We start from the raw sequence: 57,074 nt of genomic DNA, 5'->3' as shown, positions 1-57,074 counted from the left end.
CCATCGTGGAGGGCATCGCACTGCTGGTGCTGGTCGCGATCATGGTGATGCGGTACGGGGTGTACGGCGGCGAGGGTCTGTTCACCTCCACCTCCGCCACCTGGGACCAGATCTCCTCGGTGTGGTCCCCGATCCACGGCCTGATCTACATGGTCTACGTGATCCTCGCCTTCGACCTGTGGATGCGGATGCGCTGGGGGCTGCCGCGGATGCTGCTGCTGATGTTCTTCGGTGTGGTCCCGGTGCTGTCCTTCTTCGGGGAGCGCTGGACCCACCAGCAGGTGGAGTCCGATCTCTCCCGCCGCCCCACGCTGCAGGACCAGGAACGCCCTGCCTGACGCCGTAGACTTCTGGGCGTGAGCACAGCTGAGAACACCGATGCCGATCCGGTCCTCGTCGTCGACTTCGGGGCCCAGTACGCGCAGCTGATCGCGCGCCGGGTCCGTGAGGCCGACGTCTACTCCGAGGTCGTCCCGCACACCATGCCGGTGGCGGAGATCCTGGCCCGCAGACCGCTGGCGATCATCCTCTCCGGAGGCCCCAGCTCGGTGTACGAACCCGGAGCCCCGCGCCTGGACCCGGCCCTGTTGGAGGCCGGGGTTCCTGTGCTGGGCCTGTGCTACGGGTTCCAGTCGATGGCCGCCGCACTCGACGGCACCGTCGCCCCCACCGGTGTGCGCGAGTACGGAGCGACGCGCCTGGAGGCCGTCGACGCCGCGTCCCAGCTGCTGGCCGATCAGGACGTCGAGCAGAACGGGTGGAGGAGCCACGGCGACTCCGTCACCGCCGCGCCGGAGGGATTCCAGGTGGTGGCCACCTCCGCCGGCAGTCCCGTGGCAGCCTTCGAGCACCCCGAGAAGCGGCTGTACGGCGTGCAGTGGCACCCCGAGGTGGGTCACTCCGACCGCGGCCAGGAAGTGCTGGAGAACTTCCTGTACCGGGGCGCCGGCATCGACCCCACCTGGACCACCGGCAACGTGATCGAGGAGCAGGTCGAGAGGATCCGCGAGCAGGTGGGCGAGGGCACCGCCATCTGTGCGCTCTCCGGCGGCGTGGACTCCGCCGTGGCCGCGGCCCTCGTGCAGCGTGCCATAGGGGACCGCCTCACCTGCGTGTACGTCAACCATGGACTCATGCGGCAGGACGAGTCCGCGCAGATCGAGAAGGCCTTCGGCGAGTCCACCGGTGGGGCGAAGCTCGTGGTGGTCGATGCCGAGGACCAGTTCCTGCAGGCACTGGCCGGGGTCACCGACCCCGAGCAGAAGCGCAAGATCATCGGCCGCGAGTTCATCCGCACCTTCGAGCGCGCCCAGGCCGAGATCCTCCGTGAGCGCGGCCTGGTGGAGGACGAGGCCGGCGGCGGCACCCACACCACCAGCGAGGACGCCACCGCGTTCCTGGTCCAGGGCACCCTGTACCCCGACGTCGTCGAGTCCGGCGGGGGAGAGGGCGCTGCCAACATCAAGAGCCACCACAACGTGGGCGGCCTGCCGGAGGATCTCTCCTTCGAACTCGTCGAGCCGCTGCGCACCCTGTTCAAGGACGAGGTGCGCGCCGTCGGCTCCGAGCTGGGCCTGCCCGACGAGATCGTCTGGCGCCAGCCGTTCCCCGGGCCGGGCCTGGGCATCCGCATCATCGGCGAGGTCACCCGTGAGCGCCTGGACGTCCTGCGGCGAGCCGACGCGATCGCCCGTGCGGAGCTCACCGCTGCCGGTCTGGACCGCGAGATCTGGCAGTGCCCGGTGGTGCTGCTGGCCGATGTGCGCTCCGTGGGCGTGCAGGGCGATGGCCGCACCTACGGCCACCCCATCGTGCTGCGCCCCGTCACCAGCGACGACGCCATGACCGCCGACTGGGCCAAGGTGCCGTACGAGGTGCTGGGCCGCATATCCACCCGCATCACCAATGAGGTGCCCGAGATCAACCGCGTGGTCCTGGACGTGACCAGCAAGCCACCGGGCACCATCGAATGGGAGTGAGCCCCTGCTGAGCCGTCCCGCGGTCGGGATCCGCGGGGGTCGTCGTCGCGCCGTCGGGGCCCTGGCAGCAGGCTCCCGACCGATCGGCGGGGAGGCGCCTTGCCGCGCCGGGTGGCGAAGGGCTACGTTCTGCGGACGTCAGTGAGCGTTCGTCCTCCGTCGACTGCCGCGACGTCGTCGAGTGAGAAGGGCGGACCGATGGCCGAGGCCGAGAGCGACACGATCACGACGCAGGTGCCCTCGAGGCTGGACCGCCTGCCTTGGTCCCGCTTCCACTGGCGCGTGGTGATCGGGCTGGGCAGCGTATGGATCCTCGACGGCCTTGAGGTGACGATGGTCGGCAACGTGGCCGCCCGGCTCACCGAGGACGGCAGCGGTCTGGACATCTCCGCCGGCCAGATCGGCGTGGCCGGTGCCATCTACATCGTCGGCGCCTGCCTCGGTGCGCTCGTCTTCGGCCAGCTCACCGACCGGCTGGGCCGCAAGAAGCTCTTCCTGTGGACGCTCGTGCTCTACCTCGTGGCCACCGTGGCGACGGCCTTCTCCTTCTCCCCTTGGTATTTCTTCCTCTGCCGCTTCCTGACCGGCGCCGGGATCGGCGGCGAGTACGCGGCCGTCAACTCCGCGATCGACGAGTTGATACCCGCGAGGGCGCGGGGGCGGGTGGACCTGATCATCAACGGCTCCTACTGGCTGGGCTCGGCCGCGGGCTCCGCGCTGTCGCTGGTGCTGCTCAGCACGGCGCTGCTGCCCATCGACCTGGGATGGCGACTCGCCTTCGGCTTCGGCGCGGTCCTCGGCATCTGCGTGCTGTTCGTGCGGCGCCACGTGCCGGAGAGCCCTCGCTGGCTGTTCATCCACGGCCGCGAGGAGGAGGCCGAACGGATCGTGCGCGGGATCGAGGAGGGCATCGAGGAGGAACGGGGCGAGGAGCTGCCCCCGGCGGAGGGTTCGCTCACGATCCGTCAGCGCAAGGCGATCCCGTTCCGCGAGATCGCCTCGGTCGCATTCCGCAAGTACCCGCGGCGCTCGATCCTGTGCCTGGCGCTGTTCCTCGGACAGGCGTTCCTCTACAACGGCATCACCTTCAACCTCGGCGTTCTGCTGTCGTCCTTCTACGACGTCGGTGCGTCGCTCACTCCGCTGTTCATCATCTTCTGGGCGCTGTCGAACTTCGCCGGCCCGGTGCTGCTGGGACACTTCTTCGACAGCGTCGGTCGCAAACCGATGATCGCCCTCGCCTACTTCGGCAGCGCCGCGGTGACCCTGCCCCTGGCGTGGGTGTTCCTCAGCCAGACCGGCGGGCTCACCGCCTTCATGATCCTGTTGGTGATCACGTTCTTCCTGGCCTCCTCCGGCGCCAGCGCCGCCTATCTGACGGTGAGCGAGATCTTCCCGATGGAGACGCGGGCGCTCGCGATCGCCTTCTTCTATGCACTCGGGACCGCGGCGGGCGGCATCGCCGGCCCGTTGCTGTTCGGAAGCCTCATCGACACCGGGGAGCGGATGCCGGTGGCCATCGGCTTCCTGATCGCCGCGGCGGTGATGTCCCTCGGCGGCGTCGCCGAGCTGGTGTTCGGCGTCCGCGCGGAGGGGCGGGAGCTCGAGGACCTCGCCGCCCCGCTCACCGCGCAGGAGGATGACGGCCCCGGCGACGGCGAGACCGAGAGGGGCGCAGGAGAGACGGGTGAGCGGGCATGACGCCCCTGGGTTGCCTGGTGTTCGGCCACCGACCGGCCTTCCGCGCCGATGGACGCACGATGCGCTGGGAGTGCGAGCGGGGCTGCGGAGAAGGCGGAGGCACGAAGGACTACGACACCGCAGCCGAGGCCGAGCGCTTCGCTGCGGCCTTCGACCGGCGCGGTGACGCCCGCCTCGGTGAGCACGCCCCGCTGCTGGGCATGTTCCCGTTGCGGCTCTGGCGATGGATGCGCGGGCGCCGCGGGCCCACCGCCTGACCGGCGCCGTGCTGCCCTGTGCGCCGGCGGTCACGCCGAGGGCGGCGGCTCCAGCAGACGCGAGGGGTGCGAGGGCGCGGTCGCATGCCAGGAGTGGGTGCGCTCATAGGTCTCCCATCCCATCGAGGCATAGATCCGGTCGGCGCCGGTGGGGGAGTCCTCGTCCACTTCGAGGTCGACGAACGTCCGCCCGCGCTCGGCGGCGTCGCGCAGCGCGGCCCGCAGCAGGGACTTCGCGATCCCGCGCCCGCGGGCGCTGCGGTGCACTCCGAGGTACTCCAGATACGTGCCCTCGCCGCGGGTCGTGGTGGCCTTGATCGGGGCGGCGACGAGGCCACCCGCCGGCAGCCATCGGCCCTCGCGCTCGATCTCCGCGATCCACCAGTGGTCCCAGTCGGCCTCGTCCGGCGCTTCGATCAGGCGCTGGACGAACTCGGCGAAGGACTCGCGGTAGGAGCCCCAGTGGTCGGCGAACGACTCCTCGAGCATCCGGTGAACGGTGCGGACGTCCTGGGCGACCGGCAGGCCGGACTCGTGACGGTGCGCGCGCCGGACCCGGGTGCCCTCCCGCGGGGCGGGCAGCGAGGTCGTCTCCTCGGGGGAGACGGGGCGGCGCATGTGCAGCCAGGAGCGGACCATCTCGTAGCCTGACGCCTCGAGCAGGTGGGCGCGGTCGGTGTCCAGCGCGTTCGCGTCCGTGGTGAGCTTGGTGGCCTCCACGCCGCGGGCGCGGGCGAAGGAGCCGCCCACCTCGACCGCCCAGTCCAGCAGCGAGGCGGCGAGCTCTTCCCGCTCGGGGGCGTCGGCGGCGATGACGAACTGGACGTTCGTGCGCCCGCTCGCGCGGTCCTCGAGAGCGATCCACGCCAGCGGCGGCAGCTCGAGGGTGGGGGAGCCGTCGGCGCCGGCGGGCACGACGACGACCTGGCGTCGTGACCACGACTTCAGCCCCACCATCCGCGAGCGCAGTCCTGCTTCGTCGGCCGCGGCCTCGGGGTCGTAGCGGCGCATCGCGGCCGTGAGCAGCGCGGTCACGGGGGCCACGTCCGAGGCGAGCGGCAGGCGCGTGGCGAGTCGGCCCTCGAGGACGGCGGGCAGCGTGGGTGCGAAGTGGTCGACGAGCAGCATCCGCCCATCTTTTCACGCGGGGACGGGAGGACTTCGGGCATCGGGGACCTGGCGCGGGAGGGGACGGTGCTGCGGGGTGTCGCGATGTGTCGTCGCGCGGGGTGGCGACGGCGCGGGTCAGCGGGCGGGCTCCGCGCCGTCCTGCCCGTCGGCGTGGGGATGGATCGTGCGGATCTCGCCGGTGACGGGCACGGACCCGGCCGCACGCTCGCCGGCGAGCGCCCCGTCGGCGGCGGGGCCGAGCTGCTTGTCGGAGTCCGCGGCCATGTCCTCGGCGCTCTCGACGGTCTCGCGCAGAGGGACCTGCTTCACGAACAGCGAGAGCACGAAGGCGAGCACCACGAAGGGCACAGCGGTGAGGAACACGACGTGCATCGCCTCGCTCATGCCCATGCGGATCGGGTCCACGAGGAAGGCGGGCAGCTGCTCGAGCGCCGCCGGGTCGAGCACCGCGGCCTCGAGGCCGGTGGCGTCGAGATCACCGCCGCCCTGCTGGAGCGCGGCGAGCTGCTCGGCTGGCAGGGCCGAGATCTGGTTCTGGATGGCGGTGCCCATCTGGGACGTCATCACCGTGCCGAGCACGGCGGTGCCGATGGTCGAGCCGAGGTTGCGGAAGAACTGGATCGCGGCCGTGGCGATCCCGAGCTCGCGCCGGGGGACGACGTTCTGGACCACGAGCGTGAACACCTGCATGCACAGGCCCAGGCCCAGGCCGATCACGATCATGGCCAGGGTGAGGTGCCACTGCGAGTCGCCGTACTGCAGGTTCGCCAGCAGCAGGTACCCGCCCACGAGCACGGCGCCGCCGAGCACGAGGAAGATCTTGTAGGTGCCGAGGCGCGTGATCAGCAGACCCACCACGATCGAGGTGAGGATCATCGCGACCGACAGCGGGATCAGGATCGCGCCGGAGTTGGTGGCGGAGACGCCCATGACGCCCTGCGCGTAGACCGGGATGTAGATGATCGCGCCGAACATCGCCACCGCGATCGCGAAGGAGGCCGCGACGGAGAGCGCGACGATCGGACGCAGCAGCAGGTGCATGGGCAGCAGCGGCTCGGGCACCTTGGTCTCGATGACGACGAAGGCGATCAGGAACGCGGCCGCCACCGCGTACATCCCGATGATCACGGGGGAGCCCCAGGCGTAGTCGTTGCCGCCCCAGGTGGTCGCGAGCAGGCCGACGACGAGTCCGGGGGTCAGCGTGATCATGCCGAGCAGGTCGACCTTGCCGTGCTGGCCGGCGGCCGGCAGGGGCAGGAAGCGCAGGATGAAGCCGAAGGCGACCACGCCGAGAGGGAGGGGGAGGTAGAACAGCCAGCGCCAGCCGAAGTTGTCGGTGATGGTACCACCGAGGAGCGGGCCCACCACGGAGGTCACGCCGAAGACGGCGCCCATGATGCCCTGGTACTTGCCGCGCTGACGGGGCGGGATGATGTCGCCGATGATGGTCTGGCTCAGCGGCATCAGGGTGCCCATGCCCAGGCCCTGCACGGCGCGGGCGAAGACCAGGAACCAGAAGCCCTGGGCGAGGCCGGCGAGCACGGAGCCGATCATGAACACGGCGAGGCCGCCGAGGTAGAACCAGCGGCGCCCGTAGAGGTCGGAGAGCTTGCCGACGATCGGGACCGCGACGGCGGAGACCAGCATCGCGGCGGTCGCGATCCAGCTGTAGTGCTCGACGCCGCCGAGCTCGGCGACGATGCGCGGCATCGCCGGACCGACGATGGTCTGGGAGAGGGAGGCGACGAACATGCCGAGCATGAGCCCGACGAAGACGAGCGTGCCCTGGCGGTCGAGGCCGGTGAAGGCGGCGGGTTCTGCGGCTTCCGCCTGCGGTGCCCGGGTGATGGATGCAGTCATGAGGTCCTCGGGGGTGAGCGGTGGGGGACGGCCGCAGCACCCCGTCGGGCTGTGACTCGGCAACAATACAGAACTGTTGCATTGACTGCACTATTGCATCGAGTGCAGATTGTGTGATGTGTCGGACCTAGGATGGGAACGTGACTTCCGCGCAGACGACCGATGACCATGATTCTGCGGGCTCGGAGGAGCTCGGCCTGCGGGAGCAGAAGAAGCGCCAGACCCGCATGGCGATGCATCGCGCCGCCCTCGAGCTGGTGGTCGAGCACGGGCTCTCGGCGGTCACAGCGCAGATGATCGCCGAGCGCGCCGGGGTCTCCACCCGCACCTTCTTCAACCACTGGGCGACCAAGGAGTCCGCGATCCTCGGGATCAACGGCGGGGAGGGCGCGCAGGCGATCGCCTCGTTGCGGGAGAAGCTCGCGGTCATGCCGGCGCGCGAGGCGATGCGCTCGATCATGCGTGAGGCGATCGCGAACGTCCCCGTCGACCGCGGTCTGCGCGAGCTGAAGAAGCAGGTCATGGAGCAGGAGCCGAGCCTGCACCTGGTCTCCAGCGGAAACCTCCAGGCGATGCAGACCGAGCTGGTCGAGGAGCTCGCGGAGGCGCTCGAGGGCGAGTTCGCCCGCGATCATGCGGTGATCCTGGTGCAGGTCAGCTTCGCCCTGACCCGCAGCGCGTTCGCGATCTCCATGCGGCGCGGCATCGACCCGGTCCGCGCCTTCGACCAGGTGCTCACCCTCTACGACGGGTCGGGCACCGAGATCTGAGCCGGAGGCCGAGTGAGCCCGGGCCGAGGTGGGCAGGGTTCAGCGCAGCAGGCGCCCGAGGCCGCCGATCCAGCCGCGCCCGTCCTCGAGGCGCTCGGCGACCCCGCGCTCGAGGCGCGAGGAGCGGGGGAGCGAGGCGACGTCGACCGGCGGCCGGCGGCCGAACACGAAGAAGAGCGCCCCGTCGTCCATCCGGGAGCGCTCGAGCATCTCCCAGCGCGCGGCGAAGCGGGCGAGGTTCGAGCCCTCTCCCGTGATCTCGGCGAGCTGGTCGCTCAGCAGCCACGAGTCGCAGACGAACTCATGGCCGAACGCGGGCTCCTCCGGGCCGCGCCCCGCGCCGAGCTCGGGGTAGTGCTCCGTGAAGTAGGCGGTCGCGGCGTCGAAGGAGGCGTCGACCTCCGAGGGATCCAGCGGGCCCCGCGCCGGGATGTGGGTGCCGAGCACCCAGCGGCGGGAGCTATCGGCCGACGGCGTCGAACCGGCGCCTGCGAGCAGGGCGGCCCTTCGACGGTGCAGGTCGAACTGGAGGCGCCCGAGGTGCACGAGCCGTCCCGCCCAGTTCATGCTCACCCAGTTCAGCTGGTGGAGGCCCAGGCGCCCCGTGCCGGCGCGATGGACCCGCATCTGCTGGCCGAGATCGGCGAGCACCTCCCAGGACTGCTCGGGAGTGAGCCCGCGGACGGCGTGCCAGGCGCGCACCGTCGAGGTCGAGACAAGCAGCGCGAGGATCGCCACCAGACCCTCCCCGGGGGCAAGACGCCGCTGGAGGGCGTCGTGGCGCTCCTTCTCGGCGGCGAGGTCGACCTCGGGCACCTCGAGTCCGGCGGCGGCGCGCAGACGGTTCGCGGTCTCGGCCACCTCGGCCAGCACCTCCGCATCGGCCGCGGCGGCGTCGAGCAAGGGGAGCAGGTCCGAGGCGTCCTGGTCGGTGATCCCGAGGTTCTCGAGCAGGGCGGCGCGGGAGGGGGCGGTGAGCATGACGCGTACGTCCGCGGCGGCGAGCTCGTCCTCGGCACGGATCTCGGCCGGCGGGGGTGGCTTCATGTGATCACGGTAGCGGGTCAGCCGCGTTCTCCCGCTACGATCGGTGCGTCCCGACCGCGAGCGCGCCGGTGCGCCGGCGAGGAGGCCATGATGACCAGTGCGCAGCAGGATCCCGCCACGCCCGGGACGCAGGACGCCCCGGCTTCCCGGGCACAGGACGCCCCGGCCGCGCCGCCCGCGAGTTCGAAGGAGGCCGAGGCGATCCGCACCGCCTACGGCTTCGAGGGTGCGCGCATCCACCTCGGCGCGATGCTCGACGGGGACGAGCCGGACCCGAGCGTGCCGGTGAACCTCGCCGTCTCGATGCTGAACCGCCACGGCCTGATCGCCGGCGCCACCGGCACCGGCAAGACCCGCACCCTGCAGGTGATCGCCGAGCAGGCCGCCCACGCCGGCGCCGCCGTGTTCGTGGCGGACATGAAGGGTGACCTCTCCGGCATCGCCGTGCCCGGGCCCGCCTCCGAGAAGCTCACCGCGCGCGCTGCCGCGCGAGGCCAGGAGTGGATCTCCCGCGCGGCTCCCGTGGAGTTCTACAGCCTGGGCGGTCAGGGCCAGGGGGTGCCGATCCGCACCACCGTGAGCGACTTCGGGCCGGTGCTGCTGAGCAAGGTGCTGGATCTCAACGAGACCCAGGAGAGCTCGCTGGGCCTGATCTTCCACTACGCGGACCAGGGCGGTCTGGCTCTGCTGGACCTGAAGGACCTGCGTGCCCTGATCCAGTTCCTCACCTCCGAGGAGGGCAAGCTCGAGCTGAAGGGCATCGGCGGCATTTCGACCGCCACCGCCGGGGTGATCCTGCGCAAGCTCACCGCCTTCGAAGCGTCCGGGGCCGATGTGTTCTTCGGCGAACCGGCCTTCGACGTGCAGGAGCTGCTGCGCTCCACGCCCGAGGGCACCGGGATCATCTCCTGCCTGGAACTGCCCGGGGTGGCCACCCGCCCGGAGCTGTTCAGCACCTTCATGATGTGGATGCTCGCGGAGCTGTACCAGGAGCTGCCCGAGGTGAGCGACGCCGAGGTGCCGAAGCTGGTGTTCTTCTTCGACGAGGCGCACCTGCTGTTCAAGAACGCCTCCGCGTCCTTCCTGGACCAGGTGGTGCAGACGGTCCGGCTCATCCGCTCCAAGGGGGTTGGGGTCTTCTTCATCACCCAGACCCCGAAGGACATCCCCGGCGACGTGCTCGCCCAGCTGGGCAACCGGGTCCAGCACGCTCTGCGGGCCTTCACCCCGGACGACGCGAAGGCGCTCAAGGCCACCGCCTCCACCTTCCCCACCTCGGAGCACGACCTCGAGAAGGTCATCCCCGGGCTCGGCACCGGCGAGGCCATCGTCACCGTGATGAGCGAGGACGGCGCCCCGACGCCGGTCGCGATCACAGCGGTGCGCGCCCCCGAATCCGCGATGGTGCCCGCCGGGGAGCAGGTCATCGAGCAGGCCGTCGCCGCTTCCCCTCTCCAGCAGAAGTACGGCACCCCCGTGGACCGCGAGAGCGCCTTCGAGATCCTCGCCGAGCGAGCCGAGGCGGAGGCCGAGGCCGCCGCAGAGGAGGGCGCAGAGCCGGCGCCGACGTCGACGCGGACAAAGGGCGCCGCGGCCCCTGCCCGGAAGCGTTCCTCCGGTGCGAAGGACGAGGGTGTGCTCGCCAACCCGGCGGTGAAGTCGTTCCTGCGCTCGGCCGGGACGGTGCTGGGCCGGGAGATCACGCGCAGCCTCTTCGGGACCCGGCGCCGACGGCGCTGAGCGTGGGGAGGGTAAGCATCTGAGGTCAGATGTCAAGGGGTAGAGCTACCCATCGACATCCGGCGGCGTGGACCCTAGCCTGATCGGGCCCGGGGCGTTCGGCCCGCTGGGACGGCCCCGAGCTCGTCGAGGCGGTCAGCGGCGCGCCTGCGGCCCCGGGTGGCCTCCATCCCCCCGCATCGAAGGGACCGACATGCCCGATCTCACGACGACCGCTCCCCGGCTGACCCGCCGCGGAGCCCTGCGCACGCTCGGCACCGCCGCGCTCCTCGGGACCGGCCTGGCGGCCGGCAGCGCCGCGCTGTCGGCGCCGGCTTCCGCCTCCGGCCGCGTCGAGACCGCCTCGAAGCACCTCTACCAGCCGAACTCTTACTACTGCGGCCCGACGTCGGTGTGGATGGTACTGAGCGCGAAGATGGCGACGCCGCCGTCGCTCGCGACGATCGCCGCGCACCTGGAGACGGAGGAGTACGGCGCCACCCCGTTCTGGACCATCGACGACTACCTCAGCGCGACGATGCCCGGAGCCACCTACAGCTTCCAGAAGGTCCCCACCAAGCCGGCGACCTCCTACTCCGCGAACCTGCTGTGGGAGCGCGTCACTGAGAACGTCCGCAACGGGTACCCCTCGATCGCGTACTGGCAGGCCCCGGCGGGCTCCTACCCGCTGTGGCACGGGAACACCAGCCGCATCGGGCACTACGTGGTGATCGACGGCTACGACCCGGACACCCGCGAGCTGCTCATCGCGGACCCCGCGGGCAGCGCCCTGGGCGGGTTCACCGCCCCGGCCTACTACTGGCTGCCCCTGTGGCAGGTCGCGAACCTGTGCGGCGTTTACGACGGCTGGGACGCGGGCTATTTCTGGTGACAGCTGGCTGATCCCGTCGTGAGACGAGGGCGCCCCCGGACGATGGTCCGGGGGCGCCCTGCGTTCGGAGCCGATGCGGCATCAGGCACGCACGGCGGTCACTTCTTGCCCTGGTTCGCGACGGCCTCGGCTGCGGCCTTGGCGGCCACGGGGTCGAGGTAGCGGCCGCCCTTCTCCACCACGTCGAAGTTCTCGTCGAGCTCGTACACCAGCGGCTGGCCCGTGGGGATGTTCAACCCGGAGATCTCCTCGTCGGAGATGCCGTCGAGGTACTTCACCAGTGCTCGCAGCGAGTTGCCGTGGGCGGCGATCAGGACCGTCTTGCCGGCCTTCAGATCCGGCTTGATGCCCTCCTCCCAGTAGGGGAGGAAGCGGGCCACGACGTCCTTGAGGCACTCGGACTTCGGCATTTGGTCGCCGAGATCAGCGTACTGGGGGTCCTGGTCCTGGCTGAACTCGGAGCCGAACTCGATCTCCGGCGGCGGGGTGTCGTAGGAGCGGCGCCACGCCATGAACTGCTCCTCACCGTACTTCTCGCGGATCTCGGACTTGTTCATGCCCTGCAGCGCGCCGTAGTGGCGCTCGTTCAGGCGCCAGTCGCGCTTGACGGGGATCCAGTGGCGATCCGCGGCGTCCAGCGCCAGGTTCGCGGTCATGATCGCGCGGCGCTGCAGGGAGGTGTGCACGACATCGGGGTGGATGCCGGCCTCCTTCATCAGCACGCCGCCGGCGACAGCCTCCTCGCGGCCCTTCTCGGTCAGCGGCACATCGACCCAGCCGGTGAACAGGTTCTTGGCGTTCCAGTCGCTCTCGCCGTGGCGGAGCAGTACGAGTGTGTAGGTCATGGGTACAGCGTACGTGCGCCGCGCAGGAGACGCACAGGACCGCAGGCAGGGCTCTCGTGCCCCGTGCCCTCAGGCCTCCAGCAGGATCGTCACGGGGCCGTCGTTGACCAGGCCGACCCGCATGTGCGCCCCGAAGCGCCCCTCCTGGGCGTCCACGCCGCGCTCCCGGATCGCCTCGACCACCTGCTGCACGAGCGGTTCGGCCACCGGCCCAGGCGCGGCGCCGTTCCATGAGGGGCGGCGTCCCTTGCGCACGTCGGCGTAGAGGGTGAACTGGGAGACCACCAGCACGGAGGCCCCCGCATCGAGGACGGAGCGCTCGCCATCGAGGATCCGTAGCTCGCAGATCTTCCGGGCGATCATGGCCACCTGCTCGGGGCCGTCGTCATGGGTGACGCCGATCAGCGCCAGCAGTCCCTCGCCCTCGACAGCGCCGACGACCTCGCCGTCGACCTTTACCCGGGCGCCATCCACTCGTTGCAGCACAGCTCGCATGCATCGAGCCTAGCCACCCCGGCGGCGGGGCGTGGAGGTCAACAGCGGGGCGTGGAGGCCAGCGGCGCGCAGGGGCCTCAGCCGCGCACGATGGAGTCGATCGAGCGCTCCTGGGTGGGGGAGTCGTCGCCGAGCGCGTCGTGGGTAGCGGAGGGCGGACCCGGCGCCGGGATCGCGTCAGGTCCCTGCGCGGGAGGCATGGAACGTGCACGGATGGGTTCCGGCCGCTGACCCGTGGCCGCCGACGGGGGAGCAATCCCCCCGGGAGCACGGACCCCGGTCGCGGGCCCCCGATGTGCGGGGGCCTGCTGATCGATGCGTGCCCGCTCGGCGGCGCGTGCGCGCTCCACCCACTGCTCGGCCACCCGGACGATGGCCTCGGTGGCGGCCTCCCAGGCGTTCTCCTGCTGGCGGTGCGGGCCGGTGGCGAGAGAGAGCACCACCCCGGCCGATCGCAGGGCGAGCTCGGTGGGATCGACCCTGCCCTCGAACACTCGATGCCAGTCGGTGATGGCGCCCTCCACGCGGGCTTGCATGTCCCGGTCGATGCGGCCCGTGTTGCCGTAGTCGGCCAGCACGCTCAGGTGTGCCAGCAGGCACGCCAGATCATCCGCGCGTCGGCCCGGACCCACGGTGTCGATATCGAGCAGGCCCACCACGCGCCCGTCCTCGACGAACACCTGGGCCTCGTAGAAGTCCCCGTGGACGATGTCGTGCGGGCGCATGTCCAGACGCTGCTCGAGGGCGGCCAGCCCTTCCCGGATGGAGCGGACCAGCGCGTCCAGCCGGGGTCCGAGCGCCGGCATCGAGGCGGCGACGATCCCGGCATAGAAGTCCACCGAATCGGTCCACGGGGGGCGCAGGGGCAGGGGGTACATCGAGGCGGGCAACCGGTCCACCAGCGCCACCAGGTCCTCGCCCCGGCAGGCGTCGGCGCCCTCGTCCACGACGGCGCGGGACAGTGGACGGCCTGGGAGCTCCCTCAGCACCACCAGCCCGTTGTGGTGCGCGATCACCTCCGGCACCGGGACGCCTGCGGCCAGCAGGCGCTGATGGCGATCCACGATCTCATCGCTGCGGTGCGGCTGCATCACCTTGAGGAACACCGCGTGGCCACCCTGGGAGACGCGCAGCACGGCCCGGCGCCCGGGACGGTAGGAGACGACATCGATGACCACGGGCGTGCCCGGATCGCCGAGCGACACGCCGAGGTCGCGCAGAGTGCGCACCACCACATCCGGGTAGCAGACCGACGGCAGCATGGGCAGCCACGGGTCGTGCGGGTAGCGCCAGACCCGCACGTTGATGTCCCCGTCGGTCATCACCAGGGTCTGCTCGGCTACGTAGAGGTTCTTCTCCTTCTCGCCGATGTGGGTGCTGGCGCCGAACAGCTCCTCGCGTGCGGGAGCGCCGGGACCGTCCAGCTCAGGCCACGACACCATGGTGCGGAACAGTGCTTTGGTGCTGCGACCGGGGCGGTGATCCACGTGGTCGAGCTGCCAGCCGTGCAGCACGCCACCGGAGTTGCCGACGGCCGAGCGGAGCAGGCCGCCCGCTCCGGGGCCGGTGAGCAGCTCCGCGCCGTCCTGCGTACGTGTCATGGGTTGTTTCTACCAGGTTGGGCCCCTGCCGGTGACAGCGCCTACCATGTTCGTCATGTCCGACGCTGCCGATCCGTACCGCTCCCGGAACCTGCTGGGTATCCCGGAGACCCGTTTGCCGGGTGACTTCGTCGACGTCGAGGTGGCCGCGGCGCTCGCCGATCACCAGGAGCCGCGCGACATCGCGCGCGAGCACCCTGAGTCACCGCTGGTGTGGGCCGAACTCGCCCAGGACGCGCTGAGCGACGGCGACGACATCGCCGCCTACGCCTACGCCCGCACCGGCTACCACCGCGGGCTCGATGCACTGCGTCGCGCCGGATGGCGCGGCCAGGGATCCATCCCCGCCTCGCACGCCCCCAACCGCGGCTTCCTCAAGGCGCTCGCCCTGCTCGGCGAGACCTCCCGCCGCATCGGGGACGACGCCGAGGCAGTCCGCGTCCACGAGTTCCTGCAGGACGCGGATCCGTCCCTGCTCGCCTGACCTGCCGGTCAGCCCCGGCACTGCGGTCCCGAGCCGAGAGCACCACTGCCCCGTCCCGGACCCGATTGGTAGGATCCTCGCGTTCCTCCCGACCACACCAGGAGTCGCCATGCCCGCCGTCGTGATCGTCGGAGCCCAATGGGGTGATGAGGGCAAGGGCAAGGCCACGGACCTGCTCGGTGAGAGCGTGGACTACGTGGTCAAGCCCAACGGCGGCAACAACGCCGGCCACACCGTCGTCATCCAGGGCGAGAAGTTCGAGCTGAAGCTCCTTCCCGCCGGCATCCTCACCCCGGGCGTCACCCCGGTGATCGGCAACGGCGTGGTGGTCGACCTCGAGGCGCTCACCGAGGAGATCGAGATGCTGACCGCGCGCGGGGTGGACACCTCCTCCCTGCGGATCAGCGCCAACGCGCACGTGGTGGCCCCGTACCACCGCACGCTCGACAAGGTTACCGAGCGCTTCCTGGGCAAGCGCGCCATCGGCACCACCGGGCGCGGCATCGGCCCGGCGTACATGGACAAGGTGGGCCGCCTCGGCATCCGCATCCAGGACCTGTTCGACGCCTCCATCCTGCGGCAGAAGGTCGAGGGCGCCCTGCGCCAGAAGAACGCGCTGCTGGTCAAGCTGTACAACCGGCGTGAGGTGGACATCGACGAGACCACCGAGCAGCTGCTCTCCTACGCCGACATGCTGCGCCCCATGGTGGTGGACACCACCGCCCTGCTCAACGACGCCCTGGACCGCGGAGAGGTGGTGCTGATGGAGGGCGGCCAGGCCACCTTCCTGGACGTGGACCACGGCACCTACCCCTTCGTCACCAGCTCGAACCCCACCGCCGGCGGCTCATGCACCGGCTCCGGCATCGGCCCCACCCGGGTCGACGGCGTGATCGGCATCGTCAAGGCGTACACCACGCGGGTGGGCGCCGGCCCGTTCCCCACCGAGCTCGAGGACGAGTGGGGCGAGTTCCTGCAACGGGTCGGCGGCGAGGTGGGCGTCAACACCGGTCGTCCCCGCCGCTGCGGCTGGTACGACGCGCTGATGATCCGCTACGCCGTCCGTGTCAACGGCTTCACCGATCTGGTGCTTACGAAGCTCGACGTGCTCACGGGCATCGAGGAGGTGCCGATCTGCGTGGCCTACGACGTCGACGGCACCCTCCACCACGAGATGCCGATGACGCAGACCGAGTTCCACCACGCCGAGCCGGTCTACGAGACCATGCCCGGCTGGACCGAGGACATCTCCGGATGCCGCACCGTGGAGGAGCTGCCCGAGGCCGCACGCAACTACGTGAAGCGCCTCGAGGAGCTGGCCGGCTGCCGGATCAGCGCCATCGGCGTGGGCCCGGACCGCGAGGCCACCATCGCCGTGCACGACCTGCTCCCCGGCCCCCAGCACTCCACGAGCGCCTGAGATGGCCACCCGCCGCACCGACCCCGAGGCCGGGGGACGAGCCCTCGCGCAGTGGGCCACCCGTCCCGAGACCGACGGGCCCGCCCCGCGGTCCGTCCGGGCCACCGCCGTGCGACATACGCTCGCCCTGTTCGCCGAGGAGTTCCCCGGCGGTGCCGTCGAACTGCGAGTCCCGCCGTTCGCCGCCGTGCAGGCCCTCCCCGGTGCGCGCCATACCCGCGGCACCCCACCGGCCGTGGTGGAGACCGACGACGCCACCTGGCTCGCCCTGGTGGCCGGGGACCTCACATGGGCCGAGGCGACTGGGACCGGCCGCGTGCGGGCCAGCGGTGAGCGCAGCGACCTCAGCGATCATCTGCCGCTGCCGGGGGCCCGCCGCGCCGTCCGTGAGGCCCGGAGGCTCCACCAGACGGAGAGCACATGACCGTGCGCGTCGAGATCGCCGTCCAGGACGAGGCCGGTCTCGAGGTCGCAGCCCGCGCCGGGGCCCACCGCATCGAGCTGTGCGTCGACCTCGACCGCGGCGGCCTCACGCCGCCCGTCGATCTGGTGGAGCGGTGCGCGCGCCGCGCATCAGCCCTGGTCGCTGCGCAGGAGGCCCGTCCCCATTTCGACGTGCACGTGCTGATCCGCTCCCGTGCAGGCCAGGACGACTTCCTGGGCAGGCCCGAGGAGTTCGTCTACAGCGACGAGGAGATCGCGCTGATGGCACGGCAGGCGAGCGAGGTCGTCGCCGCCGGAGCTGCCGGGGTGGTGTTCGCCGCGCTCACACCCGAGGGGCGTCTCGACCTGCCCGCCATCGAGCAGGTGCGCGATGCGGCCCTCGAGGCGGCCCAGTCGGCCATGCGATCGGTCACCCTGACCGCTCACCGCGCACTGGACGCCATTCCGAGCGTCGAGCATCGCACCGAGGCCGTGACCACACTGCTGGGAGCCGGATTCCACCGGGTGCTCAGCTCCGGCGGTGCCGCCCGCGCCCTGGACGGCGCCGCGGACCTGGCCCGGATGGTCGAGGCATCCGAGGCGCTGCTGGACGTGTGCGCCGGTGGCGGGGTCCGCCCCGCCGACATCGAGGACCTGGTGCGTCGCAGCGCCGTCACCGACGTGCACCTCTCCGCCCGGCGCCGACCCGGCAGTCTCGTCGAGCCCGACGCCCCCGACACCACCACCGACCCCGCGATCGCCGCAGCAGCGGTGGACGCCGCAGGAGCACTGTGACCCAGCACGACCCCGCCCCGCACGACGCCACCGAGCAGGACCCCGCCCCGCACGACGCCACCGAGCAGGGCCCCGCTCGGACGACGGTGTACGTGCGAGGACGCCGAACGCCCACCCTCGCCTTCTGGGTGGTGCTCGCCCTGGTGGTGCCCGCCGTGGTGGCCCTGATCGCGGCCCCCCTGCTGGGGGTGGGCGGCGCCGGTGGGATCCTCGCCTTCACCTTCATCGCGGTGCTCAGCATCGGCGTGCCGCTGGCGGCCCTGGCCGCGCTGGTGGACCTGATCCTGGAGCGCCGTCGCAGGCGCTGATCGCCCTGGTACCGGCACCACCCCGCTGTGGCATCATGATGCGGTGGCACCACGCGGCGACGGAACCCTCTCCCACGACCTGCTCCCCGGGGAGAAGGGCCCTCAGGACGCATGCGGCGTCTTCGGGGTCTTCGCCCCCGGTGAAGAGGTCGCCAAGCTGACCTACTTCGGGCTGTACGCACTGCAGCACCGCGGGCAGGAGTCCGCCGGGATCGCCGCCAGCGACGGCTCCCAGATCATGGTGTTCAAGGACATGGGCCTGGTCTCGCAGGTGTTCGACGAGGCGTCCCTGGAGACCCTGCAGGGGCACATCGCGATCGGCCACACCCGCTACTCGACCACCGGCGGCTCGGTGTGGTCCAACGCCCAGCCCACCCTGGGGCCACGCCCGGAGGGCACCGTGGCGCTCGCGCACAACGGAAACCTGGTCAACACCGGTGAGCTGCTGCGCCTGCTCGAGGAGCGCGAGCACGCGCGCTCCGGAGAGATCGCGCGCGGGAACACCACCGACACCGCCCTGGTCACCGCGCTGCTGAACACCGAGGGCAGCCTGGAGAGCGCCCTGCGGGATCTGCTGCCGCTGCTGCGCGGCGCCTACTGCTTCACCCTGATGAGCGAGGACACCCTGTACGCGGCGCGGGACCCGCAGGGCATCCGCCCGCTCGTGCTGGGAAGGCTCGAACGGGGCTGGGTGGTGGCCTCCGAGACGGCCGCCCTGGACATCTGCGGCGCCAGCTTCGTGCGCGAGGTGGCGCCCGGCGAGATGATCGTCATCGACGAGCAGGGGCTGCGCAGCGAGCAGGTGCTCGAGCCGCGCCCCAAGGGCTGCGTGTTCGAGTACGTGTACCTGGCGCGCCCCGACACCAGGATCGCCGGCCGCAGCGTCAACGAGTCCCGCATCGAGATGGGGCGCCGCCTCGCCCAGGAGCACCCCGTCGAGGCGGACCTGGTGATCCCCACCCCCGAATCCGGCACGCCCGCTGCGATCGGCTACGCCCAGGAGTCCGGCATCCCCTACGGCCAGGGGATGGTGAAGAACGCCTACGTGGGCCGCACCTTCATCCAGCCCAGCCAGACCATCCGCCAGCTCGGCATCCGCCTCAAGCTCAACCCCCTGCGCGAGGCCATCCAGGACAAGCGCCTGGTGGTCGTGGACGACTCGATCGTGCGCGGCAACACCCAGCGCGCCGTCGTGCGCATGCTGCGCGAGGCCGGAGCGGCCGAGGTGCACGTGAGGATCTCCTCCCCACCGGTGCGGTGGCCCTGCTTCTACGGCATCGACTTCGCCACCCGTGCGGAGCTGATCGCCAACGGCCTGGGGGTGGGGGACATCGCCCGCTCCATCGGGGCCGATTCCCTCGGCTACATCTCGCAGGAAGCGATGATCGAGGCCACCGACCAGGACAGCTCCACCCTGTGCAGCGCCTGCTTCACCGGGCAGTACCCGGTGAGGGTCACCGACGTCGAGGAGCTCGGCCAGGGAACCCTGGACCTGCACACCCAGCAGACCGTCGCAGCACGGGAGGACGCATGAACGACCAGCCGATCACCTACGCCTCCGCCGGCGTGGACACCGCTGCGGGCGACCGCGCCGTCGCCCTGATGAAGGAGGCGGTGGCCGCCACGCACGGCCCCGAGGTGCTGGGCGGGATCGGCGCCTTCGCCGGTCTGCTGGACATCAGTGCCGTCAAGGACTACGAGCGCCCGCTGCTGGCCTCCTCCACCGACGGTGTGGGCACCAAGATCGCGATCGCCCGTCAGATGGACGTGCACGACACCATCGGACGGGACCTGGTGGGCATGGTCGTGGACGACATCGTCGTGGTCGGGGCCACGCCGCTGGCGATGACCGACTACATCGCGTGCGGCAAAGTGGTGCCCGAGCGGATCGCCGACATCGTCCGCGGCATCGCGGAGGGCTGCCGCCAGGCCGAGTGCGCCCTGGTGGGCGGGGAGACCGCCGAGCACCCGGGCCTGATGGCCCCCGAGGACTACGACGTCGCCGGAGCGGCGGTCGGCGTCGTCGAGGCGGAGGACATGCTCGGTCCGGAGCGGGTGCGCGCCGGCGACGTGCTGATCGGCATGGAGTCCTCCGGTCTGCACTCCAACGGCTACTCCCTGGTGCGGGCCGTCCTGGCGGCGCAGGATCTGGACCTGGGGCAGGACGTCGACGACTTCGGTCGCACCCTGGGGGAGGAGCTGCTGGAGCCCACCCGGATCTACGCCGCCGACGTGCTGGCGATGGTCCATGACCCGCGCACCAGCTCCGGTGTGCACGCCCTCAGCCACATCACCGGCGGGGGACTGGCGGCGAACCTGGCGCGCGTGCTCCCCGCGGGCACGGCTGCCCATGTGGATCGCTCCGCCTGGGAGCCTGCGCCCGTGTTCGGGCGCATCACCGCCTGGGGCGGGGTGCCCCAGCTCGACCTCGAGGGCACGCTCAACATGGGCATCGGGATGATCGCGGTGGTGGCCCAGGAGAGCGCGCATGCCGCCATCGACGTGCTGGTCGAGCGAGGCCTGCCCGCCCAGGTGATCGGCGAGGTCATGGACGAAGGATCACTGCCGGAGCCGACGGGACCGCTGGAGCGGCTGGTCTCCGGCGCCAAGGGCGTGGAGGGCGGCGGCGTGCTGCTGACCGGTCAGCACCCCGGGTGGGGGACCGGCACGAAGGCGTGAGCCGGGCTATGCCGTTCCCGCAGGCAACGGCCGGAGCCCGCGGGCGGCACCCGGAACCGCAGGCGCCCCTGCCGGGACATGCGACGAGGGATGACCGGGCTGGTCATCCCTCGTGCGTGGTCACGGTGCCGGCGAGTGCCGCAGCGGTGCGTCAGCGGCGGCGCGCCGACGGAGCATCCTCGTTGGCCCAGTCGTCGCTCTCGTCCGACCACGGATCGCGTGCGGAGCCGGAGTCCTCGGACGAAGCGTTCCTCTGTGCCTGCAGCTCCCGCTGAAGCGCCGAGAGGTCCGTGGGCGGACTGTAGTACTTGAGGTCCCGTGCCACCTTGGTCTGCTTGGCTTTCTGTCGGCCACGACCCATGGATCTGACCCCCTGTGCGTCGGAGCGGGCATGTCGGCCCGGAAGATGGCATTGATTCGGAACCCAAGCGTACATGCAACGCTCCGCCTCCGGCCAACGCGGTATAGGAGACGTTGCTGACGTTCTGGCGCGACAGGGTCGCGACAGGCCGGGCGGGGATGGCGACGCGAAGTTCGGTCCAACCGGTAAGAGCCTAGGAGTTCACCGACACCCGTCCCTCATGCGTCTGTGTTCGCGCTGGTCAGGGCGCCGGGTTATCTCACTACGGACAAGAACGCCGGTCGGCGGGCGGTGCGGGGGTCGCAATGTGCGCTCAAGCGTAAACTTATGCGCGGTAGGCTCTCCCCCTGTGGAACGGCCCGTGGGCCGGCCAGCCTTCCCCCGGATACAAGCGAAAGGTCGCAAGCTCGATGTTCAGCACCGAGGAGCCTCAGACACCCGGACACGGAGGCACGGAGCTCCTGACTCCCGCCGAGGTGGCCAAGCTCTTCCACGTCGACCCCAAGACGGTAACGCGGTGGGCCCAGGCAGGGAAGCTCACCTACCGGCGCACCCTCGGCGGGCATCGCCGCTACCCCCGGGACGAGGTCATGCGGCTGCTGCAGGAGAGCGCCGACACCGAATGACCATTGATCCGGTCTTCGGGGACGGGTACGCGATGCAGCGGATCGACCTCGGTGCCGACGCCGAGGGGCCCCTCGTCGCCACCCTGGTGCATCGTCTTCCCGAACGACCGGACTCCGTCCCGATCCTGGTAGGGCACGGCTGGTCCGACTACGTGCTGGACCGTGAGCTGCTGGAGCACCTGGCAGCCCGTGGTCTGGACGTGTGGGCGCTGGATCTGCGCAAGCACGGCCGCAGCCTCCTGCCGGGGCAGACCCCGACCGAGATCGACCACCTCAACCGGTACGACGAGGAGATAGACGCGGCGCTGCGCATCATCGGCAGGGACCGCCCCCCGATCATGCTCGCCCACTCCACCGGCGGGCTCACCGCAGCGCTGTGGGCGGTGCGGCACCCCGGCACGATCCGCGCCCTCGCGCTGAACTCCCCGTGGCTGGAGATGCACCTGGGGGCGGCCGTGCGGCGTCTGCTGAGCAGGCCGGTGAGCCGCCTGGCCGGCCGCCTCAACCCCCGCCCCCTGCTGCCCCAGGGGGTCGAGCACTATGCGCGGTCGGTGCCCCGCGACTACGGCGGTCTGTACGCCTACGCCCTCGCCCTGAAGCCCCCGGGCGGGCATCCCTTCCCCGCCGACACCTTCGCGGCCGTGATCGACGGACAGAGCCGGCTCGAATCGGCGGGCCCTCTCGCCATCCCCGTGCTCGTGATGCACTCGGCGCGGTCCGTCTTCGGCATGGAGTTCACCGAGGCCATGCGTCGGGCCGATTCGGTGCTCGATGTGAAGGTGATGGCGGAGGCCGCTGCGCAGCTGGGGCCCGACGTGCGGATCGAGGCCATCGAGGGTGCGCGTCACGACGTGTTCCTCTCCGACGCCGACGCCCGCCACCGCGCCATCGAGGTGCTCGACGACTGGTTGGACGTGGTCCTGACCGGTCGGCATACCATGAGCGGGCGCGGGTCCAAGACCGAGCGCATCCCTCCCGTCAGCAGCTCTTCGGAAGGAGCAGGATGACCTCGGGCCCCCGTGCGCTGCGCGACCATGCGGACGCCCTGCGGCGGGCAGCTGACCGCTTCACTCTGCTGCGCTTGCGCGTCTCCAACGCGGTCCTCGAGGTCACACGCTCATCGGACCCCCGCATCCGACGTATCGGCGAGGACCTCCGCGAGCGGTGGAGCAGCGAGCAGTACGCGGAGCTGGGACGGATCGCCACCGGGCTGCGGGCCAGCGCACGTCGGCTCGACGAGCAGGCCACGGTCCTGGAGCGCTCCAGCGGGCGTCGTATGGGCGGGTACGCGGGAGCCGGGTTCCTGGGCCGGGGGGACGATGCCCGCCATCACGTGGACGAGGTGGCGCGCTTCGTGGGAGCCCAGCACTTCGCGGGCACCCAGCATGGCGCGAGCATCGGCGGCTTCCCACTGTCCCCGCAGGCCGAGGAGGGGTTCCTTCCCCATCCCTCGCACGCGGTCGGGGCGGTCACGCCGGACTACGAGGACCAGTCCGACTGACCGCCGTCGCCGCGGCGATCCCGCCGGCGACCAGTGGCACCACCAGCGTGGTGATGGCCAGCAGCAGCATCGCCGAGGCCGACGCCGCCGCTCCCAGTCCCAGGCCCACCAGGGCTGCGGCCCCCACGGTCTCGGTGATCCCTGCGCCACCGGGGGTGAGGGGCACCAGGGACAGCACCCGGCCGAGCGCGAAGATCGCGACCGTCAGCAGCAGGTGCACGGATCCGCCCACCGCCTCGATCGCCAGTACCAGGGCGAGCCACTGCAGCACGCGCGCCAGGGCCGTCGGCCCCACCAGCGCGACCGGCCGCTCCCGCAGCAGCGCGGCGGCGAGGACCAGGGCGACCACGGCACCGACCACCGCGGCCAGCGCCGCCCACAGCGCGGCACCGGGCAGATCGATCCGAGCATCGGTGACCATGCCTGCTGCGACGTAGGCGATCCCGCCCAGCAGTGGTACCAGCACCGTGGTCACCAGCATCTCCACCAGGGATGCGGCGACGATCCCGGTGATCACCACCGACAGTGCCAGCCCCGTGCGGCGCAGGATCCAGCCCAGCAGCCCCATGCCGAGCATTCCTCCGCCTGGAATGGCCAGGGCCATCGCGCTGGCGGCGGCGTGCCCCTGCAGGACGGTCCGGTACGAGGAGCCGGGCACGGCGGTGCGCACCGTCCATGCTTCGAGCGCGAGAGCACCGAGGCCAAGCAGCAGCATCGTCGGGACGGCCCATGCCGGCAGGCCCGCCAGGGAGTCGAGGATCTGGGGCCAGGAGGCGCCGGCCGCCCACGGCAGGCCCCACCACAGCAGGGCGGCGACCAGCAGCAGGGACAGCACTGCCAGCGTGATCCGCTTCCCGCTGAGCTCCGGGGGACGGTCCACGGTGAGGCCCGGGGCGATGGCCTGCCACGGCGGTGCAGATGACGGCTCGACGACGGGATGCACCGAGGAAGCCGGCGCCGGGGACGGGCGGTGGTCGGCGTCGCGATCGCCAGGGTCGGGCATGCGGCGATTCTCGCACGCGGGAAGGAGACTGTTCCCAGGGGGCGGAACGTAGGATGCCGACATGTCGTTCGTATATTCGCTCCTCGTCATCGCGCACCTGCTCTGCTGGGCTGTGGCCCTGGGCACTTGGGTGGCTGCTGCCCGTACCCGTCAGCCCAGCCCCGGCATGGCCCACTCCGCTGCCGGTGCCCTCGTGTTCGGTCTGATCATCGCTGTGATCGCCTCGGTCACCGGTGATCCGAACCATATGAAGCTCGGCATCAAAGCACTGATGGCGATCATCGTCACCGTGCTGGCCTACATCGCGCACAAGAAGGGCCCGCAGACCCCGTCGGCCGTGTGGTTCGGCATCCCGGTGGCGATCATCATCAACGTCTTCGTGGCCGTCCTGATCTGACAGAGCTCGCAGGCGGCCGGCCCAGCAGGGCCGGGTCCCTCCTTCCGGTCGTCCGTTCGTCCACATCGGGCCCGGCAGCGTCTGCGCTGTCGGGCCCGACACCTATCCTGGAACCCTCATGAGCTCACTCTTCGACGATCTCTCCCTGCCCGATTCCTTCCGCCGCCTGGAGGGCGTGCGGGTCGACGCCGACCCTTCACGGCGGCTGCAGGAGCCCCCTGAGGGTGCGCCGGCTCCCGAGGAGCCGCCGTTCGACCAGGAGCCGCCGTTCGATGAGGCACCCCCGTTCGATGAGGCACCCCCGTTTGATGAGGAGCCGCCGTTCGATGAGGACACCGCTCCACCCGAGGGGGAGAGCGAGCCGCCGGCGGGGATCAGGGACCACGCTCGTACCTACTCCGCTGCGCCGCCGGCGCGGTCGTGGGCGGCTGATCCGTCGGCTCTGGCGGCTCTGGTCGAGGGGCTGAACCCGCCGCAGCGCGAGGCCGTCGAGCACCGCGGCAGTCCGCTCCTGATCGTGGCAGGCGCCGGCTCCGGCAAGACGCGGGTGCTCACCCGCCGCATCGCCCACCTGCTGGCCTCCGGAGAGGCGATGCCCGGGGAGATCCTTGCGATCACCTTCACCAACAAGGCCGCCGCTGAGATGAAGGAGCGCGTGGCCGAGCTGGTGGGCCCGGTGGCGCGCAGCATGTGGGTCTCCACCTTCCACAGCGCCTGCGTGCGCATCCTGCGCCGCGACGCCGCAGCGGCCGGCCTGAAGAGCTCCTTCACGATCTACGACAGCGCTGACTCCCTGCGCCTGATCACCACGATCGCCAAGGATCTGGAGCTGGACACCAAGAAGAATGCGCCCAGGGCGCTGGCCTCGCGCATCTCCTCGCTCAAGAACGAGCTGGTGGACCCGATCGACTTCGCCGATCAGGCCGAGACCGCCAAGAACCCCTTCGAGAAGACCCTGGCCCGGATCTACACCAACTACACCGAGCGGCTGCGCCAGGCCAATGCCGTGGACTTCGATGACCTGATCGGGCTGACCGTCACCATGCTGCGGGAGAACCCCGCGATCCGTGAGGGGTACCGCCGGCGGTTCCGCCACGTGATGGTCGATGAGTACCAGGACACCAACCCCGCCCAGTACGCGCTGGTGCGCGAGCTGGTGGGCGAGGACCCCTCGGCCGATCTGACCGTGGTGGGCGACTCGGACCAGTCCATCTACGCCTTCCGCGGCGCGACCATCCGCAACATCGTGGAGTTCGAGCAGGACTTCCCCTCCGCCCGCACCATCGTGCTGGAGCAGAACTACCGCTCCACCCAGTCCATCCTCACCGCCGCGAACGCCGTGATCGAGGAGAACCAGGGCCGCCGCAAGAAGAACCTGTGGACCGACCAGGGCGCCGGCGAGAAGATCACCCTGTACGTCGCCGATGACGAGGCCGCCGAGGCCCGCTACATCGGCCGCCAGATCGACGCCCTGGTGGACGACGGCCGCACCGCGGGGGACATCGCGATCTTCTATCGCGCCAATGCGCAGTCGCGTGCGCTGGAGGACCAGCTGATCCGCATCGGACTGCCGTATCGCGTGGTGGGCGGTACGCGGTTCTATGAGCGCCGCGAGATCAAGGACGCGATCGCGTACCTGCAGGTCCTGGCCAATCCGGCCGATGAGATCAACCTGCGCCGCATCCTGAACGTCCCCAAGCGCGGCATCGGGGACCGTGCGGAAGCGGCGATCGCGATGCTCGCGGAGCGGGAGCGGATCAGCTTCGGAGAGGCGCTGCGGCGGGCCGAGGAGGCCCCCGGGATCGCCACCCGTTCGCTGAACGCGGTGCGCTCCTTCGTGGTCATGCTCGAGGAGCTGCAGGAGCTTGCCCGCACCGGGACGGGTCCGGCGGAGGTGCTCGAGGCGATCCTGCAGAAGTCCGGCTACTACGCGGAGCTGCAGGGGAGCGATGAACCGCAGGACGAGTCGAGGTTGGAGAACCTGGCCGAGCTGATCAGCGTGGCCAGTGAGTTCGAGGCGCAGATGGAGGCGGCTGATGCCGCGGCCAGCGAGTTCGAGGACGAGGACACAGACGAGATCGAGGACGCCGACGGGGACGAGCGCACCACCGTCGACTCCGGCGCCGGTCCTGGGGACGATGAGGCGGCCGCCTCCGCCGAGTCGGTGCTGGTGGACGCGGAGGGGCCGGAAAACGCTGAGGCGTCCGATGACCTGGATGCCCCGGAGGGGTCGCTCATCGACCGATTCCTGGAGAAGGTGTCCCTGGTGGCCGATGCCGACCAGATTCCCGGAGCCGAGGACCAGTTCGTCACCCTGATGACCCTGCACACCGCCAAGGGCCTGGAGTTCCCGGTGGTGTTCCTGACCGGGATGGAGGACGGCACCTTCCCGCATCAGCGCACCCTGTCCGATCCTGAGCAGCTGGAGGAGGAGCGTCGCCTGGCCTACGTGGGCATCACCCGTGCCCGGCAGAAGCTGTACCTCACCCGTGCCCAGATGCGTGCCACCTGGGGAGCGCCCCAGTTCATGCCGGCCAGCCGATTCCTCGACGAGGTGCCGGAGCAGGTGCTCGACGTGGCACGAGCGGGCTCCACGCTGGCCGGGGCAGCCGGGTACGGCGGAGGGTACGGCTCCGGTGGATACGGTTCCCGCGGCGGGGGCGGCTACGGCTTCGCTGGTGGCAGCTACGGCTCCGGCGGCGGTCGGGGTCCTGCATACAGCGGTGGCCCCGGCGGCGGCCGCAAGGACGTGACCCGGCCCAGCTTCGGCTCCGGCCGCAAGCCCACGGACGTATCCAAGATGCCGCAGCTGGCGGTGGGGGACCGCGTCACGCACGACTCCTTCGGCATGGGCACCGTCACGGAGGTTGCCGGCCAGGGTGAGAAGACCCAGGTCGAGGTGCAGTTCAGGGCGCCCCACGGGAAGAAGCGCCTGCTGCTGCGCTACGCCCCGATCACCAAGCTGTAAGGGCTCCGATCACCAAGCTGCAAGGGCCCCGACCACCCGGCCTGCGCTCTCCTTGGTGCCGGCGATCCCCGGCGGGGTCATCCGCGCATACGCACTGTTCCGGTGCCGGACACATGATTTGCCAGCTTGTCCAGCTGACTGCGGACCGGCGGGTCCAGTGCTCCGGGTGGCGCGAGCGTGCGGGGTGGGTCTGGCGATGCGGGTGCAGCAGTGTCAGGAGCGGCGCCGGGTGTGAGGCCGAGCATCCGATCCAGGTCGGGAACGGGTGAGCGATACCTGTGGCCCGTCGGCGCGGTGATCTCCAGGGTGCCCGTGTGGGCCCCCTCGGTGATCAGGCTGCTCACCCACCCGGGCAACTCCAGGACGTGGTTGAAGCGCTCGCAGACCCCCACACCGTTGTCGGGGGTGGTGGTGCCGCCATCAGCATGGCGGTGAACATGATCGATGTGGCGGATCGGTGCTTCGCACCACGGGGTGCGGCACTGCTGATCTCGCGCCAGGATGAAGCGACGCACATCCCCGGTGAACAGCCGCCGGCGGCTGTCCATGTGGACCAGGGAGCCGGAGACCGGATCCGTGTACAGGCGACGCACCCACCGACGGGCCCGTGCCGCTGAACCCGTCGGGCCGGTTGGGGTCGGAGCCGAGCGGAGGCCGGCCGGGTGGGGCTCGTCAGCGGGGCGTGGATCGCCCGCCGAGCTGAGACCGTCGCCGGGGTGCGGATGGTTGGCGGGGCGTGCTGGCACCGCGGGTGCATCGTGCAATGCGAGGTGACGCGCGACCGGGCCGGGCAGAGGGTGGCCCTCCAGCAGGGCGGGGTCTGCGCCGCCGGCCAGCAGGCTCCTGTCGGTCATCAGCAGCTGGATCTCGACGGGAGCCGCGGCGGCCTCATGGCCGGTGATGCGCGCGGCCAGGGTGTCAGCCATGATCTGCCCTCGGGAGCGATCGTCGCCCCGGGCACGTGCGGCGTCCGCGGCTGCGCGCAGTGACGCGAACGCCGAGACGCCTTCGGTCAGCGGCAGTAGAGCCGAGAGCGTCATCATCCCCTCGGCTGCCGGCCGCTGCGTGACGCGCCGCTGCGAGTGGTTGAGCCTCATCCGTGCCAGGGCCGCCTCCCGATCGAGGTCGTCGGCCTGTGCGCGAGCCCGGCGGCCAGCGGCGCGAGGGGACAGCTCATGGATGCTCGGGGCGAGCTCGGAGTCGATGCGGGCGCGATCCTCGTCGTCCAGGACCAGCACTGCCCGCGCGACCTCCTCTGCCGCCCAGGCGGAGATGTCCCCCTGGGCCATGCGACGCCAGATCTCAGGAAGGGACTCGACCACCACTCGACGCAGAGCGAGCTGGTTGCCCGCGCGAGCTGGCGATATGCGGCGGGCAAGGCCGATCTCGTGGCCCACGCCTGTGCCCCGGCGTGCCAGCGGCACTCCGGCCGCACGCTCGGATCGGACACGAGCCTGCCGCAGGGAGACCTCGAGGGAGGACTGCACGGCGTCCAAGGAGTTCTTGAGCGATTCGATCCGCCCGATCGCGTCGATGACCGCTGCGTCCTCGGTGGCGGCGTCCTCGGTGACGGCGGTGGTCCCCACGGGGGATCGGGCACTGTATGGAACAAGCATTGCGACGGCGTCCTGCACGGCACTCGCGGTCCGGCTGATCGCGTCGAGCACCGCATATGGATGGGTGGGCAGAGCGTCCACGGAGCACCTCCTCCCGACGCGCGGGAACATTTATATCGAATGTGCGTTCGAATATAGGGGAAGGGTATGACGCACGGACGGGGTGCTAGAACCGGCAGGGCAGGAATGTGGAAGGACCCGGCTCGGCCGACCAGCCCAGCGCGCTCAGCAGCCAGTCCCACGAGGGCTCGGCCAGTGCGAGATCAGCGGTCCAGAGCTCGAGGTGGTGCAGCCCTGTGCGGGCGGGCTCGGTCATGTTCGGAGTATATGGAGCGCAGGGCCCGTCGGCGGCCCTACGTGGTGACCCGGATCAGGGCCCTGGCGCCGCGCTCCATGTCCACGAAGGAGTGGTTGACCGCGGTGTAGGTGCCGGGTTCGTCGAACACCAGCTCCACGAACCCGCCCTGCGCAGCGCCCAGGTGCAGGGCCTGGGAGCCGCCCCCGGTCTCGTTGTCGGGCCGCAGCAGGTACTCGCCCTCGAAGAACACCGTGTCGAAGACCCCGCCCACCACGTGGAAGGAGATCCCGCGGGAGGGACCGGCGGCCAGCACCCAGATCCGCACCCGTTCGCCCACACGGGCCTCGAGAGGAGCGTGCACGTACTGATTGGCGTGCCCGTTGAACACCGTCATGTCCGGGCGCTCGGCGGCGATCTTGGCGGGACTGACCGGGTGCGCGCCCTCGTGCATCGCCTCCGCGTGGCCGGCGGCGCCCTCGGGCACCAGGTAGTGATCGGACTGCACCAGCACGTACTCCCGGTCGGCGGTCGCGAGGTCCTGCGGCGGCACGATCAGCACGCCCAGCAACCCGGCGGCCAGGTGCACCGTCATCGGCATCGTCGAGCAGTGGTACAGCCACGCCCCGGCGTAGTCCGTGGTGATCGTGTACTCGAGGGACTTACCCGGTGGGATCGTGCGCATCACCTCATCGGGGGCGACGCGGCCCGCATGCAGGTCAAGCGAGTGCCCCATGGAGCCGTTGTTGACCAGGTCCACGGTCAGTCGGGCTCCCAGCTCGGAGCGGATCACCGGGCCCACCACGGTGCCGTTGAACGTCATCGCGTCCATGCTCACGCCGGGGGCCACCTCCAGTGCGGCCTCGGTGATCTCGAGCGTGAGCCGCTGATCCTGGCCCGCGCTCGGCGGCATGGCGGCGTCGCGCACCGCATAGCCCTCGCCGGGCTCAGCAGCCAGATCCATCGGCACCCGGGCCAGTTCGTCACCGCCGGTGGAAGCACCGGCGCTGCCGCCGTGCGCGTGGCCCGTGGTCGCCGCGCCGACGGCGGTCACCCGCAGGGTCATGCCCATCGCACGATGGCCGACGATCGAGCACCACCCCGCCAGGTCGTGACTGATCACACCGGCCTCGACGGTGGTGGAGTCGCCGGGCTGGAGCCTCCCGGAGGCGGTGCCATCGGCGAGCACCAGGTCGTGCACGTCGTGCGGATCGTCATTGGCCAGCTCGATCACCAGGTCGTTGCCAGCGGGCACCTCGATCACATCAGGATGGAAGCGCATCTCGGCCATGCTCACCGCGACGGTGGTGGTCTGCCCGGTGGGACTCACCGCGCCACCCGCGGCAGGTGCGGCCGTACCACCGGAGCCGGAGGCGGCACCGGTGTCGCCGTAGGAGCCGTAGGCCCGGTCAAGCGAGGATCCGACGGCGGTGACACCCAGGACGGAGCCCGCCCCCAGCAGGGCCCCGGTGAGGGCGCGACGGTCCAGACCGGCAGGAGCCGACGGGTCCGTGCCTGAGCCGGGGGCCGATGGGCTCGCGGCGCCCGTCGTCGCCGTGGAAGCCGACGGGTCCGTGGCACCGCGCAGGGCAGGGGACGGCAGGGGCGCCGACGCGTCCGGCCCACCGGGCCCACCGGAGGCCATCAGCGCCTTCCGCTCCCTCACGCTGACCCGGATAGCCAGGACCATCAGCACCAGAAAGCTCAGCAGCGCGGCGAAGGCCAGCAGCGAGGCGAGCACGCGCGCCCACGAACCGAAGCCCGCGGCGTCGGTGGTGCCCACGGTCAGACCCGCGAACAGGGCGCCGCTGGCCGCCGTGCCCTTGTCGGCCAGCACGAACAGAGCGATCACCAGGTTGACGATCACGACGCGTACCACGGCGAACCGGCTCATCATCGCCAGGGAGGCGCGCACCGCGCGCGGCCCGCCACCCATGGTGACCGGCAGCAGGTAGCTCATCGCCCCCAGCAGCACCTGCAGCAGGAAGCCGGCGACGAAGGGGACGGTGAGGGTCTGGACGTCCGCGGCGACCAGGGAGCTGGCGAGCTGCTCGTCGGCCGAGCGCCACCAGAGCGCGGTCAGGCGCAGCAGGCCGAGCATGAACCACACCATGCCCGCCCCGATCGAGAGGATCGGGAACCAGGGCAGTTCGATGCGGTGCTCCTGGCGGGCGGAGCGGATGCCCGCCCGGACCAGGGTGATGGCCACCCAGGCGAAGGATCCCGCGTACACCAGGACGAACGCCACCCCCAGGCTCACCGAGGCGATGATCGCGGCGATCGACGCCCCCACCACGCCGACGCCCATGCCCACCAGGCCCCGAGCGGAGCGCGCGGTGGCGACCGGATCCGCCTTGGTGCGCAGCACGGTCGGCCACAGGGTCAGCAGGGTGCCGGTGACGGTGATCCCCACAAAACCCAGGATGTTGAGGATCTGATGGGCCAGCAGCAGCCTGCCCTGCCACGGCTCGCCCGGGCTGAAGGCCATCACTGCGCCCAGCACGGCACCGGCGGGCAGCAGGCAGGCCGCGCCGATGTAGGCCCGCACCGTGAACGCGAAGCGCGGCGCCAGAGCAGCACGCACCTGTGAGCCGAGGGAGATCGCGTACCAGACCAGCGCGGCGGAGACCAGGAGGGCACCGACCACCACTACCCACGGCCACGAGGGCAGCATGCCGGCGATCGTCACCGCCACGCCCGCCGTGAGCAGATAGCTGCGGGCCACCTGGCGGGGACGGCTCTCCTCGCCCAGGCGAGTCTTCAGCAGGGCCTCGGTGAAGTGCTGGCCCCACACCATGATCGAGGTGGAGATCAGGCCGAGGGTGACCATGTGGACCATCAGCCAGCGGGCCTGCGGCAGCCACTGGTGGGTCAGCACCACGACGACCAGCGCGATCATCCACCAGCTGACGGGGCGCGAGGCCCGGCGGTGCCAGGAGCGGCGGCCGCTGCTGCGCGGATCGGGGCGGCCCGGCTCCCGGGCGCCACCGGAACCGGAGCCACCGGAGCCACCGGAGTCACCGGGATCGCCGGAGCCGCCAAGGCCGCCATGGCCGCCGGGAGCGGGGCAGGGAGCCCGACAGGGTCGGGGTCGGGTGCTTCGTCGCGTCGGGCATGGCCACCTCGAGGCAGGATGCGGCACCAGGCGAGCTGGTGACCACGGCGCCGGGCCGACCCGGCGCACAATGGGCTTGCTGGCCCCGCCAGGCTAGAGGCGCGAGGGCTCCGGGGACGAGGCAGCGGGCCCGGATCCGACGAAGATCACGTCAGGTCGCGTCACGATGTCATATCGTCCTGCCGGAGCGTCAGCTGCTGCGGTGCTGCCGCTCGGTGCGTGGTGCTGCGGACGCATCCCGTGGGTCGCGTGTCGGCTCGTATTCCCGGGGCTCGTCGTCGACGTTCTCCGGGCCCGCCTCGTGCTGGGTGGTGAACTGCGCGACCAGGGCCCAGCCGAAGCGGACCACGACGATCACCCCCACCACCGCGAGGACGGCGGTGAAGGGGATCTGCACACCGGTGCGGGTGACCACGAACCAGATGATGAACAGGGACAGCCCCATCAGCACTGCATCGCGGAAGGCGGCCGTCACGCGGCGCCCCACCTGGGCCCTGCGCATGCGGCGCTCGGCCACCACGGCGTAGGCGGCGGCATCCTTCCGGGCGCGCGCGCTGCTGCGACGCAGGGAGTCGCGGCTCTCACGGGTGCCCTCGTCCAGGGCTCGACGCGCCGCGCGCGCATAGTCGCCGGTGCTCAGGGGCCGTCGGCGAGGAGCGTCATCGCGGGCCCGGTCGCGCCCCGAGCGGTTCGACTCGCTTCCCGAGCGGTTCGACGGGGGGCGGGGATGGTCCCGGTCGGCAGGGTGCCGTCGGTCCCGTGCGGGGCGCGACGCGCTCTGCGCCTGACGACGCGCCGTGTTGCGCGCGGCCTTCGCGTAGGTCTTCCAGTCGGCCATCGACTCTCCTCGGCCCGGTAGTGGAACGGTGCGCCCCTGTCATGCAAGGGAGCTAGCGGCGGTCGTCCTCCCGCCAGCGGATGTCGGCGTCCCGTCGACCGCGGTCGTCGTACGAGCGGTCCTGCTGCGCGCGCCGACGGGCTGAGCTCTCGTTCCAGTACGACAGCCCCACGTTCAGCGCGATCGTGATCACCACCGAGAGGAAGAAGCTCGAGAAGGTGGAGCGCACACCCGCCACGCGCAGGATGAGGAACAGCACGAGGATCGCGACCACACTGAAGCCGAGGGTGTCGCGGATGCGCTGGGTGAGAGTTCGACGGCGAGGCACGGGCCCACTGTAGTGCCCGTGCCTCACCGAAGCGTTCGTCGAGGAACGCCGTGCGGTGCTGCGTCCCGTTCCGGACGGGCCCGTCCGCGACGGGGCAGCCGGTTCGCTCATTGCTCTGGCGACGGTAGTCTGGCTCCGTCACCTGGGACGGCCCCGAGGCCGGAGCGCGGCCTGCCGTCCTCTGTCGATAACGAGAGGACCCCCAACCCGTGGACCTGTATGAGTACCAGGCCCGCGACCTCTTCGAGAAGCACGGCGTGCCCGTGCTCGGAGGAGTGGTCGCGGAGGATCCTGCCAGCGCCAAGGCTGCAGCGGAGCAGCTCGGCACACCGGTCACCGTCGTCAAGGCCCAGGTCAAGGTGGGAGGGCGCGGCAAGGCCGGCGGCGTGAAGGTCGCGAAGTCCCCCGAGGAGGCCGAGCAGCACGCCTCCCGGATCCTGGGCATGGACATCAAGGGCCACACCGTGCACCGCGTGATGATCGCCGAGGGTGCGGACATCGCCGAGGAGTACTACTTCTCCCTGCTGCTGGACCGCACCAACCGCAACTACCTCGCCATGTGCTCGGTCGAGGGCGGCATGGAGATCGAGCAGCTGGCCGTCGAGCGCCCCGAGGCCCTGGCCCGCGTGGCCGTGGACCCGAACGTCGGCATCGACGAGGCCAAGGCGAAGGAGATCGTCGAGACCGCCAGGTTCGACGCCGAGACCGGCGCGAAGGTCGCCCCCGTGCTGCAGAAGCTGTGGGACGTGTACCGCGAGGAGGACGCCACCCTGGTGGAGGTCAACCCGCTGGTCAAGACCGGTGCAGGTGACATCATCGCCCTGGACGGCAAGGTCACGCTGGACGACAACGCCGCCTACCGCCAGGAGGGGCACGGCGAACTGGTGGACACCCTCACCGAGGATCCCCTGGAGGCCAAGGCCAAGGCGCTGGACCTCAACTACGTCAAGCTCGACGGCGAGGTCGGCATCATCGGCAATGGCGCGGGCCTGGTCATGTCCACCCTCGACGTGGTCGCGTACGCCGGTGAGCAGCACGGCGTCAAGCCCGCCAACTTCCTGGACATCGGCGGCGGTGCCTCCGCCGAGGTGATGGCCAACGGCCTGGACGTGATCCTCGGCGACGAGCAGGTCTCCGCCGTGTTCGTGAACGTCTTCGGTGGCATCACCGCGTGCGATGCGGTGGCCAACGGCATCGTGGGCGCGCTGAAGAAGCTCGGCGACTCCGCCACCAAGCCTCTGGTGGTGCGCCTCGACGGCAACAACGTCGAGGAGGGCCGCCGCATCCTCGCCGACTTCGCCCATCCCCTCGTCACCCAGGCCGACACCATGGACGGCGGCGCCGCGAAGGTCGCCCAGCTCGCCGCCGAAGGAAAGTGAGCAGCACCCCCATGTCTATCTTTCTCGATGAGAACAGCAAGGTCATCGTCCAGGGCATGACGGGCTCGGAGGGCATGAAGCACTCCCAGCGCATGCTCGACTCCGGCACCGCCATCGTCGGCGGCGTGAACCCCCGCAAGGCCGGCCAGTCGGTCTCCTTCGACGGCGGCCACGAGGTGCCGGTCTTCGGCACCGTCAAGGAGGCCATGGAGGCCACCGGCGCGAACGTCTCCGTCGTGTTCGTGCCCCCGAAGTTCGCCAAGGACGCCGCGATCGAGGCGATCGACGCCGAGATCCCGCTCCTGGTGATCATCACCGAGGGCATCCCGGTCAAGGACAGCGCCGAATTCTTCAACTACTCCCAGGAGAAGGGCACCACCCGGATCATCGGCCCGAACTGCCCGGGCGTGATCAGCCCCGGCAAGTCCAACGCCGGCATCACTCCCGCGAACATCACCGGCGCGGGCAAGCTGGGCCTGGTCTCCAAGTCCGGCACCCTGACCTACCAGATGATGTATGAGCTCTCGGACATCGGCTTCACCACCTGCATCGGCATCGGTGGCGACCCAATCATCGGCACCACCCACATCGACGCCCTGGAGGCGTTCGAGCAGGACCCCGACACCGTCGGGGTGGTGATGATCGGCGAGATCGGCGGCGATGCCGAGGAGCGTGCCGCGGCGTACATCCAGGAGAACATGACCAAGCCGGTGGTCGGCTACGTCGCGGGCTTCACCGCCCCCGAGGGCAAGACCATGGGCCACGCCGGCGCGATCGTCACCGGCTCGGCCGGCACCGCGCAGGCCAAGAAGGAGGCCCTCGAGGCCGCCGGCGTCAAGGTGGGCAAGACCCCCACCGAGACCGCCGAGCTGATGCGGGAGATCATCAAGGGTCTCTGATCCCGACGGCTCCTGCGGCCTGAAAGCCGTGAGCGCGCGGCGCCCCGGATCCCCGAGCGGGACCCGGGGCGCGGTGCATCCGGGCCCCGAGCGCCGTGCGTGCGGGGATCTCCTCCTCGCGCAGGAGGCGCGACGCGCGGATCTCGCGGAGGCTGGTCCCATGATCAACTGCATCTCGCCCACGAGCGATCCCCGGCCCGACAGCGGCTGGGCCATCGTCGTGCTCGGCTCCGTCGTCCTGGGTGCCGTCCTCGCCTCGGTCCTGCTGTTCCCCGACGGCGTCACTGTCTCCATGGACCCCGGGTACCGGCCGATGCCGGTGCTGGTGCTGCTGGTGCCGGCCATGCTGTGCATCGCTGCGGCGCTGCTGCTGCCGTCCGGCCAGGGGTCCTCGGCGGTGCTGGTGACGCAGCCGGGCCGGGTGCGGGCGCAGACAGCCGGGCTGCTCGCTCTGGCCGTGGGGTTCTTGCTGCTGGTGCCGGTGCTGCCGCTGCCGGAGGACTACGTCCTGCTCAAGGCCCTGATGTTCATCGTGGTGCCGTGCGTGTGGCTCTGGTTCTCGGCCAGGCGCCATGGCGCCGGGGTGGAGATCCACCAGCCGAGCGTCCACCCGGCGGTGGTCGTACTGCCGGCACTGCTGCTCGGCGTCCTCTCGACTGTCGGCCCCTTCTCCAGCGGGTCCCCGACGGTCTGGCCGCCGCTGGCGACCCTCGTGGTCGGGGCGACGGCCACGGCGATCACCGCCGGACTGGGGGAGGAGCTGCTGTTCCGACGCTTCCTGCAGACCCGGCTGGAGGCCCTGTGCGGCCGATGGACGGGGATCCTGCTGGCCTCCCTGCTGTTCGGCCTGATGCATCTGTTCTCGCACCGGGTCGGCCCCCTGGGGGAGAGCGCCGTGCGGGTGATCGCCCTGCAGGGGACGACGGGGATCGCGCTGGGCGTGCTCTGGTCGCGCTGGAGACGCCTGTGGGTGTGCGTGCTGGCGCACGTGCTCCTCAACGGCCTCGGGGTGGTCCTGCACCTGCTGGGCCAGCTCGCCTGAAACCCGCGGCGGCCCGGGGCCGTGCCGCGCGCCTGCCCGAACAGGCTCCGTGGCGAGTGCGCGGATAGACTCGTCACTGCCACGCGGCGGACCGGGCGCGAAGGAGGGGCTGTGAGCGGCGATCTGATCGACACCACCGAGATGTACCTCAAGACGGTGTTCGAGCTGCGCGAGGCCGGGGTGGTGCCGATGCGGGCCCGGATCGCCGAGAGGCTGGGGCACTCGGGGCCGACGGTCTCGCAGACCGTGGCGCGCATGGAGCGCGACGGCCTGCTGCACCTGGACGACGAGCGACGGATCCGACTCACCGACGAGGGGCGGGAGCTCGCCACGGTGGTGATGCGCAAGCACCGCCTGGCCGAACGGCACCTGCTCGACGTCATCGGCCTGGACTTCGCCCTGGTGCACGAGGAGGCCTGCCGCTGGGAGCACGTGATGAGCCTCGAGGTGGAGCGGCGCATCGCCCAGCAGCTGCAACCGCCGTACGTCGATCCCTACGGCAACCCCATCCCCGGCCTGAGCGACCTGGGGATCTCGGAGACCGCGGTCACCCCGGAGGGTAAAGACATGGCCAACGCGTCCATGATGCTTTCCGAGGTCGCCACGGACGACCGGCCCACGCCGGTCCTGCTGCGCCGCATCGGTGAGCGCGCCCAGAGCGACATCGAGCTGCTCGGAGAACTTGCACGTCATGAGCTGTATCCCGGCGCCAGGGCGGAGGTATGGCGGCAGGGGCGAGACGTGGTGCTCCGGGCCGAGTCCGGTGCCGCTGTCACCCTCTCCGACGTCATCGCTGGTCAGCTCCTTGTGACCCCGATCGCAACGGAGTAAAGCCTCCGTCAAGGTCTGCCCCAGAAGCGGCCCGGGACACGGACGGTCCCGCTCATGCGCACCTATCGTCGTACCCGTGCCGCGGCGACCTCGCCCGGCATGTCCACCGGCAGGCCCCGTTGCGCGCCGGATCCGGACTGCGAGCATCATCGAGCGCACAGGCGAGAGCCTCGGGGCTGGGAGCCACACGTGTCGAACACTGCGAAGAACACCCACCGTCGCGACGTGCGTGCGGTGACCCCCGCCGTGCGCGCTGGCCGCGCGGCCGCCGGTGCCGCGATGGCGGCCGGGATCCTGCTCGGCGGTGCCACTGCCGCGACCGCTGAGCCGAACGCCGAGGCGCCTGCCCCGCAGGCCGACGCCGCCGCCACGGCCGTGCTGGCTCCCGTGGTCGCCCCGGCCGTCGGCATCCCCAGCGCCGATGTGGCCGACGAGGCCGAGGCCGCCCCGTCCCTGGCCCCCGCCGCCGGTGCGATCTCGATCGTCCTGCCCGAGCCGGAGCCGGAGCCGGAGCCGGAGCCGGAGCCCGAGCCCGAGCCGGAGCCCGTGGTGGAGGACCAGGGCGAGCAGGAGCAGTCCGAGGACCGCTCCGAGCGCGAGGACAGCAGCGAGAGCCGCGAGGACAGCAGCGAGAGCCGCGAGGACCGCAGCGAGAACCGCGAGGATCGCAACGAGGACGGCGAGGAGTCAAGCGAGGAGCGTCGCTCCGAGGGCGAGAGCCGCTCCTCCCGCTCCAACGACCGGTCCGAGGCGCCGCGCGAGGAGAAGCAGGAGCAGAAGCAGTCCTCCGACTCGGGCATCTCCCCGGGCAAGGGCAGCTCCATCCTGGCGACCGCTCGCAGCGGCATCGGCACCCCGTACGTCTACGGCGGCACCAGCCCGTCCGGCTGGGACTGCTCCGGTTTCGTGCAGTGGGTGTACGCCCAGCACGGCATCAGCCTCCCCCGCGGTGCGGCCGATCAGGCCGCTGCCGGGCGCGTGATCCCGCGCTCCGAGGCCCGCCCCGGCGACCTCGTCTACAAGCCCGGCCACATCGGGATCTACGCCGGCGGCAACATGTTCGTCGACGCGGGCAACACGCGCGTGGACACCTCCGAGCGCAACATCTACTCCGGGAACTGGACCTTCATCCGCATCGGCGGCTGATCCAGCCCACCCGCACACGGCCCTGCACCCCTCCCGGGTGCAGGGCCGCTCCCATTCCCGGGCGGCTGCGCCGGGTACCGTGGGCACGTGTCCTCCGCCCGTGACCTCCTCGCCGCCGCTCTGCTGCTGATCGCGACCGTGCTGGGCGCCCTGTGGATCCCGGCTGCGTGGCTGGACCGGACGGCCATCGAGCAGGAGGGCTTCCTCGCGGTCACCGAGCCGCTGGCCGATGACCCTGCGTTCCAGCGCACCCTCACCGACAGCGCCGTCGCGCAGATCCTGGGGGATGAGCGCGTGCCGGACTGGATCACCGAGCGTGTCACGCCCTTGGCCGAGGAGCAGGCCGCGCGGATCACCGGGACCGAGGTGTACGGCAGTGTCTGGGACGTGACCATGCGCGAGCTGCACGGTGCGCTGTTCAGCCCCGGGGCATCGGACCTGGACGTGGACCTGGGGCCCGCCATCGACGCCATTCTCAGCGGCATCGAGGATCACCTCCCCCTGGGCATCACCGTCCCCCGGCCGGAGGACGCCACCGTCACCCTGGCCACCATCCCCGATGTCCCGCTGCTGGCGAAGGCCGCCTCACTCTCCCCGTGGGCGCACCGGCTGGGGCCGGCCGCGCTGCTGCTGCTCCTGGTCGCGCTCACCGTCGCAGCGCACCGACGCACGATGCTCACCCTCGCGGGGGTGGGCGGCATCCTCGCCGGAGGGGCGGTGTGGCTACTGGCCACCCGCATCGAGGACCTGGTCCCCGACAGCATCGATCAAGCCGTGTTCGTCGGCCCTATCGTGCAGGTGTTCCAGGAGAAGTTCACCACCGAGGTGATGCCGCAGGGGGTGATCATGCTCGGGGTGGGCGCACTGGTGATGGCCGTCGGCCTGGTGCTGATCGGCCTGCGCCGCAGCGCGTGAGGGCCGGCCTCAGACGCCGGACGGTGCTGCTGCCAGATGCTGCCGCACTGCCAGGTCGATCAGCCGGGCCGCTGTGCGGGCGGTGCGGGAGTCGACGTCGAGGCCGGGATTCAGCTCCACCACGTCGATCAGGGCGAGCTTCCCGCTCGCCGCGGCAGCACGGACCGCCGTGACGATCAGCGGCAGCGGTACGCCCAGCCCCGCCGGGGCGCTCACACCGGGGGCAGCCGCTGCAGGCAGCACGTCCAGGTCGATGGTGAGGTAGAGGACGTCCAGATCCGCGACGACCTCCTCCACGAAGCTCTGCACGGCGCCTGTCCCGCCGTCCAGGCATTCCAGGTCGGTCAGCCAGCGCACGCCCAGTTCGCGAGCGGTGTCGAACAGTGCGCCGGTGTTGGACGCCTCCGAGATGCCGAGCACCGCGTAGGCGAGGTCCCGCCCGGCGGCCCTCTCGGCCTCGGCCATCTGCAGGAACGGGGTGCCGGAGGTGGCACGGTCCTCCCGTCGCAGGTCGAAGTGCGCATCGAGGTTCAGCACGCCCCAGCGGGGACGCGCTTCGGGGGCGTCGGTGCCGGCGCCGAGGAAGCTGACCAGTCCCAGGTAGCAGGCCCAGGCGGTCTCGTGCCCCCCGCCCAGCACCACCGTGAGCAGGGAGCCCGGAGCGCCGAGCGCGGAGGCGATCATCGCCGCGGCGTCGCGGTGGCCGGTCTCCAGGTCCTCGCCCACGGTGACCGCGTCCCCGTGGTCCACCAGCTGTACGTCGCCGCGGGCGATGCTCGGGTGCGGGACCATCGGAGCCAGGGCGGAGCGCAGGGCCTCGGGTCCGTCGGCAGCGCCCGCTCGGCCGCCGTTGCGGCGCACGCCCTCGTCGGTGCGGAAGCCGACCACCGCGACGTGCGGTGCGGAGCTCCCCCGGGTCCGCTGGGCGGGCCGCACCCGCTGGTGCCACCGGGCGTGATCAGGACCCTCGCCGTCGACGCGGCCGGTCCAGGCGCGGAGCGGAACAGGGGCGCTGTGGTCGTCCATCGGCGGCGGTCCTCCGGGTGCGTGGGGTCGAAGCGACGGGGCGCCGCTGTTCCCATGGTGGCACCTGCGGTCCCTGAGGCCGGGCCGGATCCCCACCCGACTGTCCGAGATCCCGGACGGCTCCGGGCTGGAGCACTCACCCGGTCCCCGGGGACATGCTGTGCTGAAGGGGTCCCACTGCAGCGACCCCCGAGACCCAGGAGCACACCATGAGCCTTCCCGGCGCCCGCCCCGTCCGCGCCCCCCGCGGCACCGATCTGACCGCGAAGAGCTGGCAGACAGAGGCCCCGCTGCGGATGCTGATGAACAACCTCGACCCTGAGGTGGCCGAACGGCCCGATGACCTGGTGGTCTACGGCGGCACCGGCCGCGCCGCCCGCTCCTGGGAGGCGTACGACGCGATCGTTGCGACCCTGGCGGACCTCGAGGACGACGAGACCATGCTGGTGCAGTCCGGCAAGCCCGTCGGAGTGCTGCGCACCAACCCCTGGGCCCCGCGGGTGCTGCTGGCCAACTCCAACCTGGTGGGGGACTGGGCCACCTGGCCGGAGTTCCGCCGGCTCGAGGCCGAGGGCCTGATGATGTACGGCCAGATGACCGCCGGCTCCTGGATCTACATCGCCACCCAGGGCATCCTGCAGGGCACCTACGAGACCTTCGCGGCCGTGGCCCGCAAGCGCTTCGAGGGCACCCTGGCCGGCACCATCACCCTCACCGGGGGCTGCGGAGGCATGGGCGGGGCACAGCCCCTGGCCGTCACCCTGAACGGCGGGGTGTGCCTGATCGCCGACGTGGACCGCTCCCGCCTGGAGCGCCGCCGCTCCAAGCGCTACCTCGATGTGATCGCGGACGACCTTGACGACGCGATCGCCCGCGCCACCAGTGCCCGGGACGAGAAGCGCGCCCTCTCCATCGGCATCGTGGGCAATGCCGCCGAGGCGTTCCCCGCCCTGCTGGAGCGGCAGTGCAAAGGCGAGATCCGCATCGACGTGGTCACCGACCAGACCAGCGCCCACGATCCCCTGTCCTACCTCCCCGTCGAAGTGGACGTGGAGAACTGGCAGGCGGAGGCCGAGGCCGATGCGGAGGGCTTCACCAAGAAGTCCCGCGAGTCGATGGCCCGGCAGGTGCAGGCCATGGTGGAGTTCCAGGACCAGGGTGCCGAGGTGTTCGACTACGGCAACTCGATCCGCGACGAGGCCCGCCACGCCGGATACGACCGCGCCTTCTCCTTCCCCGGCTTCGTGCCCGCCTACATCCGCCCCTTGTTCTGCGAGGGCCTGGGCCCCTTCCGCTGGGTGGCGCTCTCGGGGGATCCGGAGGACATCGCCGTCACCGACGCGGCACTGAAGGAGCTGTTCCCCGAGAACGAGCACCTGCACCGCTGGCTGGACGCCGCCGGGGAGCTGGTGGAGTTCGAGGGACTGCCGGCTCGGATCTGCTGGCTGGGCTACGGCGAGCGGCACCGCGCGGGGCTGCTGTTCAACGACCTGGTGCGGGAGGGGAAGGTGAAGGCCCCGATCGTGATCGGCCGCGACCACCTCGACTCCGGCTCGGTCGCGTCCCCGTACCGCGAGACTGAGGGCATGCTCGACGGCTCCGACGCCATCGCCGACTGGCCCCTGCTGAACGCCCTGACCGCGACGTCCTCCGGTGCCACCTGGGTGTCGATCCACCACGGCGGCGGCGTGGGCATCGGCCGCTCCATCCACGCCGGTCAGGTGGGCGTGGCCGACGGCACCGATCTGGCCGCCCAGAAGCTGGACCGCCTGCTCACCAACGACCCGGCCATGGGCGTGATCCGGCACGTGGATGCCGGCTACTCCCGCGCCGCGGACGTGGCCTGGGAGCGCGGGGTGCGGGTGCCGATGCAGGCCCGGGCGAGGGACTGAGCCCGCGGGCTTGCTGGTCCGACCTCTGACCGGGGCCGGTGGTTGACCGGGGTCGGCGGTCAGCGGACGGTGACGGTGATCTCGACGGGATCGACCGGCGGGTCCAGGGTCCCCTTGGACTGGTCGCAGTCCTCGGCGATCTCGGCGCGAGTGCAGTACAGGACGCGCACCGTCATGGTCCCGGTTTCGATACCGGTGAGCTCGACGGCGTAGGGCATCGAGGCCCCCGGGGCGTCCTGTCCACCCCCTGTCCCGTAGACGTCCTCGCCCAGCACCACGTCCGCGCTCGCCACAGACTCCTCGGTCTGGGAGATGACGCCCCACGCATCACCTACGCCCTGGCTGCCCTCTCCGAGGGAGATCTGGGCGGTCTCGCCCACGGCGATCTCCACCTCGGTGGTGCCCTGCTCATGCAGCGTCCCCCCGGCGGGGCCGGAGGTGGGGTCCTCAGCTGAGCCTCGCAGCATCCCGCACCCGGCGAGCACCACCGTGGCCGCGAGCGCGCCGAGGGCCCCTGAGGGCCGCCGGCGTCGCGGTGTCGTGAGGCGGGGCGCAGTCATGGGTTGCGGGTGGGTCGTCATCGGCTGCTCCTGGTGCGGTGGTCGATGCGCTGCGAGAACGGGATCAGTGTCCCAGAAACCACGCCTACACCGTCACAGCCGTGGACCGGGAGGCCGGCACCGTGACGGTGACCAACCCCTGGGGGCCGGGCGACCCCAACGCTCCCAAGACGGTCACCATGACCTACGACGAGTACCGGGAGACCTTCGGGCGGACCACCGTCGGGCGCACCGAGGACCCGGGATTCCTGCAGCGTCATGGGATCGGGGACGGCGTGGGGGTCCTCTGAGGGCCCCGCCCGCAGTCCGGTACCTCGGACAGTTCTCCGAGGGAGCCGCCATGGCCACAGCGTGCGGTCCGTAGATTCGGTGCATGGCCTCCACCGTCATCACCGGGATCTCCGAGCTCTGGACCTTCGACCCCGCCCTTGAGGACCCGTCCGCGCCTCCGCGAGGCATGTCCGACGGACAGCTGCTCCGCGATGCAGCCGTGGTGATCGACTCCGGCCACATCGCCTGGACCGGACCTGCCACCGAGGCCCCCGCGGCCGACGACCAGGCGGACCTCGGGGGCCGGGCCGTGCTGCCGGGCTGGGTGGACTCTCACACCCACCTGGTGTTCGCCGGGGACCGCTCCGCCGAGTTCGAGGCGCGGATGGCAGGGGAGTCCTACGCCGCCGGCGGCATATCGGTGACCACCGGGGCGACTCGGGCCGCGCGTGACGAGGAGCTGCTGGCCCTGGTGCGCAGCCGGATCACCGAGGCCGTGCGCGGCGGCACCACGTGCTTGGAGACCAAGACCGGGTACGGCCTCACAGTGGACGAGGAGGCCCGGGCAGCCCGCCTGCTGGCCCAGCTCCATGCCGCAGGCGAGATCGACGAGATCACCTACCTCGGTGCCCACCTGGTGCCCGGCGAGTTCGAGGGCCGGGGTGAGGAGTACGTGGACCTGGTGGCCGGCCCCATGCTCGAGGCGGTGCAGGACGCGGCGGGACCCGCCCTGCGCTGGATCGACGTGTTCTGCGAGGACGGCGCCTTCGATTCCGAGCAGTCCACGCGGGTGCTGCGCGCCGGCGCCGACGCGGGCCTGGGCCTGCGGGTGCACGGCAACCAGCTGGGCCGCACCGGCGGTGTGCAGCTGGCCTGCGACCTGGGTGCGGCGAGCGTCGATCACCTCAACCACCTAGATCCCGCCGACGTCGACGCCCTCGCCGCGACCGCGGCTCTCCCCGTCGCGCCGGGTGAGGAACCGGGTGTGCTGGATGCCCGGACCGGGCCCACTGTGGCCACCGTGCTGCCGGCCTGCGACCTCTCCACCCGCGCGCCCCTGGCCCCCGCCCGAGAACTGCTCGAGGCCGGGGCCCAGCTCGCGATCGCCTCGAACTGCAACCCCGGTACCAGCTACACCAGTTCCCTGGCGTTCTGCGTGGCCACCGCGGTGCTGCAGATGCGGCTCACCCTCGCCGAGGCCGTGCGCGCCGCCACCCGCGGCGGCGCCCTCGCCCTGCGCCGCAACGACGTGGGACACCTCGGCGTCGGTGCCCGGGCGGACCTGCACGTGCTCGATGCCCCCGCCGCGATCCACCTCGCCTACCGCCCCGGCATGCCGCTCACCCATGCGGTGTGGCGGCGCGGGACACGCGTCCTCTGATCTCCCTCACTCACCCCGGTACGGCCCTTGGACGGGCCCGTCCATCCCCACCCGCCATAGGAGTTCCCATGACCTCGACGAACGCCTCCCCGAACCCCTCCACCGCCTCCGGGCCCTCCGTCGTCACCCTCGGCACCGCCGGCCTCACGGCAGGTCACGTCCTCGCCGTCGCCCGCCGCGGCGCCCGCGTGGACCTCGACCCCGCGGCCCGGGAGGAAGTGGACCGGGTTCGCGCCCACGTGGATGCCCTGGCGGCTCCCGGCCATGCCCCGGTGTACGGGGTCTCCACGGGCTTCGGGGCGCTGGCCGACACCGCCATCGACCCGGGCATGCGGGGCGCCCTGCAGCGCTCCCTGATCCGCTCCCATGCGGCCGGCGCCGGCCCCGCGGTGGAGACCGAGGTGGTGCGTGCGCTGATGCTGCTGCGTGCCCGCACCCTCGCCTCCGGCCGCACGGGCGTGAGGCCCGTCGTGCTGGAGACCATGCTGGCGCTGCTGAACGCGCACATCACCCCCATCGTCCACGAGTACGGCTCCCTGGGCTGTTCCGGGGACCTGGCCCCGCTTTCCCACTGCGCACTGGTGCTCATGGGGGAGGGCCGCGCCCGGGATCGCGCCGGCGAGGAGCGCCCCGTGCGCGAGCTGCTGGCCGAGGCCGGCATCGAACCGATCGAGCTGGCGGAGAAGGAGGGGCTGGCGCTGGTCAACGGCACCGACGGGATGCTGGGGATGCTCCTGATGGCCATCGCCGACCTCGACGAACTGGTGCGGATCGCCGACGTCACCTGCTCGCTGACGGTGCAGGGCCTGCGGGGCCGCGACAGCGTGTTCCGGCCCGAGCTGCACACGCCGCTGCGCCCCCACCCGGGACAGGCGGCATCGGCCGCCAACATCCTGGACCTCCTGCAGGGGTCACTGATCATCGCCGACGTGACCGCCGAGGGATCACGGGTCCAGGACGCCTACTCCCTGCGCTGTGCCCCGCAGGTGGCCGGCGGGGTGCGGGACACCCTGGACCATGCCCGCACCGTCGCCGAGCGCGAGCTGGCCGCCTCCATCGACAACCCCGTGGTGCTCGAGGACGGCACCATCACCTCCAACGGGAACTTCCACGGCGCTCCGGTGGCCTACGTGCTGGACTTCCTGGCGGTGGTGGCCGCAGACCTCGCCTCCATCGCGGAGCGCCGCACCGACCGCATGCTCGACAAGGCTCGCTCCCACGGCCTGCCGCCGTTCCTGGCCAACGACCCCGGCGTGGACTCCGGCTTCATGATCGCCCAGTACACCCAGGCTGCCCTGGTCTCGGAGATGAAGCGCCTGGCCATGCCGGCCAGCGTGGACTCGATCCCCTCCTCGGCGATGCAGGAGGACCACGTGTCCATGGGCTGGCACGCGGCCCGCAAGCTGCGCACCGCGGTGGAGAATCTGCGCCGGGTGCTCGCCATCGAGCTGCTCACCGCTGCCCGCGCCTGCGACCTGCGCGCACCACTTGCCCCGTCGGCCGCAGGTGCGGCCGCGATCGCGGTGCTGCGCGGCACGGTCGACGGGCCGGGTCCTGACACGTTCCTCGCGCCCGACATCGCGGAGGCAGAGTCGCGCCTGGCCGACGGCTCCGTGCTCGAGGCCGTTCAGAGCGTTACGGGCCAGCTGCGCTGAGCGCAACAGGGCCCGGTCCTCTGACCGGGCCCTGATCAGCGGGGATGCACAGAGATCACATGTGCACGAGGATCTTCACCTCGGTCTCGCCGTGGTCGCGAAGGCGCTTGTAGCCGTCCTCGACAATGTCGTCGACTGAGATCTTCCGGGTGATGAACTTCGAGAGGTCCACCGCACCGCTGCGGGCCAGCTCGATGGCCTCCACGTGGTCGTTGGCGTAGCCGATGGAGCCGCCGATGACCTTGTCGCCCATGATCAGCTGACCGGTGAGGTCCAGCTCCACCGGGCTGACATGGATCGCGACGACCTCGAGGCGCCCGCCGGGGCGCAGTGAGGCCAGCAGGGCGTCGACCACCGGCTTGATCCCGGCCGCGTCGAAGGCGACGTCTGCGCCGACGCCATCGGTGAACTCGCGTACCACCGCGGGCAGGTCCTGCTCACTCGGATCGACGACCAGGTCAGCGACGCCGGTGGACCGGGCGATATCCTTGCGGGCCGCGGAGACCTCGCTCATGACGACCCGCATCCCTCGGGCCTTGAGGATCGCGGCGGTGAGCAGCCCGATCGGGCCAGCGCCACCGATCACCGCGGTGCCGCCGTCAACCACGCCGGCGTGCTTGACGGCATGCATGCCGACCGCCAGCGGCTCGATGAGAGCACCCTGGTCCAGAGGCAGATCACCGATCGGGGGCACGAAACGCTGCTCGGTGACGACCTGCTCGGCGAGCCCGCCACCGCGACCGGAGATCCCGATGAACCCCATTTTCTCGCACAGGTTGTATTGGTTCGCGTTGCACGGCGGGCACTGGCCGCACACCATCAGCGGCTCCACGACGACGTTGTCACCGACGGCGAGCCCCTCAACGCCCTCACCCACCTCGGTGATCGTGCCGGAGAACTCATGCCCGAAGACCACCGGCAGCTGCTCGCCGGAGATCGGATGCGGAGAATCGGCCGGCGCCGGCGGTATCGGGCCATCGAAGTACAGGTGAAGATCGGATCCGCAGATCCCGGTGAATGCCGGAGTGATACGCACGGTGCCGGGCAGCAGCTCGGGCGCGGGCACCTCCTCCAAGCGAACGTCTTCCTTGCCGTAATAACGCACTGCACGCATGGGGGCCTCCTCAGGGTCGTAGAGAGACAGGGCAGTTCGTCGTTGTCCTGCAGCGCCAGCCTATGTGGCCTGCATCATCGCGGCGATTGCTTTCGTCCCGCGCCGTCTCACGCAGTGGAGCGTGACCGGGCATGCACATCCCGTGACCACGGCCATGGGACGCGGCCCGAGACCGGACCGTACGGTGGAGGGCGGGTGACCTCGAGCGATATCGGTGCCGCAATAGTGTGCAGGGAACGTTCCCTGCCGATCCGTCGGCTGCTGCGTGCCCTGCAGATCATGTCCGTGCTGTGCATGCTGACCTCGGCGGTGCACAACTATGGCCTTGCTCTGCACGGCGGCGGGGACTGGGCTGCGTACCGTTGGGACACCGGCGATCTGCACGCTGTGCAGGCAGTCGTCGTTTCCCTGCTCGAGGCCCGGGACCGCACGGCCCTGACGCTGAGCCCCTACAGGGCGCTCAACCCTCCGGCAGCACCCGATGGGAGCTCGCCACCACGCTGACGGTCACCGTCATTTCCGATGGCACCGAGGCCTCGAGCTGCTCGGCGTCGACGTGGCGGGCACTGGGCGTCATCCGCACCAGATCACGGGCGGAAGCTGTCGAGAGGTCCACGGGGTAGCGCAGCTCCTCGGTGCGCTCCGTGCTGAACAGGGGATCCAGCACCCGGTGCAGGCGCTCCTCCTTGTGCGGGTCCAGGGAGACCATCCCGGGAACCACCTCACGCAGCTCGGCGAGGTGGTCCGGTGCGGGCCGCACCACCACCAGCACGCCCCCGGGCATCAGCACCCGTGCGAACTCGGTCGGGTTGCGGGGGGCGAACACGTCCAGCAGCACCTCCACGCCGGCGTCCCGCAGCGGGAACGGGGCGAACACGTCCCAGCTGGCCGCGGCGGCACGCTCATGGGCGCGGGCCGCGAACCGCAGGGCTCGGGTGGAGGTGTCCAGCCCCAGCCCTTGGGCCGAGGACAGGCGCTCCAGCACCCCGGCCAGGTAGTAGCCGGTGCCGCAGCCCACGTCCAGCACCGCGGGAGGAGCACCCTCGGCACTGCGCGCCTCCGCATGGCCGACCACCAGCTCGATGATCAGGTCGCGGATCGGTGCGTAGGCGCCGCTGTCGAGGAACCTGTCCCGGGCCCGCGCCATCTCGTCGTCGTCCCCGCTGGTCGCTGCGGTGCCGGTGAGCAGGGAGGCATAGCCTGCCCGCGCCACGTCGAAGGTGTGCCGCGCCGGGCAGCGCAGGGAGCCGTCGACCGGGGCCAGCTGCTCCCCGCAGCGGGGGCAGCGCAGCAGGTCCAGCACCGCCGTCAGGGCGGAGGGCAGGGCGCGGGCACCGGGGGGAGCAGGCATCGCTCCAGCGTACGCCCGGCTATGCCTGCTCCCACAGCTTTCGGTCGTGGCTGTTGATGATCCGCACTGCGGGGTCTCTGCGCGCCAGGGCACCCAGCCTGTGCTGGGTGCTGCGCAGGGCGGGCTCGTCGTGCGCCAGCAACCCCTGCCGCACGCGCACATCGAGACGGCTCGAGCCCTCCCGCAGGGAGAGGGCCGAGTGGAAGGCGTCCCCTGCATGCAGCAGCCAGCCGCTGCCGGCGGGGATCGCGACCCCGGCATGACCGGCGGTGTGCCCGGGCATCGGCACCAGCAGCATCCCGGGGGCCACCGTCGACAGATCGACGCATCCCTCGAAGCCCTTCCAGCGCACGGCTCCGGGCCGGTGCGGTGTGATCCGCGGACCGTGCGCCCACTGGGAGGGGCGGTACCGCTGGGCCTCCAGCAGCCCGCGCGGATGCCGGATGGCGCGCTGCTCGGCCGCGAGCAGATGGACCTGGGCATGCGGTAGGTCCACGAGGCCACCGGCATGGTCGAGGTCGCCGTGGGTGAGCACCACATCGGAGACCGCAGCGGGGTCCAGTCCCAGGGCGCGGATCCGGGCAACAGCGGTCTCCTCCGGGCGCAGGGCCGGCCGCAGCAGGTGCCGCACCGGGCCCAGGCGGCCCGGTGCCCGCACGTCCGCGCTGCCGAACCCGGTGTCCACCAGCACCAGGTGCCGCCCCACCTCGAGCAGCAGCACATGGCACACCATCGACTCTCCCGGCGGGGTGAGGGTGCCGCAGTTCAGGTGGTGGATGCGCATGCCCCCACCATGGCACGGGCCGCCTCGGTGCTCACCGTTCGCCGCTGGTTCCGGACGGAGGGGCAGCGCTGCTCTGCGGGGAGGGTCACGCGCTCACTGTACGGCGCGCCCGCGCAGCACGCCCTGCCAGCGTAGCCTGGGAGGGTGAGCACCGACGCGCAGCACTTCGACATCGCCCTGATCGGCTCCGGCTCTGCGAACTCCTTCCCGGGGCCGGAGTTCGCAGGCCGCAGCATCGTCCAGATCGACCGCGGGGTGGGCCCCCAGCACGTGTTCGGCGGTACCTGCCTGAACCTGGGCTGCATCCCCACCAAGATGCTGGTGCACACCGCGGACCTCGCCCATGCCCCCGCGGAATCAGCGCGCTTCGGCGTCACCGCAGCCCTGCGGCACGTGGACTGGCCCGCCGTCCGTGATCGCATCTTCGGCCGCCTGGACGCGATCAGCTCCGGCGGCCAGCAGTACCGCGACTCCCACCAGGACAACGACAACCTCACCCTGCTGCGCGGGACCGCCGCCTTCGCGGGCGCACACTCCCTGACCGTCACCCTCCAGGACGGCACCGAGCAGGAGATCACCGCTGACACCATCGTGATCGGTGCCGGCTCGCGCCCCTCCTTCCCCCCGGTCGACGGGATCCAGGACGCCCGTCCCCACACCTCCGACACCATCATGCGGATCGAGCAGCTGCCGGCCTCCCTGGCGATCCTCGGATCCGGTGTGGTGGCGGTGGAGATGGCGCACATCTTCGCCTCCCTCGGGGTGGAGGTCTCCCTGATCGCGCGCACCGACCGTGTACTGCGGCAGACCGATGCGGAGGTCTCCGAGCGACTCACCCGGGTGCTGGGGGAGCGGCTGCATCTGATCACCGGTATGTCGACCACCTCTGTCGAGCGCGTGGCAGACGGGGTGGTGCTGCGCGGACTGCGCGACGGCGAGGAGCACGAGGTGCGAGCCGAGGAGCTGCTGGTCGCCACCGGTCGCATGCCCAATTCGGATCTGCTGAGGGTGGACCGTGCCGGCATCGACACCCATCCCGACGGCCGCATCGCGGTGGACGCCCACCAGCGGGTGCTCTCCGGCGGCGAGGTGCTCGAGGGGGTGTGGGCGCTCGGCGACGTCTCCAGCGAGCACCAGCTCAAGCACGTGGCCAACTTCGAGCAGAAGATCGTGCGGCACAACGTGCTGCATCCGGAGGACCTGCGCCGCTCGGACACGATGCCCATCCCCAGCGGGGTGTTCACCGATCCGCAGGTGGCCTGGGTGGGGATGGACGAGTCAACGGCCCGGGAGCGGGCCGAGGCGAGCGGGCGCAGCATCCGCGTGGCCCACCAGGGCTACGCCGGCATCGCCTACGGCTGGGCGCTGGAGGACACTGACGGCTTCGCCAAGATCATCGTGGACGAGGCCACCACCGAGATCCTGGGTGCGCACATCATCGGAGCGGAGGCCACCACGCTCATCCAGCTGGTGATCCAGGCGATGAGCACCGGGCAGACGGCCCGGGACATCGCCGCCACGCAGTACTGGATCCATCCAGCCATGCCGGAGCTGATCGAGAACGCCCTGCTGCAGGTCATCGACTGAGAGCCAGCGGCTCTCAGCCCTCCTCGCCGGCGCCCGGCAGGCAGGACTGCAGCGGGTCCTGTTCGATCTCGGGGTTCTCCGTGGTGGGCTCCTCGGTGGGCTCCGCACCGTCGGTGGACTCCTGCGAGGTGGGGTCCTCCGTGGGCTCCTCGGTGGGGCTCTCCTCCGGGCTCTCCTCGCCCGTCCCGTCGGTGCCCTCCTCGGAGGGCGCCTCGCCGGTGGGGGCCGGATCGGTGGAGCCGGCCTCCGTCTCGCCCTTGACCGACTCGGGCTGGGACTGCTTCATCGAGTCCTCGATCGATGCCTGGGCCCAGGCCTTCAGGTAGTCCCAGTCGGGGTCGCCGCTGGGGGTGACGTCCTGGGTGATCAGGTACGAGGTGAAGCCGGCCTCCTTGATCCGCAGGGCGAGCTCCACGAACGCGTCGAGGTCCCGCACCGGGATGTCGGTGGCGATGTTCTTCTCGGTGGCGGTGACCAGGCGCGGCACCGACATGGCGACGGTGGCCGGATCGGCCTCCTCCGCCACCGCGCGCACGATGCGCTGCTGTCGGCACATTCGGTTGAAGTCGTCCGAGCCCTCACGCGACCGGGCGTACCACAGGGCGTGGTAGCCGTCGAGCTTCTGGTCACCGGGCTCGATGTAGCCGTCGATGGGGCCGCTGCCGCCGCCGATGGGGATGCGCCGCTCCACCACGAGGTCCACCCCGCCGATGGCGTCCACCAGGTCCTCGAAACCCTGCAGGTTCACCATCGCGTAGTAGTCCATCTCCAGGCCCAGGGTCTCCTCCACGGCCCAGGTGGTGGCGGTCAGGCCCGGCTCGGGATCCCCGGGGAACAGGTCCGGGCGGTCCTCCGCCCACCTCCACACGGCGTTGATCAGGTCCTGGTTGCGACCGAAGTAGCGGAAGCCGTCGGGGAACACCTCGGCGGCAGGGGTGTCCTCGGGGAAGCGCACGTGCTCGAGGTTGCGGGGGATGGAGAACAGGGCGGTGTGGCCGGACTCGGTGTCCACCGAGGCCACCATGATCGTGTCGGGGCGGGTGCCGGTGCGGTCATCGCCGGCGTCCTGGCCCAGCAGCAGGATGTTGATCCGGCCCACGCCGGCCCACGGGTCCTTGCCCTTCTGGATGCGCCCGGAGCCGTTGCCCTGGCCGAACACTGTGTCCGAGCCCAGCAGACCCTGGGCCGCCCACAGCGACTGCACGCCACGGCCGAAGGGCAGGGCCACGGCCACCACCATGAGGGCGGCGATCGCGAAGGCGAGGTACCGCTTGGCGCCCTGGAGGCGCTGCCGGGAGGTGTGCGCCAGGTTCGCCACCACGATCTGGATCGCCCAGACCAGGCCGACCAGGGCGACGGCGATCATCAGCCCCACCAGGACGGTGCGGTCCGTCAGGAGCATCAGCCCGGAGCGCGTGGGATCGCCCAGCAGCAGCCAGGCGCCGACGGCGAGGGCGCCGACGGCCATGATGCCCAGCCGCACCCATCCGATGCGGCGCCGGCTGGCGGGGAGCAGGCCGCTGCCGGGGGCCACGGAGGTCAGCACCGTCCAGAACGCCACCGTCGGCAGGGATCCCTCGGGGCGCTCGGCCGCGCGGGCACCGTGTCGGCCCGACGACGACGGGGACTGCGGGGAGCTCGGTGGGCGTGAGGCGCGGGAGCCGTCGCGGTCCCGGGGCGGCCGTGCCGCTGTCGATGCGTGGGCTGCGGGGGACGCGTCACCAGCAAAGGACGCCTCGGCAACGGGGGAGGACCAGGCGTCGTGGTCCTCGGTCTCCCGTGCGGCCCGGTCGGATGATGCCGGGCTCTCGGCGAGCGGGCGAGCGGCGCGACGGCCATGGCGCGGCGCCTCCGATCCGGGCACGGGTGTCGGAGCAGGGGTGGGCGTCGTCGGCCCCGGCCGGGCCGCTTCCGCAGCGGTGCCCGACGGGGGAGCGGGATCCGGCGCGGCAGCGGGGTCCGGTGAGGCAGCGGGATCCGGCGCGGCAGCGGGGTCCGGTGAGGCGTTCGCGGTGCTCGGCGTGCCCACCCAGGCCTTTCGGGTGGAGCCGAATGCTGCCTCGCGATTGGCCCGCGCCGCATCGGGGGACAGCGGGGAGGGCGAGGAGCGCCGTTCGGGAGCCTGGTGCTTTCCGCCCCGACGACGCCTGCGCCACGAGGTCGAGGACGGGTCCGTCATGCGCCCCATCCTAGATTCATGGCCGCGATGCACGCGCCAGCGGCATGTGAGGGCATGGTGGAGGTCCCGCATCCGCGCCGCCCCGGGCCTCGCCGCCTATCCTGAGCCGCATGCGCCTGCTCCATGACCCCTCCACTGACCTCACCTACGACGACTGCTTCTTCCTGCCGTCCCGCTCGGCGGTGACCTCGCGCTTCGACGTCGACCTCTCCAGCGACGACGGCAGCGGCACCACCATCCCGCTGATCGCCGCCAACATGACCGCGGTCTCGGGGCGCCGCATGGCTGAGGTGATGGCGCGGCGCGGCGGACTGGCGGTGCTGCCTCAGGACCTCTCCCCGGATCGCATCGACTCGATCGTCCGCTCGGTGAAGGCCCGGGACCTGCTGGTGGACCATCCGCTGACCCTGGGGCCCGACGGCACCCTCGGGCAGGCCGATGCCCTGCTGCCCAAGAGGCCCCACGGCCTCGTGGTGGTGGTCGACGACGAGCGCAGACCCCTCGGTGTCATCTCCGCCCAGGAGACCCAGGGCCGTGACACCTTCGGCGCCGTCGGTGGGGTGGTCAGCACCGACGTGCTCACCCTGGGCCCCGGGGACCTCGCCATGGAGCCCGCACAGCTGCACTCCCGCATCGCCGCGACGCACCACGACGCCGCGCTGGTGGTCGAGGCCGATGGCACGCTGCGCGGTGTCCTCACCGCCACCGGCGTGCTGCGCTCGACGATCTACACCCCCGCCACCGACGCGCAGGACCGCCTGCGCACCGCGGTCGCCGTCGGGATCAACGCCGACGTCCCCACCCGCGTGCAGGATCTGCTGGACGCCGACGTGGACGTGATCGTCCTGGACACCGCCCACGGTCACCAGGACCGCATGATCGAGGCCCTGCGCGCCGCCCGCTCCGTGCTCGGCGACCGGGCCGACACCCCCGTGAGGCTGGTGGCCGGCAACGTGGTGACCGCGGAGGGGACCCGGGAGCTGATCGAGGCCGGGGCCGACATCGTCAAGGTCGGCGTGGGCCCCGGTGCCATGTGCACCACCCGCATGATGACCGGTGTGGGCCGCCCCCAGTTCTCCGCCGTCCTCGAGTGCGCCGCCCAGGCCCGGGAACTGGGCGCTCGGATCTGGGCCGACGGCGGTGTGCGCCATCCCCGCGACGTCGCGCTCGCGCTCGCCGCCGGTGCCTCCAACGTGATGATCGGCTCCTGGTTCGCCGGCACCTACGAGTCGCCCGGGCAGATGCGTGCCGACGAGCGCGGGCGCCGGTACAAGGAGAACTTCGGGATGGCCTCCAAGCGTGCCGTCTCGAACCGCACCGCGAAGGAGGACGCCTTCGCGCGTGCCCGCAAGTCCCTGTTCGAAGAGGGCATCTCGACCTCCCGCATGTATCTCGAGGACGGCGCCGGCGGGGTCGAGGACCTGTTGGACACCATCACCGCCGGTGTGCGCTCCTCCTGCACCTACGCGGGGGCGCTGAGCCTGGCGGAGTTCCGCGAGCGTGCCGTGATCGGGCTGCAGAGCGCAGCCGGGTACGCGGAGGGCCGTCCGGTGGCCACGTCGTGGAGCTGAGCGACTAGGCTCGTGGCCATGACGACTCTCGTGATCGGTGGTGCCGGGTACATCGGATCGCACGTTGTGCGACTGCTTCTGAAGAGGGGGGAGCACGTGATCGTGGTGGACGACCTGTCCACCGGGTTCCGCGAGCGCACCGAGGGCGCCGAACTGGTGGAGCTGGACGTCACCAGTCCTGACGCGGTGGACAAGCTGGCCTTCCAGCTGCGGGCCTGCGGTGCCGACTCGGTCATCCACTTCGCCGCGCACAAGCAGGTGGGCGAGTCGGTGCAGAAGCCGGAGATGTACTGGCACGACAACATCGGGGGGCTCGCGAACGTGCTGGCCGCCTGCGCCAGCGCTGAGGTGCGCGACGTGGTGTTCTCCTCCTCGGCCGCCGTGTACGGGATGCCGGACGTGGACCTGGTGACCGAGGACCTGCAGCCCCAGCCCATCAATCCGTACGGCGCCACCAAGTACGTGGGGGAATGGATGCTCGCGGACGCCGAGCGGGCCCACGGCATGCGCACCGTGGCGCTGCGCTACTTCAACGTGGCCGGCGCCGGCTGGCCGGACCTGGCCGACACGCTGGTGATGAACCTGGTGCCCATCATCCTGGACGCGGTCGAGGCCGGGCGGGACCCGATCGTGTTCGGCGACGACTACGACACCCCGGACGGCACCTGCATCCGCGACTACGTGCACGTGCTGGATCTGGCTGACGCCCACATCGCCGCCCTGGACTACCTGCGCGGCGAGGATCGCCCGCACCGCGTGTTCAACGTGGGCACCGGGACCGGCTCCAGCGTGCTCGAGGTGATCGAAGCCGTGGGCCGCGCCCTCGGCACCGAGCTCACCCCGACGATGGGCGAGCGCCGCCCGGGCGACCCTGCCCGCCTGATCTGCTCCACCGAGCGGATCGAGCAGACGCTGGGCTGGTCCTCCAGCAAGGACCTCGACGACATCGTGCGCTCCGCCGTGGAGGCCCGTCAGGGGCGCTGACCCCGCAGTCCCCACAGCCCCGCGATCAGGTCAGATAGCGGTAGATCGGATCGGTGGGATCCACCCGCTCGATCTCCATGTTGGAGGCCGCCATCCTGGCCATCAGCGGCTCGAGATCCTCCGCCCGCCCGATCTCCAGGCCCACGAGTGCAGGGCCCTCCTCGCGATTGTTGCGCTTGATGTAGTCGAACAGGACGATGTCGTCGTCCGGGCCCAGCACCTGGTCCAGGAAGCGTCGCAGCGCCCCGGGCTCCTGCCGGAAGGTCACCAGGAAGTAGTGCTTGAGGCCCTCGTGGACCATCGAGCGCTCCAGGATCTCGTTGTAGCGTGACACGTCGTTGTTGCCGCCGGAGACCACCACCAGCACATCGGCGTCGGCACGGACCGCGCCCGTGGCCACGGCGGTGGCCGCCAGCGCCCCCGCGGGCTCGGTGATGATGCCGTCCACCTGGTACAGGGCGAGCATCTCGGTGCACACCGCGCCCTCCTCCGCGGCCAGCAGCTCCGGATCGATCGCCTGCACCATCGCCAGGGGGCCCGCGCCCACGCGGCGCACCGCGGCTCCGTCCACGAAGCGGTCCATCTCGTGCAGCGTCACCGGGCGTCCCGCGCGCACAGCAGCGGCCATCGAGACGGCACCGGCGGGCTCCACGCCCACGATCCGCACCGAGGGGGTGCGCTCGCGCAGCCAGGCCCCGCAGCCGGCCAGCAGCCCACCGCCGCCCACCGGCAGCACCACGGTGGAGGCCTCCCGGCCGTGCTCGCTGCGGAGCTGCTCGATCGCCTCACGGGCGACCGTCCCCTGCCCGGCCATCACCACCGGATGATCGAAGGGCGGCACCAGGGTGGCGCCGGTGCGCTCGGCGTCATCGGCCGCTGCTTCCGCGGCGTCGTCGAAGGTGTCGCCCACCAGCACGAGCTCCACCCACTCCCCGCCCAGCGCGACGATGCGGTCGCGCTTCTGGCGCGGTGTGGTGCCGGGCACGTAGATGCGCCCGTGGATCTCCTGGACCGCGCAGGCCTGCGCCACGCCCTGGGCGTGATTGCCGGCGCT

52 protein-coding genes (2 of these 52 cut by a window edge) are annotated in these 57,074 nt (G+C 71.3%); 32 read left to right on the top strand and 20 right to left on the bottom strand.

From position 1 onward, the window contains the following. From IOE58_RS06160 to IOE58_RS06145, 4 genes are all read left to right on the top strand, one after another. A protein-coding gene (locus IOE58_RS06160) for a DUF3817 domain-containing protein (RefSeq protein WP_193865527.1) crosses the window boundary here: on the top strand, positions 1-338 show its 3' portion. The gene continues 76 nt to the left of window position 1, outside the view; the window shows 338 of its 414 coding nt (coding positions 77-414); its start codon lies off the left edge, out of view; its stop codon occupies positions 336-338. A gap of 18 nt (positions 339-356) precedes the next feature. Beyond that, positions 357-1,979 carry a glutamine-hydrolyzing GMP synthase gene (gene guaA / locus IOE58_RS06155; protein ID WP_193865526.1) on the top strand — a complete coding sequence of 541 codons (1,623 nt, stop codon included), beginning with the start codon at positions 357-359 and terminating at the stop codon, positions 1,977-1,979. Positions 1,980-2,177: 198 nt separating this feature from the next. After that, positions 2,178-3,680 carry an MFS transporter gene (locus IOE58_RS06150; RefSeq protein WP_193865525.1) on the top strand — a complete coding sequence of 501 codons (1,503 nt, stop codon included), beginning with the start codon at positions 2,178-2,180 and terminating at the stop codon, positions 3,678-3,680. Continuing rightward, complete coding sequence (locus IOE58_RS06145) at positions 3,677-3,937, top strand: hypothetical protein (protein ID WP_193865524.1); 261 nt, start codon at positions 3,677-3,679, stop codon at positions 3,935-3,937. Before IOE58_RS06150 ends, IOE58_RS06145 begins: the two co-directional genes overlap by 4 nt. Before the next feature lie 30 nt (positions 3,938-3,967). Here the strand turns inward: IOE58_RS06145 and IOE58_RS06140 are convergent, their stop codons facing one another. Together IOE58_RS06140 and IOE58_RS06135 are read right to left on the bottom strand one after the other, a co-directional pair. Beyond that, positions 3,968-5,065, bottom strand: a complete 1,098-nt coding sequence (locus IOE58_RS06140; RefSeq protein ID WP_193865523.1) for a GNAT family N-acetyltransferase — start codon at positions 5,063-5,065, stop codon at positions 3,968-3,970. Between the two features lie 117 nt (positions 5,066-5,182). Next, positions 5,183-6,928: an MDR family MFS transporter gene (locus IOE58_RS06135; RefSeq protein WP_193865522.1), complete on the bottom strand. Its 1,746-nt coding sequence runs from the start codon at positions 6,926-6,928 to the stop codon at positions 5,183-5,185. 140 nt (positions 6,929-7,068) lie between these two features. Here IOE58_RS06135 and IOE58_RS06130 point away from each other — a divergent pair, with 140 nt between their 5' ends. Beyond that, positions 7,069-7,698 (top strand): TetR/AcrR family transcriptional regulator, encoded by a 630-nt coding sequence (locus IOE58_RS06130; RefSeq protein ID WP_193865521.1) that lies wholly within the window; start codon positions 7,069-7,071, stop codon positions 7,696-7,698. Positions 7,699-7,737: 39 nt separating this feature from the next. Here the strand turns inward: IOE58_RS06130 and IOE58_RS06125 are convergent, their stop codons facing one another. Next, positions 7,738-8,745 carry an acyltransferase domain-containing protein gene (locus IOE58_RS06125; protein ID WP_193865520.1) on the bottom strand — a complete coding sequence of 336 codons (1,008 nt, stop codon included), beginning with the start codon at positions 8,743-8,745 and terminating at the stop codon, positions 7,738-7,740. 90 nt (positions 8,746-8,835) lie between these two features. Here IOE58_RS06125 and IOE58_RS06120 point away from each other — a divergent pair, with 90 nt between their 5' ends. Both IOE58_RS06120 and IOE58_RS06115 read left to right on the top strand, forming a co-directional pair. After that, on the top strand, positions 8,836-10,485 hold the full coding sequence (locus tag IOE58_RS06120) for a helicase HerA-like domain-containing protein (RefSeq protein ID WP_193865519.1): 1,650 nt from the start codon (positions 8,836-8,838) through the stop codon (positions 10,483-10,485). A 193-nt stretch (positions 10,486-10,678) separates the two neighbouring features. Then, positions 10,679-11,356: a C39 family peptidase gene (locus tag IOE58_RS06115; RefSeq protein WP_193865518.1), complete on the top strand. Its 678-nt coding sequence runs from the start codon at positions 10,679-10,681 to the stop codon at positions 11,354-11,356. Positions 11,357-11,454: 98 nt separating this feature from the next. Here the strand turns inward: IOE58_RS06115 and IOE58_RS06110 are convergent, their stop codons facing one another. From IOE58_RS06110 to IOE58_RS06100, 3 genes are all read right to left on the bottom strand, one after another. Beyond that, entirely contained in the window at positions 11,455-12,201 is a 747-nt protein-coding gene (locus tag IOE58_RS06110; protein ID WP_193865517.1) for a phosphoglyceromutase, read from the bottom strand. A gap of 69 nt (positions 12,202-12,270) precedes the next feature. Continuing rightward, positions 12,271-12,696 carry a D-aminoacyl-tRNA deacylase gene (gene dtd, locus IOE58_RS06105; RefSeq protein WP_193865516.1) on the bottom strand — a complete coding sequence of 142 codons (426 nt, stop codon included), beginning with the start codon at positions 12,694-12,696 and terminating at the stop codon, positions 12,271-12,273. Between the two features lie 77 nt (positions 12,697-12,773). Further along, positions 12,774-14,297, bottom strand: coding sequence for a phosphotransferase (locus IOE58_RS06100; RefSeq protein WP_193865515.1), 1,524 nt, complete (start codon positions 14,295-14,297; stop codon positions 12,774-12,776). A 55-nt stretch (positions 14,298-14,352) separates the two neighbouring features. On the opposite strand from IOE58_RS06100, the gene IOE58_RS06095 reads away from it, so the two are divergent. From IOE58_RS06095 to purM, 7 genes are all read left to right on the top strand, one after another. Beyond that, positions 14,353-14,781: a DUF3151 domain-containing protein gene (locus tag IOE58_RS06095; protein ID WP_193865514.1), complete on the top strand. Its 429-nt coding sequence runs from the start codon at positions 14,353-14,355 to the stop codon at positions 14,779-14,781. A 109-nt stretch (positions 14,782-14,890) separates the two neighbouring features. Then, positions 14,891-16,201 carry an adenylosuccinate synthase gene (locus tag IOE58_RS06090; protein WP_193865513.1) on the top strand — a complete coding sequence of 437 codons (1,311 nt, stop codon included), beginning with the start codon at positions 14,891-14,893 and terminating at the stop codon, positions 16,199-16,201. Between the two features lies 1 nt (position 16,202). Beyond that, on the top strand, positions 16,203-16,625 hold the full coding sequence (locus IOE58_RS06085; RefSeq protein ID WP_193865512.1) for a sterol carrier family protein: 423 nt from the start codon (positions 16,203-16,205) through the stop codon (positions 16,623-16,625). Further along, on the top strand, positions 16,622-17,419 hold the full coding sequence (locus IOE58_RS06080; protein ID WP_193865511.1) for a copper homeostasis protein CutC: 798 nt from the start codon (positions 16,622-16,624) through the stop codon (positions 17,417-17,419). The genes IOE58_RS06085 and IOE58_RS06080 overlap by 4 nt, the downstream gene beginning before the upstream one ends. After that, on the top strand, positions 17,416-17,727 hold the full coding sequence (locus IOE58_RS06075; RefSeq protein ID WP_193865510.1) for a hypothetical protein: 312 nt from the start codon (positions 17,416-17,418) through the stop codon (positions 17,725-17,727). The genes IOE58_RS06080 and IOE58_RS06075 overlap by 4 nt, the downstream gene beginning before the upstream one ends. A gap of 43 nt (positions 17,728-17,770) precedes the next feature. Continuing rightward, on the top strand, positions 17,771-19,261 hold the full coding sequence (gene purF, locus IOE58_RS06070) for an amidophosphoribosyltransferase (RefSeq protein ID WP_259889317.1): 1,491 nt from the start codon (positions 17,771-17,773) through the stop codon (positions 19,259-19,261). Then, positions 19,258-20,406, top strand: a complete 1,149-nt coding sequence (gene purM / locus IOE58_RS06065) for a phosphoribosylformylglycinamidine cyclo-ligase (protein WP_193865509.1) — start codon at positions 19,258-19,260, stop codon at positions 20,404-20,406. The genes purF and purM overlap by 4 nt, the downstream gene beginning before the upstream one ends. Before the next feature lie 151 nt (positions 20,407-20,557). On the opposite strand, the gene IOE58_RS06060 is transcribed toward purM, so the two are convergent. Next, on the bottom strand, positions 20,558-20,767 hold the full coding sequence (locus IOE58_RS06060) for a DUF3073 domain-containing protein (protein ID WP_193865508.1): 210 nt from the start codon (positions 20,765-20,767) through the stop codon (positions 20,558-20,560). Positions 20,768-21,177: 410 nt separating this feature from the next. Here IOE58_RS06060 and IOE58_RS06055 point away from each other — a divergent pair, with 410 nt between their 5' ends. Genes IOE58_RS06055 through IOE58_RS06045 form a run of 3 tightly spaced genes read left to right on the top strand, consistent with a single transcriptional unit; the run spans position 21,178 to position 22,894 of the window. Beyond that, on the top strand, positions 21,178-21,393 hold the full coding sequence (locus tag IOE58_RS06055) for a BldC family transcriptional regulator (protein WP_193865507.1): 216 nt from the start codon (positions 21,178-21,180) through the stop codon (positions 21,391-21,393). Beyond that, positions 21,390-22,400 (top strand): alpha/beta hydrolase, encoded by a 1,011-nt coding sequence (locus IOE58_RS06050; RefSeq protein WP_193865506.1) that lies wholly within the window; start codon positions 21,390-21,392, stop codon positions 22,398-22,400. The genes IOE58_RS06055 and IOE58_RS06050 overlap by 4 nt, the downstream gene beginning before the upstream one ends. Beyond that, entirely contained in the window at positions 22,397-22,894 is a 498-nt protein-coding gene (locus IOE58_RS06045; protein WP_193865505.1) for a hypothetical protein, read from the top strand. The genes IOE58_RS06050 and IOE58_RS06045 overlap by 4 nt, the downstream gene beginning before the upstream one ends. Here the strand turns inward: IOE58_RS06045 and IOE58_RS06040 are convergent. Next, positions 22,863-23,897, bottom strand: a complete 1,035-nt coding sequence (locus IOE58_RS06040) for a lysylphosphatidylglycerol synthase domain-containing protein (RefSeq protein WP_193865504.1) — start codon at positions 23,895-23,897, stop codon at positions 22,863-22,865. The genes IOE58_RS06045 and IOE58_RS06040 overlap by 32 nt on opposite strands. A gap of 61 nt (positions 23,898-23,958) precedes the next feature. Here IOE58_RS06040 and IOE58_RS06035 point away from each other — a divergent pair, with 61 nt between their 5' ends. Both IOE58_RS06035 and IOE58_RS06030 read left to right on the top strand, forming a co-directional pair. Next, positions 23,959-24,294 (top strand): hypothetical protein, encoded by a 336-nt coding sequence (locus IOE58_RS06035; protein ID WP_193865503.1) that lies wholly within the window; start codon positions 23,959-23,961, stop codon positions 24,292-24,294. Positions 24,295-24,412: 118 nt separating this feature from the next. Beyond that, positions 24,413-27,262: a UvrD-helicase domain-containing protein gene (locus IOE58_RS06030; RefSeq protein WP_193865502.1), complete on the top strand. Its 2,850-nt coding sequence runs from the start codon at positions 24,413-24,415 to the stop codon at positions 27,260-27,262. Positions 27,263-27,339: 77 nt separating this feature from the next. Here IOE58_RS06030 and IOE58_RS06025 read toward each other — a convergent pair whose 3' ends face one another. From IOE58_RS06025 to IOE58_RS06005, 5 genes are all read right to left on the bottom strand, one after another. After that, positions 27,340-28,848 carry an HNH endonuclease gene (locus tag IOE58_RS06025; RefSeq protein ID WP_193865501.1) on the bottom strand — a complete coding sequence of 503 codons (1,509 nt, stop codon included), beginning with the start codon at positions 28,846-28,848 and terminating at the stop codon, positions 27,340-27,342. Between the two features lie 196 nt (positions 28,849-29,044). After that, positions 29,045-29,194, bottom strand: a complete 150-nt coding sequence (locus tag IOE58_RS06020) for a VOC family protein (RefSeq protein WP_228019066.1) — start codon at positions 29,192-29,194, stop codon at positions 29,045-29,047. Between the two features lie 37 nt (positions 29,195-29,231). Further along, on the bottom strand, positions 29,232-32,072 hold the full coding sequence (locus IOE58_RS06015; protein WP_193865500.1) for a multicopper oxidase domain-containing protein: 2,841 nt from the start codon (positions 32,070-32,072) through the stop codon (positions 29,232-29,234). A gap of 406 nt (positions 32,073-32,478) precedes the next feature. After that, positions 32,479-33,126: a hypothetical protein gene (locus IOE58_RS06010; RefSeq protein WP_193865499.1), complete on the bottom strand. Its 648-nt coding sequence runs from the start codon at positions 33,124-33,126 to the stop codon at positions 32,479-32,481. Between the two features lie 52 nt (positions 33,127-33,178). Next, on the bottom strand, positions 33,179-33,454 hold the full coding sequence (locus IOE58_RS06005) for a hypothetical protein (RefSeq protein ID WP_193865498.1): 276 nt from the start codon (positions 33,452-33,454) through the stop codon (positions 33,179-33,181). A gap of 209 nt (positions 33,455-33,663) precedes the next feature. On the opposite strand from IOE58_RS06005, the gene sucC reads away from it, so the two are divergent. The 6 genes from sucC to IOE58_RS05975 all read left to right on the top strand — a co-directional run bounded on the left by sucC (position 33,664) and on the right by IOE58_RS05975 (position 39,666). After that, a complete protein-coding gene (gene sucC / locus IOE58_RS06000) occupies positions 33,664-34,833 on the top strand; it encodes an ADP-forming succinate--CoA ligase subunit beta (protein ID WP_193865497.1) in 1,170 nt (389 codons plus the stop codon). An 11-nt stretch (positions 34,834-34,844) separates the two neighbouring features. After that, positions 34,845-35,732, top strand: coding sequence for a succinate--CoA ligase subunit alpha (gene sucD / locus IOE58_RS05995; protein WP_193865496.1), 888 nt, complete (start codon positions 34,845-34,847; stop codon positions 35,730-35,732). A gap of 160 nt (positions 35,733-35,892) precedes the next feature. Continuing rightward, on the top strand, positions 35,893-36,774 hold the full coding sequence (locus IOE58_RS05990; protein WP_193865495.1) for a CPBP family intramembrane glutamic endopeptidase: 882 nt from the start codon (positions 35,893-35,895) through the stop codon (positions 36,772-36,774). A gap of 111 nt (positions 36,775-36,885) precedes the next feature. Next, positions 36,886-37,605 carry a metal-dependent transcriptional regulator gene (locus IOE58_RS05985; RefSeq protein WP_193865494.1) on the top strand — a complete coding sequence of 240 codons (720 nt, stop codon included), beginning with the start codon at positions 36,886-36,888 and terminating at the stop codon, positions 37,603-37,605. A 189-nt stretch (positions 37,606-37,794) separates the two neighbouring features. After that, positions 37,795-38,751 carry a C40 family peptidase gene (locus tag IOE58_RS05980; protein ID WP_259890392.1) on the top strand — a complete coding sequence of 319 codons (957 nt, stop codon included), beginning with the start codon at positions 37,795-37,797 and terminating at the stop codon, positions 38,749-38,751. Between the two features lie 87 nt (positions 38,752-38,838). Further along, positions 38,839-39,666, top strand: coding sequence for a hypothetical protein (locus IOE58_RS05975; protein ID WP_193865493.1), 828 nt, complete (start codon positions 38,839-38,841; stop codon positions 39,664-39,666). A gap of 9 nt (positions 39,667-39,675) precedes the next feature. Here the strand turns inward: IOE58_RS05975 and hutG are convergent, their stop codons facing one another. Next, a complete protein-coding gene (gene hutG / locus IOE58_RS05970) occupies positions 39,676-40,692 on the bottom strand; it encodes a formimidoylglutamase (RefSeq protein WP_193865492.1) in 1,017 nt (338 codons plus the stop codon). A 209-nt stretch (positions 40,693-40,901) separates the two neighbouring features. Between hutG and IOE58_RS05965 the strand changes: the two genes are divergently transcribed. Further along, on the top strand, positions 40,902-42,584 hold the full coding sequence (locus IOE58_RS05965; RefSeq protein ID WP_193865491.1) for a urocanate hydratase: 1,683 nt from the start codon (positions 40,902-40,904) through the stop codon (positions 42,582-42,584). 59 nt (positions 42,585-42,643) lie between these two features. Here the strand turns inward: IOE58_RS05965 and IOE58_RS05960 are convergent, their stop codons facing one another. Next, entirely contained in the window at positions 42,644-43,144 is a 501-nt protein-coding gene (locus IOE58_RS05960) for a hypothetical protein (RefSeq protein ID WP_193865490.1), read from the bottom strand. Between the two features lie 101 nt (positions 43,145-43,245). On the opposite strand from IOE58_RS05960, the gene IOE58_RS05955 reads away from it, so the two are divergent. The 3 genes from IOE58_RS05955 (at position 43,246) to hutH (ending at position 46,450) form a co-directional block, all read left to right on the top strand. Next, positions 43,246-43,434, top strand: a complete 189-nt coding sequence (locus IOE58_RS05955; RefSeq protein WP_193865489.1) for a hypothetical protein — start codon at positions 43,246-43,248, stop codon at positions 43,432-43,434. A gap of 83 nt (positions 43,435-43,517) precedes the next feature. Then, complete coding sequence (gene hutI / locus IOE58_RS05950; RefSeq protein WP_193865488.1) at positions 43,518-44,795, top strand: imidazolonepropionase; 1,278 nt, start codon at positions 43,518-43,520, stop codon at positions 44,793-44,795. Positions 44,796-44,863: 68 nt separating this feature from the next. Next, positions 44,864-46,450, top strand: a complete 1,587-nt coding sequence (gene hutH / locus IOE58_RS05945; protein ID WP_193865487.1) for a histidine ammonia-lyase — start codon at positions 44,864-44,866, stop codon at positions 46,448-46,450. 55 nt (positions 46,451-46,505) lie between these two features. On the opposite strand, the gene IOE58_RS05940 is transcribed toward hutH, so the two are convergent. From IOE58_RS05940 to IOE58_RS05930, 3 genes are all read right to left on the bottom strand, one after another. Further along, on the bottom strand, positions 46,506-47,564 hold the full coding sequence (locus tag IOE58_RS05940) for a 2,3-butanediol dehydrogenase (protein WP_193865486.1): 1,059 nt from the start codon (positions 47,562-47,564) through the stop codon (positions 46,506-46,508). A 460-nt stretch (positions 47,565-48,024) separates the two neighbouring features. Beyond that, positions 48,025-48,915 (bottom strand): putative RNA methyltransferase, encoded by an 891-nt coding sequence (locus tag IOE58_RS05935; RefSeq protein ID WP_193865485.1) that lies wholly within the window; start codon positions 48,913-48,915, stop codon positions 48,025-48,027. A gap of 19 nt (positions 48,916-48,934) precedes the next feature. Further along, positions 48,935-49,699, bottom strand: a complete 765-nt coding sequence (locus IOE58_RS05930; RefSeq protein ID WP_193865484.1) for an MBL fold metallo-hydrolase — start codon at positions 49,697-49,699, stop codon at positions 48,935-48,937. Positions 49,700-49,843: 144 nt separating this feature from the next. Here IOE58_RS05930 and IOE58_RS05925 point away from each other — a divergent pair, with 144 nt between their 5' ends. After that, positions 49,844-51,286, top strand: coding sequence for a mycothione reductase (locus IOE58_RS05925; protein ID WP_193865483.1), 1,443 nt, complete (start codon positions 49,844-49,846; stop codon positions 51,284-51,286). A gap of 13 nt (positions 51,287-51,299) precedes the next feature. On the opposite strand, the gene IOE58_RS05920 is transcribed toward IOE58_RS05925, so the two are convergent. After that, positions 51,300-53,465 (bottom strand): LCP family protein, encoded by a 2,166-nt coding sequence (locus IOE58_RS05920; RefSeq protein ID WP_193865482.1) that lies wholly within the window; start codon positions 53,463-53,465, stop codon positions 51,300-51,302. Positions 53,466-53,575: 110 nt separating this feature from the next. Here IOE58_RS05920 and IOE58_RS05915 point away from each other — a divergent pair, with 110 nt between their 5' ends. Beyond that, complete coding sequence (locus tag IOE58_RS05915) at positions 53,576-55,036, top strand: GuaB1 family IMP dehydrogenase-related protein (RefSeq protein ID WP_193865481.1); 1,461 nt, start codon at positions 53,576-53,578, stop codon at positions 55,034-55,036. A gap of 18 nt (positions 55,037-55,054) precedes the next feature. Beyond that, positions 55,055-56,020, top strand: coding sequence for a UDP-glucose 4-epimerase GalE (gene galE / locus IOE58_RS05910; protein ID WP_193865480.1), 966 nt, complete (start codon positions 55,055-55,057; stop codon positions 56,018-56,020). Positions 56,021-56,045: 25 nt separating this feature from the next. Here the strand turns inward: galE and ilvA are convergent, their stop codons facing one another. Beyond that, positions 56,046-57,074, bottom strand: partial view of a threonine ammonia-lyase IlvA gene (gene ilvA / locus IOE58_RS05905; protein WP_193865479.1) — the 3' portion only. Its footprint extends 246 nt past the window's final position; the window shows 1,029 of its 1,275 coding nt (coding positions 247-1,275); its start codon lies off the right edge, out of view; its stop codon occupies positions 56,046-56,048.

Origin of the sequence: Brachybacterium epidermidis (assembly GCF_015209585.1) — a bacterium.
GTDB classification, from domain to species: domain Bacteria; phylum Actinomycetota; class Actinomycetes; order Actinomycetales; family Dermabacteraceae; genus Brachybacterium; species Brachybacterium epidermidis.
This window is presented reverse-complemented; position numbering and strand designations above follow the sequence as displayed.

Coding starts and splice junctions, on each gene's coding strand:
- IOE58_RS05920 (WP_193865482.1), bottom strand. CDS start 53,465: ATGACGGACCCGTCCTCGACCTCGTGGCGCAGGCGTCGTCGGGGCGGA.
- IOE58_RS05990 (WP_193865495.1), top strand. CDS start 35,893: ATGATCAACTGCATCTCGCCCACGAGCGATCCCCGGCCCGACAGCGGC.
- IOE58_RS06015 (WP_193865500.1), bottom strand. CDS start 32,072: ATGATCGCGCTGGTCGTCGTGGTGCTGACCCACCAGTGGCTGCCGCAG.
- IOE58_RS06050 (WP_193865506.1), top strand. CDS start 21,390: ATGACCATTGATCCGGTCTTCGGGGACGGGTACGCGATGCAGCGGATC.
- hutG (WP_193865492.1), bottom strand. CDS start 40,692: ATGGACGACCACAGCGCCCCTGTTCCGCTCCGCGCCTGGACCGGCCGC.
- hutI (WP_193865488.1), top strand. CDS start 43,518: ATGGCCTCCACCGTCATCACCGGGATCTCCGAGCTCTGGACCTTCGAC.
- IOE58_RS06120 (WP_193865519.1), top strand. CDS start 8,836: ATGACCAGTGCGCAGCAGGATCCCGCCACGCCCGGGACGCAGGACGCC.
- IOE58_RS06140 (WP_193865523.1), bottom strand. CDS start 5,065: ATGCTGCTCGTCGACCACTTCGCACCCACGCTGCCCGCCGTCCTCGAG.
- IOE58_RS06045 (WP_193865505.1), top strand. CDS start 22,397: ATGACCTCGGGCCCCCGTGCGCTGCGCGACCATGCGGACGCCCTGCGG.
- IOE58_RS06060 (WP_193865508.1), bottom strand. CDS start 20,767: ATGGGTCGTGGCCGACAGAAAGCCAAGCAGACCAAGGTGGCACGGGAC.
- IOE58_RS05960 (WP_193865490.1), bottom strand. CDS start 43,144: ATGACTGCGCCCCGCCTCACGACACCGCGACGCCGGCGGCCCTCAGGG.
- hutH (WP_193865487.1), top strand. CDS start 44,864: ATGACCTCGACGAACGCCTCCCCGAACCCCTCCACCGCCTCCGGGCCC.
- IOE58_RS05940 (WP_193865486.1), bottom strand. CDS start 47,564: ATGCGTGCAGTGCGTTATTACGGCAAGGAAGACGTTCGCTTGGAGGAG.
- IOE58_RS06090 (WP_193865513.1), top strand. CDS start 14,891: ATGCCCGCCGTCGTGATCGTCGGAGCCCAATGGGGTGATGAGGGCAAG.
- IOE58_RS06125 (WP_193865520.1), bottom strand. CDS start 8,745: ATGAAGCCACCCCCGCCGGCCGAGATCCGTGCCGAGGACGAGCTCGCC.
- dtd (WP_193865516.1), bottom strand. CDS start 12,696: ATGCGAGCTGTGCTGCAACGAGTGGATGGCGCCCGGGTAAAGGTCGAC.
- sucD (WP_193865496.1), top strand. CDS start 34,845: ATGTCTATCTTTCTCGATGAGAACAGCAAGGTCATCGTCCAGGGCATG.
- IOE58_RS06035 (WP_193865503.1), top strand. CDS start 23,959: ATGTCGTTCGTATATTCGCTCCTCGTCATCGCGCACCTGCTCTGCTGG.
- galE (WP_193865480.1), top strand. CDS start 55,055: ATGACGACTCTCGTGATCGGTGGTGCCGGGTACATCGGATCGCACGTT.
- IOE58_RS05935 (WP_193865485.1), bottom strand. CDS start 48,915: ATGCCTGCTCCCCCCGGTGCCCGCGCCCTGCCCTCCGCCCTGACGGCG.
- IOE58_RS06110 (WP_193865517.1), bottom strand. CDS start 12,201: ATGACCTACACACTCGTACTGCTCCGCCACGGCGAGAGCGACTGGAAC.
- IOE58_RS06145 (WP_193865524.1), top strand. CDS start 3,677: ATGACGCCCCTGGGTTGCCTGGTGTTCGGCCACCGACCGGCCTTCCGC.
- IOE58_RS06010 (WP_193865499.1), bottom strand. CDS start 33,126: ATGGCCGACTGGAAGACCTACGCGAAGGCCGCGCGCAACACGGCGCGT.
- IOE58_RS06100 (WP_193865515.1), bottom strand. CDS start 14,297: ATGACACGTACGCAGGACGGCGCGGAGCTGCTCACCGGCCCCGGAGCG.
- purM (WP_193865509.1), top strand. CDS start 19,258: ATGAACGACCAGCCGATCACCTACGCCTCCGCCGGCGTGGACACCGCT.
- IOE58_RS06020 (WP_228019066.1), bottom strand. CDS start 29,194: ATGACCGAGCCCGCCCGCACAGGGCTGCACCACCTCGAGCTCTGGACC.
- IOE58_RS06030 (WP_193865502.1), top strand. CDS start 24,413: ATGAGCTCACTCTTCGACGATCTCTCCCTGCCCGATTCCTTCCGCCGC.
- IOE58_RS06040 (WP_193865504.1), bottom strand. CDS start 23,897: ATGCCCGACCCTGGCGATCGCGACGCCGACCACCGCCCGTCCCCGGCG.
- IOE58_RS06055 (WP_193865507.1), top strand. CDS start 21,178: ATGTTCAGCACCGAGGAGCCTCAGACACCCGGACACGGAGGCACGGAG.
- IOE58_RS05930 (WP_193865484.1), bottom strand. CDS start 49,699: ATGCGCATCCACCACCTGAACTGCGGCACCCTCACCCCGCCGGGAGAG.
- IOE58_RS05915 (WP_193865481.1), top strand. CDS start 53,576: ATGCGCCTGCTCCATGACCCCTCCACTGACCTCACCTACGACGACTGC.
- IOE58_RS06115 (WP_193865518.1), top strand. CDS start 10,679: ATGCCCGATCTCACGACGACCGCTCCCCGGCTGACCCGCCGCGGAGCC.
- IOE58_RS06095 (WP_193865514.1), top strand. CDS start 14,353: ATGTCCGACGCTGCCGATCCGTACCGCTCCCGGAACCTGCTGGGTATC.
- IOE58_RS06080 (WP_193865511.1), top strand. CDS start 16,622: ATGACCGTGCGCGTCGAGATCGCCGTCCAGGACGAGGCCGGTCTCGAG.
- IOE58_RS06085 (WP_193865512.1), top strand. CDS start 16,203: ATGGCCACCCGCCGCACCGACCCCGAGGCCGGGGGACGAGCCCTCGCG.
- IOE58_RS06150 (WP_193865525.1), top strand. CDS start 2,178: ATGGCCGAGGCCGAGAGCGACACGATCACGACGCAGGTGCCCTCGAGG.
- IOE58_RS06135 (WP_193865522.1), bottom strand. CDS start 6,928: ATGACTGCATCCATCACCCGGGCACCGCAGGCGGAAGCCGCAGAACCC.
- IOE58_RS05965 (WP_193865491.1), top strand. CDS start 40,902: ATGAGCCTTCCCGGCGCCCGCCCCGTCCGCGCCCCCCGCGGCACCGAT.